This is a genomic window from Klebsiella sp. HN106 (assembly GCF_051209435.1).
In the GTDB taxonomy this organism is placed as follows: domain Bacteria; phylum Pseudomonadota; class Gammaproteobacteria; order Enterobacterales; family Enterobacteriaceae; genus Klebsiella; species Klebsiella oxytoca.
The window spans coordinates 57,672-115,342 of record NZ_JBLURD010000010.1 but is presented as its reverse complement, the minus strand read 5'-3'; the positions used below and the strand labels follow the sequence as shown (position 1 = coordinate 115,342).

Here is a 57,671-nt window from a genome sequence, read left to right as displayed (position 1 = left end):
AACGTAGCCTCCTGCAAAAGCAGGGGCGAACCTTCGGCGTCGTCCAGCGGCGCTATGGAATCTATTGGGTAGCCGATGAATAACCACCATACCTCTTCCGCCACCGTGCTGATTATTCGCCTCAATCCTGATGCCGCGACGGCGATATGGCGGCTGGCCGCGCCGGGCGACGAGGCGCAGAGCGGAGAATGGCATCCTGACGCTGGCGATCCGACGCTCAACCTGCTGGCGCAACATTATCCGGCCTGGGTGCTGGTGCCCGCCAGCGACTGCGCGTTTCATCGCGTTACTCTGCCCGCCGGCGTGCGCCGAAATGCGCAGCAGGCCCTGGCGTTTTTACTCGAAGAACAGCTGGCAACAGAGGTCGAGGAGAGCCATTTTGCCCTGCTCCACCGGGATAAAAGCGATTGTGCCGTGGCGGTGGTCGGGCGGGAGAAGATGCGCGCCTGGCAGGCCTGGTGCGAACAACTCGGACTCAACGTGCTGGCACTGACGCCGGATGCCCTAACCCTGCCGCACAACCCAACCGGCTGGAGCGCCGTACGCTGCGGCGAGCAGTGGCTGTTTCGCCACGATTCGGAGAGCGGTATGGCGGTCGAAACCTCATGGCTCGGCGAACTGCTGGTTCACTGGCCTGACCTCGCGCCCATCGCCTGCTACTCGCCGCCGCCGGATATTGCCGCGCCATGGCAACCTCTGCCGACGCAGGATTTGCTGGAGCTGGCGGCGAGCAACCCGCAGGCGCGTAAAATCTGCTTATGCCAGGGCGATTTTGCCCCTGAACGCCGCCGGGCGCCGACGCCCCGACGCTGGCGCCCGGCTCTCGCCGCTGCGCTGGCGCTACTGCTGCTGTGGAGCGGGAATCGCCTCCACGACCATCTCGCGCTGGCGCGCCAGGCCGACGCCGCGGTACAGGCCAGCCGTGACTTTTACCGCCAGTGGTTCAAAAGCGAGAAAAACCTCGTCAATCCACGTCTGCAAATGCAGCAGCATCTGCGTCGGCTGGCAAGCGCAAGCGCCCGGCCGGCGCTCATCTCGCGGCTCGGCGCTCTGCAGCAAATCATTGCTGAAACGCCGGGCATCCGCCTGCGAACCCTGAGCTATGATGCCGGGCGCAACGCGCTGCAGCTGGAGATATCCGCCGTCTCATCGCAGGCTCTGGAGCAGTTCAGCCAGCGGGCGCGGGCCGGCTTCCGCGTGCAGAGCGGAGAAATGAAACCGCACGCAGAGGGTATTGAAGGGCGTCTGACGCTGGAGGATAACGATGCATAACCTGATGACCTTATGGCAACAGCGTACGCGCCGCGAACGGCATCTGCTGCTGGGCATGGGCGTGATGCTGATTATCGGCCTGGTCTATTACGCTTTATGGCAGCCCTGGCAAAGTCGCGAGACGCAGTGGCGGCAAACGCTGACCCGGGAGCAGGCCAGTCTGCAGTGGATGCGCCAGCAGACTCCCCTTCTGCAGCAGCTTCGCCAGCAGAAATCGCCTGCCGCGCCGCAAGAGCCATCAACGGTGATTATGCGCGAAGCCGCCCGCCACGGGATCGCCATCGTTCGCCTGCAGCCGCAGGGAGCTCGACTGGGCATTAGCGTGCAGCCCGCCGATTTTCAGGCGCTGATGGCATGGCTCGACGCGCTGGGGCAGGTGGGGATGACCACCGTTACGCTGACGGTGGCCGCCGTGGCGCAGCAGCCCGGCCGGGTCACCGTCACTACGCTGGTGCTGGAGCGCAGCGATGAAAAATAAAATCACTATCGGCCTGCTGCTGGCGGCGGTCTATCTCTTCTGGCTGCTGCTTAGCGCGCCGGCGAGACTGCTGGCCCTGGCGCTGCCGGAAGGCGCGCGGCTCGGCGAAACCACGGGCACCCTGTGGCAAGGAGAAGCCCGTCAGGCCAGCTGGCGCGGTTTTGACATCGCCCATTTACGCTGGGAGTTTGGCTTTTCGTCGTGGCTTCCTGGCTGGCATATCGCGTTTAGCGCCCCCTCCGGCCTGCGCGGCCAGGCCTGGCTGCACGGCCTGAACGAGTTTGTGGTGCGCGAGGGCCGACTCGTGATTCCGGCCCGGACGATCGGCCAGCGGCTGGCGCTCGGGATACCGCTGGAAGCTCGTGGCCAGGTGATGCTGACGCTACCGGAAGCCCGTTTTAACGCTGGCGGCTGCCGACAGATAAGCGCGGGCGCCGTGCAGTGGCAGGATGCGGCGCTCACCTCCCCCGCCGGTTCGCTCGAACTGGCCCAGGTTAGCGGCAAACTAAGCTGCACCCCGGCGGGCGCGCTGGCTATCGCCCTGACCCAGGATTCCCATCAGCTTAGCCTCACCGGACAGGGCGTTCTGACACCCGACGGGCGCTATACGTTTAACGGCATGCTGCAAACCCGTCAGGCGGCTCCGGCGCTGCTGACGCTGCTGGTTGCGCAAACCGGCCGTAAAGATAAGCAGGGGCGCACGCCGTGGCAGTGGCAGGGACAGTGGCTATCCGAGGAGAAAAAATAGCCGTGGAAAACATCGCATTGTTACCCGAGTTCGCCGCGCAATTCCCGTTAATCTGGGGCGGTTTTTTATTCTTGTCCGGACTGGCGTTCGGCAGCTTTTTTAACGTCGTTATCCATCGTTTACCGCTGATGATGGAGTACGCAGAGGGAGTGAATCTCTGCCTCCCCGCATCGTTCTGTCCGCAGTGCCGTCAGCCCATCGCCTGGCGGGACAATATCCCGCTGCTGAGCTTTTTATGGCTCAAGGGGCGTTCGCGCTGCTGCGGGCGACCGATTTCACGTCGCTATCCGCTGATGGAGCTGGCGACCGGCGCGCTGTTTATGCTGGTCGGGTACCTGATCCCTCCTGGCATGCCGCTGCTGGGCGGGTTAATTTTATTGTCGCTGCTGCTGATCCTCGCCGCCATCGACGCGCAAACGCAGCTGCTGCCTGACAGGCTGACTCTGCCGCTGCTGTGGGCCGGGCTGCTGTTCAATCTTACCGATCTCTTCGCGCCGCTGGCGGAGGCGGTCGTTGGCGCGATGGCCGGGTATCTATCGCTGTGGTCAGTGTACTGGGTGTTCCGTCTGCTGACCGGTAAAGAGGCGCTGGGCTACGGTGATTTCAAGCTGCTGGCGGCGCTCGGCGCGTGGCTCGGCTGGCAGGCGCTGCCGCATACGCTGCTGCTGGCTTCCGCCAGCGGCCTGATCTGGACGCTGCTGCAGCGCCTGGTAACCCGTCGTTCGCTCGAACAGCCTCTGGCCTTCGGCCCCTGGCTGGCGCTGGCGGGCGGCGGCATCTTTTTGTGGGGCCAGGTATAAAATATCCCCTGCTCGCGCTGCGCTTAGTAGGGCTACGGGTGCTGTTGGTCCGGTAGCCCGAGTAAGGCGTTTCCGCCGCAACCCGGGAACTCTCCGGCTACGAATACTTTTTGGTGCGGCGGGTCGGGGCGGTATTGGCCGGATCGTCGGGCCAGACGTGCTTCGGATAGCGCCCTTTCATCTCTTTTTGTACCTCGCGGTAGCTCCCCTGCCAGAACGCGCCTAAATCACGGGTGATCTGCAGCGGGCGCTGCGCCGGCGAAAGCAGCTCCAGCACCAGCGGCACCCGCCCCTGGGCGATAGTCGGAGTGGTCGCCTCGCCAAACATCTCCTGCATTCGCACCGCCAGCGCCGGCGGGTTTTCATCGTGATAGCGAATCGCAATGCGGCTACCGGTCGGCACCGTATAATGCGTGGGCAGCTCGCTGTCCAGCTTCTGGCGCAGCGGCCACGGCAGCCAGTTTTGCAGCGCCTGACGCACGTCCAGCGCCTTCAGAGCCCGCAGCGAATGGACGCCCGCCATCTGCGGCAGCAGCCACCGTTCAAGCGAGGCCAGCAGCGACGCCTCATCAACGGCCGGCCACGCCTCCTCCGGCAGCCACTGCGCCGCGCAGTGCAGCCGCAGACGCAGCTGCTCCGCCTCCGGCGTCCAGTTGAGCACGTTCAGTCCCTTCTCGCGGATCCCGTTAAGCATCGCCTGATGCAGCTCCTCTTCCGCCGGCTTCGCCAGCGGCTGGGTCTTGATGACCAGGCGTCCGATACAGGTGCGCCGCCAGGCCTTCAGCGTGCCTGGCGCCTCATCCCACTCGACGATATCGGAACGCCGGACCAGCGCCGGACACTGCTCAATCAGCGCGTGAATATCGACCGGCAGCGCCAGCAGGATCCGCGCATCTGGCGATGCGCTCCCCTGCAGCAGCAGCGGCGCAATCAGCCATTCGTGGCGGCTAAGGGCATCATCGGCGTCAAGCATCGCCCCCATCCCGTTAGCCAGCTGGTAGCGCCCCTCCTGACCGCGACGATGGGCGATACGGTCGGCAAAAGCGGAGGCCAGCAGCGCCGCGATGCTGTCGGCGTCGGGCTGACCGCCGCGAACCGCCAGCCTTTTCATCAGCTGCTGCGCCCGCTGCTGCCAGTTGCCCTGCTGACGGGCAAACGCCGCGCTGAGATCGCTATTGCCGCCGCGCGGCGGCTCTTCAAGGATCGCCGCCAGCTTAGCCGCCGTGGCGGCGCCATCGGCATCCTCCGCGGCCGTCAGCATTGCCGCCAGACGCGGATCGTTACCTAACGCCGCCATTTTGCGCCCGTGCGCCGACAGCCGGTCACCTTCCAGCGCAGAAAGGTTAGTGAGCAGACGCCGGGCCGCCGCCAGGTTGGTCGCAGGCGGCAGATCCAGCCAGCTGAGCTGGGCCGGGTCCTGACATCCCCACTGCAATAGCTCCAGCAGCAGCGACGACAAATCGCTTTGCAGGATTTCCGGGTCGCCCTGCGCCGCCGCGCGCTCGGCCTGCTCCTTTGCCAGCAGATGCAGGCAGATACCCGGCTCCAGACGCCCGGCTCGACCGGCGCGCTGGGTCATTGAGGCCTGGCTGATGCGCTGCGTCACCAGGCGAGTGAGCCCGGTCCGGGCGTCAAAGCGCGCGACTCGCTCCTGAGCGCTATCCACCACCAGCCGAATCCCCTCGATGGTCAGACTGGTTTCGGCGATGTTGGTTGCCAGCACCACTTTGCGCATCCCGGCTGGCGCAGGCAGTATCGCCTTACGCTGCTCGCTCAGGGGCAACGCGCCGTACAGCGGGCACAGCACAACATCGCTCGCCACCCGCTCCGCCAGCCGCTCCTGCACGCGCTGAATTTCTCCTACCCCGGGCAGAAACAGCAGCATTGAGCCATTCTCGCTACGCAGCAGCTCTGCGGCGGCTATCGCCACCGCCTCGTCAAAACGCTGATGAGTCGGCAACGGCAAAAAACGCCGTTCAACCGGAAACGCGCGCCCTTCGGAAACGATAACCGGCGCCTCCGGCAGCAGCTTCTGCAGGCGTTCATTGTCCAGCGTCGCCGACATAATCAGCAGCTTAAGATCGTCGCGCAGTCCCTGCTGGACGTCGAGCAGCAGCGCCAGCGCCAGATCCGCCTGCAGGCTGCGTTCGTGGAATTCATCAAGGATCGCCAGCCCCACGCCGCTCAGCTCAGGATCGCGCTGGATCATCCGCGTTAAAATACCTTCGGTCACCACTTCGAGACGCGTGTTCGGCCCGACGCAGCTCTCCGCGCGCATGCGATAGCCCACCGTCTCGCCGGGCTTTTCTCCCAGCAGTTCCGCCAGCCGCTGCGCCACGTTACGCGCGGCCAGCCGCCGCGGCTCCAGCAGGATTATGCGTCCGTTGATTTTACCTTCGGCGAGAATTTGCAGCGGCAGCCAGGTGGATTTCCCGGCGCCGGTTGGCGCGTTAAGCAAAACCTGCGGCGCATGCTGCAGGGCAGAGAGAAGTTCAGGGAGGACGGCGGCAACCGGCAATGAGGACACGAAGCGCTCCGGGGGTTAACATGTGAGGGCAAGCATTGTAGCATCCCGATAATTCATTACCGAGTCTCTATCATGTCCGAGCCGAAAAGGCTGTTTTTCGCCATTGAACTTCCTGGAGAAGTTCAGCAGCAGATCGTTCACTGGCGCGCCGCCAGCTTTCCCGAGGATGCGGGTCGACCGGTGGCGGCGGCTAACCTCCATCTGACGCTGGCCTTTCTTGGCGAAGTGAGCGCGGACAAGCAGCGGGCGCTGTCTGCAATGGCCGGACGGATCCGCCAGCCGGGCTTTACCCTGACGCTTGACGATGCCGGGCAGTGGCTACGTTCGCGGGTGGTGTGGCTGGGTACTCGTCAGCCGCCGCGCGGGGTTTTGCAATTAGCGAATATGCTGCGCGCCCAGGCCGCCCGCAGCGGCTGCTATCAAAGCCCGCAGCCGTTTCATCCGCACATCACCCTACTGCGCGACGCGCGCCACGCGGTGCCTATTCCGCCGCCCGGATTTAGCTGGGCGTTTGCGGTCAACGAATTTGTTCTCTACCAATCCAGCTTTAGCCGCGGACGCACCCGCTATCAGGCGCTGGAACGTTACCCTTTCGACAAGGAAAGCTGATGCTGTTCACTCCTCCCCTGCAGTCCGCCATCCTGATTAAACGTTACAAACGGTTTCTCGCCGACGTCATGACCCCGGATGGACGCGAGCTGACCCTGCACTGCCCCAATACCGGCGCCATGACCGGCTGCGCCGCGCCGGGCGACACCGTCTGGTATTCCACCTCAGATAATCCTAAACGCAAATATGCTCACACATGGGAATTAACTGAAACCGTCGAAGGCGCGACAATTTGTGTTAATACTCTACGTGCTAATACGTTGGCGAAAGAGGCGATTCTGGCAGGTAAAATTCCCGAGCTTGTAGGCTACAACACGCTGAAAAGCGAAGTGAAGTATGGTGATGAAAGCAGCCGTATTGATATTCTGTTACAAGCAGATGACCGACAAAACTGCTATATTGAAGTGAAATCGGTTACGTTGGCGGAAAAGGAATACGGTTATTTCCCCGATGCGGTCACCGAGCGCGGCCAGAAGCACCTGCGGGAGCTGATGAGCGTGGCGGCGGCTGGCGATCGGGCGGTGATACTGTTCGCGGTGCTTCATTCCGCGATCGACCGTTTCTCTCCCGCGCATCACATTGATGCCAGATACGCACAGCTATTGATTGAGGCGCAAAACAAGGGGGTGGAAATTCTCGCGTACAAGGCGGAACTTTCTACCGAGATGATGACTCTGAATAAGCCAATTACCGTGGTGTTAACCCCCGGTAAATAAACGGCTAAATAGTATTCGGGTCGCGAGCGCAAATACGCTTTTCCTCACAGGGTTGTCAAGTGTAACGTTTAGATAATTGCTATCCGGAAAAGCATCTGCTATTTATAGCGGCCTGATTTTTCCCCCAACACGGGGATCGATAGTGCGTGTTAAGGAGAAGCAACATGCAAGAAGGGCAAAACCGTAAAACATCGTCCCTGAGTATTCTCTCCATCGCTGGGGTGGAGCCGTACCAAGTGAAGCCGGGCGAAGAGTATATGAACGAAGCCCAGCTGGCGCACTTCAAGCGCATTCTTGAAGCGTGGCGTAATCAACTTAGGGATGAAGTGGATCGCACCGTAACGCATATGCAGGATGAAGCTGCTAACTTCCCGGACCCGGTAGACCGTGCCGCTCAGGAAGAAGAGTTCAGCCTGGAGCTGCGTAACCGCGACCGCGAACGTAAACTGATCAAAAAGATCGAGAAAACGCTGAAAAAAGTCGAAGACGAAGATTTCGGCTTCTGTGAATCTTGTGGCGTCGAGATTGGTATCCGTCGTCTGGAAGCGCGCCCGACCGCCGACCTGTGCATTGATTGCAAAACGCTGGCGGAAATTCGCGAAAAACAGATGGCAGGCTAATCACTTCGCTGATGCATCTCTGGCGGGAGCTTTCTCCCGCCCTGATGCTTTAGTCATATCATGAAAGATTCACACTATATCGGGCGCTTTGCCCCCTCACCCTCCGGTGAACTCCACTTTGGCTCATTAATTGCCGCGCTTGGCAGCTATCTGCAGGCTCGGGCGCAGAACGGTATCTGGCGCGTGCGCATTGAAGATATCGATCCGCCGCGTGAAGTCCCCGGCGCCGCTGAAACTATCCTTCGTCAATTAGACCACTACGGCCTGCACTGGGACGGAGAGGTACTCTGGCAGTCAAAACGTCATGAAGCCTATCGCGAGCGCCTGGCCTGGCTGCGCGAGCAGGGCCTCTGCTACTACTGCACCTGCACCCGCGCGCGTATCCACGGTATGGGCGGCATCTACGACGGCCACTGCCGGGATTTACGCCTCGGCGCGGAAAACGCCGCTCTGCGTCTGCGGCAAACTCGTCCAGTCCTTGAATTTTATGACCAGCTGCGCGGCACCATCGTTGCCGACGAGCCGCTCGCGCGCGAAGATTTTATTATCCATCGCCGCGATGGGCTGTTCGCCTATAATCTGGCGGTGGTGGTGGACGATCATTTTCAGGGCGTCAGCGAAATCGTCCGCGGCGCCGATCTTATCGAACCAACGGTACGGCAGATTTCTCTCTATCAGCATTTTGGCTGGCAGGCGCCGGATTATATCCATTTGCCGCTGGCCCTCAACGCGCAGGGCAATAAACTGTCGAAGCAAAACCACGCTCCGGCACTGTCTGAGGGCGACCCGCGACCAGAAATTGTGCGGGCGCTAACGTTTCTTAATCAGGATGTCATTCAGGAATGGCAGACGCTGAGCATTGAGGATTTACTCAAGTACGCGATAGCGAACTGGCGGCCGGAGCAAATCCAGCATTCTCAAATGCGTTCCGCTGAGCTATGATTAGCCGCTATTTTTTTGTCCTGAAGTCCGTCTGACACTACGAGGTGTACCATTTTTACCCGAGTCGCTAATTTTTGCCGTAAGGTGCTAAGCCGTGAAGAGCGCGAGGCAGAAGCCGCCGTCGAACAACTACATATGACGGTTATCCCGCGTGAGCAGCATGCAATTTCCCGCAAAGATATCAGTGAAAATGCCCTCAAGGTCATGTACAGACTCAACAAGGCGGGCTACGAATCATGGCTGGTCGGCGGCGGCGTACGCGACCTGCTGCTGGGCAAAAAACCCAAAGATTTTGACGTCACCACCAACGCGACCCCGGAACAGGTGCGTAAGCTGTTCCGCAACTGCCGTCTGGTCGGCCGTCGCTTCCGCCTGGCGCACGTGATGTTCGGGCCGGAAATTATCGAAGTCGCGACCTTCCGCGGCCATCATGAAGGCCACACCACCGATCGCATCACCTCCCAGCGCGGCCAGAACGGCATGCTGCTGCGCGACAACATCTTCGGTTCGATTGAAGAAGACGCCCAGCGTCGCGACTTTACCATCAACAGCCTCTATTACAGCGTGGCGGATTTTACCGTCCGCGACTACGTCGGCGGCATGAAAGATCTGCAGGATGGCGTTATCCGCCTGATCGGCGATCCGGAGACCCGCTATCGTGAAGATCCGGTGCGGATGCTGCGCGCGGTGCGGTTTGCGGCGAAGCTCGGCATGAGCATCAGCGAAGAGACCGCCGAGCCGATCCCACGCCTGGCGACGCTGCTGCACGATGTGCCGCCGGCGCGTCTGTTTGAAGAAGTCCTGAAGCTGCTGCAGGCCGGCGACGGATATCAAACCTATATCCTGCTGCGCGAATATAATCTGTTCCAGCCGCTGTTCCCGACCATTACCCGCTACTTCACCGAGCGCGGCGATAGTCCAATGGAGCGTATCATCAGCCAGGTGCTGAAGAATACCGATAACCGTATTCGCAACGACATGCGCGTTAATCCGGCGTTCCTGTTCGCGGTGATGTTCTGGTACCCGCTGCTGGAAACCGCGCAGAAAATCGCTCAGGAGAGCGGGCTGGCCTACTACGATGCCTTCGCGCTGGCGATGAACGACGTGCTGGACGAAGCCTGCCGTACGCTGGCGATCCCGAAACGCATCACCACTCTGGTGCGCGATATCTGGCAGCTTCAGCTGCGGATGTCCCGCCGTCAGGGCAAACGCGCGTGGAAGCTGATGGAGCATCCAAAATTCCGCGCCGCATACGATCTGCTGGAGCTGCGCGCCGGCGCCGAGAACAATGGCGAACTGCAGCGCCTGACCAAATGGTGGGGCGAGTTCCAGGTCGCTGCGCCGCCGGCTCAGAAAAATATGCTGGATGATTTGGGTGACGATCCGGCTCCACGTCGTCGCAACCGCCGTCCGCGTAAACGCGCGCCGCGTCGCGAAGGTAGCGCATGACGCTTGCTTATATCGCTATCGGCAGCAATCTGGCCTCTCCGCTGGAGCAGGTTAACGCTGCCGTCAACGCGCTGGCGGAGATTCCTGACAGCCGGGTGATAAGCGTTTCCTCTTTCTACCGTACACCGCCGCTGGGGCCGCAGGATCAGCCTGACTACCTCAACGCCGCCGTGGCGCTGGAAACCTCTCTCGCCCCAGAGGCGCTGCTCGACCACACTCAGCGCATCGAGCTGCAGCAGGGCCGTACCCGTAAAGCTGAACGCTGGGGCCCCCGCACGCTGGATCTCGATATCATGCTGTTCGGCGAGGAAGTGTTGAATACTCCGCGCCTGACCGTGCCGCACTACGATATGAAAAACCGCGGCTTTATGCTGTGGCCGCTGTTTGAAATTGCGCCTGAGCTACGTTTCCCCGACGGTTTGGCATTGCGCGATGTTCTGGCCACTCTCGGCGCAGAAAAACCCGCTAGCTGGTAATACCCCTTCATTTTTTAGCAATTACGGCGATCGTGGTAATCGGTTGCCTAAAACCATTGCCCCCCTGAATGCGGCTGCTAGAATGCCGGTTAAAATGACTTTCATCATCAGGAAACGTTATGAAACCGACCACTATCGCCCTGCTGCAGAAATGCAAACAGGAGAAGAAACGCTTCGCCACTATCACCGCCTATGACTACAGCTTTGCAAAGCTGTTTGCCGATGAGGGTATCAACGTGATGCTGGTCGGCGATTCGCTGGGCATGACGGTACAGGGCCACGACTCCACCCTGCCGGTGACCGTAGAAGATATCGCCTACCATACCCGCGCGGTGCGCCGGGGCGCGCCAAACTGCCTGCTGCTCGCCGATCTGCCGTTTATGGCTTACGCCACGCCGGAACAAACCTTCGAGAACGCCGCCATCGTGATGCGCGCGGGGGCCAATATGGTCAAAATCGAGGGCGGCGCATGGCTGGCGGATACGGTGAAAATGCTCGCCGAGCGCGCGGTACCCGTATGCGGACACCTCGGGCTGACTCCCCAGTCGGTGAACGTCTTCGGCGGTTATAAAATTCAGGGGCGCGGCGATGCCGGGCAAGTTCTGCTGGATGATGCGCTGGCGTTAGAAGCGGCGGGCGCACAGCTGCTGGTCCTGGAGTGCGTGCCGGTCGAGCTGGCGAAACGCGTCACCGAGGCGCTCACCATCCCGGTAATCGGCATCGGCGCGGGCAACGTCACCGATGGACAGATCCTCGTGATGCATGATGCCTTTGGTATCACCGGTGGTCACATTCCCAAATTTGCCAAAAATTTCCTGAGCACAGCGGGCGACATGCGCGCCGCGGTACGGCAATATGTTGCCGAAGTGGAGTCCGGTGAATATCCGGGCGAAGAACACAGTTTCCATTAAGGAGTATTGTTGTGCTGATTATTGAAACCCTGCCGCTGCTGCGCCAGCATATCCGCCGTTTACGTCAGGAAGGCAAGCGCATTGCGCTGGTTCCCACCATGGGCAACCTGCACGATGGTCATATGAAGCTGGTCGATGCGGCAAAAGCCAGCGCGGATGTGGTGGTAGCCAGTATTTTCGTCAATCCGATGCAGTTTGACCGCCCGGACGATCTGGCGCGCTATCCGCGAACCCTGCAGGACGATTGCGAGAAGCTGAACAAACGCAAAGTCGATTTAGTTTTTGCCCCTGCAGCGGCGGAAATTTATCCGCACGGCATCGAAAATCAGACTTACGTCGATGTTCCAGGATTGTCGACGATGCTCGAAGGCGCCAGCCGTCCTGGTCACTTCCGCGGCGTTTCGACCATCGTCAGCAAGCTGTTTAACCTGGTACAGCCGGATGTCGCCTGCTTCGGCGAAAAAGATTTCCAGCAGCTGGCGCTCATCCGCAAGATGGTGGCCGATATGGGCTATGACATCGAGATTATCGGCGTGCCGATTATGCGCGCTAAAGATGGGCTGGCGCTGAGCTCGCGCAACGGTTATCTCAGCGCTGAGCAGCGTAAAATTGCGCCGGGACTGCATAAGGTGATGAATAGCGTGGCGGAGAAACTGGCGGCCGGCGAACGTAATCTTGACGAGGTTATCGCGATTGCCGCTCAGGAGCTGAACGAAAAAGGCTTCCGCGCCGATGATATTCAGATCCGCGATGCCGATACGCTGTTCGACCTGACGGAAACCAGTAAGCGAGCGGTGATCCTGATGGCGGCCTGGCTCGGCGAAGCGCGTTTGATCGACAATCAGATCGTCGCACTCGCTGGCTAGACACGGGTTAAAAATCAGGCAATACTGCCAGGAATTTCCTCAAGGCGGACGTCATGTCCGCTTTGTTATCGTTAAGCTTTAAAGGTAGACGTTATGATTCGTAATATGCTGCAGGGCAAACTCCACCGCGTTAAAGTCACGCAGGCCGACCTGCACTATGAAGGCTCCTGCGCTATTGATCAGGATTTCCTCGATGCGTCCGGCATCCTTGAAAACGAGGCTATTCATATCTGGAACGTGACCAACGGTAATCGTTTCACCACCTACGCCATCGCCGCAGAGCGCGGGTCGCGAATTATCTCCGTTAACGGCGCGGCGGCACACTGCGCCAACGTCGGCGATATTTTGATTATCGCCAGTTTCGTCACCATGCCTGACGAAGAAGCCCGCACCTGGCAGCCGAAAGTCGCCTATTTCGAGGGCGAAAACGAAATGAAGCGCCAGGCAAAAGCCATTCCGGTACAGGTTGCCTGATATTTTCCATAGCTCCGGTAATCCGGAGCTATTATTTTGCAAATGCATAGCATTAAATAAATCAATATTATTAACCCAGGCAATATTATTCACCACCAAAAATACAAATAGCCAACCTAAAGAATATATTATTTCAGGTAAAGAAAGTCTTTATTTACCATATTCCACCCTAGATTAGCAACCGACGTTTTCTTACATTATTTTGTAAAAAGACTCAGTATTACGCCTCATCTAAAAGATTAGAATCCCTATACCCTGAAATTATTCAGGCCACTCCCATTATTTATGGGATAGTTTAATTTTATATGGATATATATATATATGAATAAGTTAACCATTGCGGCTGCATCAATTATTCTGGCTTTAGGCTCAGCCTCCGCATTTGCTGATGATACGGTAACCACGCCGGGCACCGATGTTGGCCTCATTACGTTTGATGGCGCCGTTTCCGACACCACTTGCACCATCACCACCAACAACGGTGTTGACGCCAGAAACGTCACCATCAGCATGCCGGTGGTGAAAAAAGCCGATGTCGAAGGCACCACCGTTGACGCAGGCGTTGGCTCGAAAGAGTTTGAACTGCACCTGAGCAACTGCCCGGACACGCTGACCAAAGCATCCGCGACCTTTACTTCCCAGCAGTTTGCCGAACTCTCTAACGGCACGCTGAAAACTGACCCGAGCGTTACCGGTCATGCTGATAACGTTAGCCTGGCGCTGTTTAACAACAGCACCACCGATACCGATCGTATTCAGGTTGGCCTGCCGAATAACAACACCCAGGTCGCTACCCTGACCAGCGGCGAAGGCGTACTGGCTTACCGCGTGGCTTACGTTCCAAGCGCCGATTGGGTTAAAGGCACCAACGATATCACCGCGGGTAAAGTGACCAGCAACGCGACTTTTACTATGTCTTACGAGTAATCGTAACGTAATGGATTATGCGTCTGCGGCATAAAGCAGGCGCATTGCAGGGAGCAGATTGTTATGCATCGTTTTACCCAACTTACGCTGACATCGCTAGTGTGCGCCAGCGCGGCGTTCAGTACATTTAATGCCTGCGCGGATATTGTTATTTCCGGCACCCGTGTGATCTACCCGCAATCAGCCAAAGACGTGACCGTTAAAATGGAAAACCGCGGCACTAAACCGCTACTGGTACAGTCGTGGCTTGATGACGGTCGCGATACCGTTAATCCGCAGGAACTGAAGCTGCCGTTTATCGTCACGCCGCCGGTATCACGTATCGACCCGTCGAAGGGGCAAACCGTGCGTATTACCTGGACCCAGCAGCCTCTGGCGCAGGATCGGGAATCGCTGTTCTGGTTTAACGTCCTTGAAGTCCCGCCAAAAGCGAAAGACGGAGACAGCCAAAACGTATTACAGCTGGCGTTTCGTACCCGCATTAAGATGTTTTTTCGCCCGGATGGTTTGCCGGGAGATCCGGCTATTGCCGCCGGTAATCTTAAATGGTCTCAGCAAGGCACCGCGCTCATTGCCAATAATAGCAGCCCTTATTATGTGTCAATGGCTAAAGCGACCGTTACCGTCAACGGTAAAAAAATAGAGGTCGATTCCCACACTATTCCACCGCTCTCGAATGAAACCATTCCGGTAAAAAATGCGCCAGCGCTGCGAGGCGGAAAAATTGAATACACCGCGATCAATGATTTTGGCGGTACCGAAAAACATCAGGCCGCCATCAATTAATTGTCACCGCTGAAGGATCTCAGCCTTTACAAAGAAATAGGGAACGCATGTTTTTTCGTCGATCATTATTGTGTACCACTATCTATATTGCACTCCAGTCCTCAGTAATGGCGGAAGAAGCTCCTTCAGTTCCAGCAGATGACATTGAATTTAACGATCAGTTTTTATTTAGTACCGGCGACAATATTGACGTCAGCCGCTTTTCTAAAGGTAACCCGGTACCGCCGGGCACCTATAAAACGCAAATCTTGCTAAACAGCAAGCCAAAGATGCTGGTGGATTTTACCTTTAACGATAATGGTACACCCCGGGCTACGCCCTGTTTTACCAGTAAGCTGCTGGCGCAAACAGGCGTTAACACAGAAGGACTGGATCTCGAATCCGCCGCCTGCATCGATATTGCACAACAGTATCCGCAATCCTCATGGAATTATGATATTGGCACCCAGGAGCTGGCGATCTCCATGCCGCAAATCTATGTCCTTAAACGCCCTGATGGCTACGTCGATCCCTCGCTCTGGCAGGACGGAATTACCGCTGCAATGGTCTCTTACGATCTTAACGCCTGGCACTCTGAAAGCGATGGCAGCGGTTCGGATTCGGTTTATGCCGGACTGAAGTACGGGGTCAACATCGGTGCCTGGCACCTGCGCGCCAGGGGAAACGCCAACTGGGATCAGGACAGCGGCAGCGATTACGCAAGCCAGGATATCTATCTGCAGCGTGATATCACCTCATTGCGCTCACAGTTTCTGGTGGGAGATTCCTATACCCGCGGCGATGGCTTCGATTCATTTAGCCTGCGGGGCGTGCGCTTTTACAACGACGATCGCATGCTGCCCGGCGGCGCTTCCACTTACGCGCCTGAGATTCGCGGCGTGGCAAAGAGCAATGCGAAGGTTGTGATTAAGCAAAGCGGCAATAAAATCTATGAAACTACCGTGCCGCCAGGTCCATTTGCCATTACCGATCTTAGCACCACCGGCTATGGTAGCGACCTGAACGTATCGATTGAAGAGGCCGATGGCAGCGTGCGCGTCTTCTCGGTGCCCTACTCTTCGGTTACGCAAATGCTGCGCCCGGGCTATGGTCGCTGGGACATCGGCGCCGGCGAACTGCGCGACAAGAGTTTAAAAGAGAAACCAGGGCTGGGTTACGCCACCGGTTATTACGGTCTGAACAACACCTTCACTGGCTATGTCGGCGTGCAGTATATGGATGTCGGCTATTACGCCGGGTTAGTGGGTATCGCCACCAATACGCCCGTCGGCGCATTCGCATTTGACATTACACACTCCACAACCGCCATTGATGACCTGGATACTCTGACGGGCCAAAGCTATCGCGTGACCTGGAGCAAGCTGATTGAAGAATCCCGCACCTCATTCAATATTGCTGCCTACCGGTTTTCCACTGAAAACTATATGTCGTTACGGGATGCGGCCACGTTAAATGACAACCTCAGGCACAACAACGACGATACGCCGCAAGAATTTACCCGTTTTCAACGGATGAAAAACCAGTTCCAGGTCAACATTAGTCAGCCGGTCTCTCTCTGGAGCAACAGTAACGGCAACCTGTATGTCAGCGGCAGCTGGGAAGATTACTGGAATAAATCCTCCTCGACCTCTCAGTACTCGGTTGGCTATAACGACTCATTTTCATGGGTCAGCTATAGCATTTCAGTCCAGCGTTCCTATAACGAATATGGCGATAAGGACGACAGCGTCTATCTCAACCTGAGCATTCCGCTGGAAAACCTGCTGGGGCGCAATAAGCGGCCGCTCGGTTTTTCTACCGTCAATATGAGCGTCAACAGCGATCTGAAGTCGAACAATAATTTCTCTACCAGCGCCAACGGCAATACCGACGACTATCGCTTCAGCTACAGCCTTAACACCAGCGCCAGCCGGTCAGATGGCTCGTCAATCAACCAGGTTGGCGGTTACGGCAGCTACAGCAGCCCGTGGGGGCCCTTAAGCCTGTCGGCTTCAGCTTCCGATGATGCCAGCCGCCAGTACTCCATGAGCTACAGCGGCGGCATGCTGCTGCATTCCGGCGGCCTGACTCTGGCCCCCAACAGCATCGGCGATACCGATACCCTGGCGCTGGTGCACGCTGCGGGAGCCAAAGGCGCTCGTTTAACCAATGGAGACGGGCAAATCAACGGTTCGGGATACGCCATCCAGCCCTATTTATCGGCTTACCGTGAGAACAACGTCGGCCTCAATATCGACACCATGGAAGAGGATGTGGAGGTAAAAAACACCAGCACGGTCGTTGTTCCCCGCAGCGGTGCCGTTGTTCGGGTCGATTTTGAGACCGATGAAGGGCGCTCGCTGTTACTTGAACTACAGCGTTCCGACAACGGATTTATCCCGCTCGGCGCGGATGTGCAAAATGAACGGGGCAAATCTATCGGTACCGTCGGACAGGCGGGAATGGCCTATATCCGCGGCGTCACCGAGAGCGGAAAGCTGCGGGTTATCTGGGGAAGCGGAAGCGGGAACCGTTGCACCGTGAACTACCGGCTCTCTGACGGTGGGGAGGATAAGAAAATTGGCCTTACCCGTCTGCTAAATAACCAACGTTGCCAGATGTAATGGCATTATTTTTACAGGGAATAGAATGAAGATAATGAGTCTGAAACAACTTTATCTGGTGGGCTGTAGCGGCATTTTGTTCGCCACTGCGTTACCGGGGCAGGCAGCCTCGCTGGATGTCACCTTTACCGCCAACCTGCGCGAAACTACCTGCGATATGGCCATTGAGGGCGGCAGCGGTGATGGCAAAAACAACACCATCCCTATCGGTACGAATGGCGTTGTGAGCCTGGATAAAATCATCAGCGGCGACAGCGCAGCGCAGGCAACCTTTAAGTTGAAAATCACCGAATGCCCCGAAAGCCTGCAATCGCTTAAAACCACCATCAGCGGGACGAAATCAGGGTACAAAGAAACCGTGATAATAAATGGCGCGACAACGGCGGATGCCGCTGACTCTCTTGGGATCGCCATCGCCAGAGCGTCAGCAACCGATGCGCCTTTCATTATTAATGCCGGTGCGGACGATGGGCGTCTGATATGGACCAGCCAGGAGATAAAAAATAAAGAAGTGCCGCTAGTCGCGACGCTGGTTGAAACGCAAGCAGGCCAGGGCGCTACGGGGACTTTTAGCGCGCTGGCTACTTTCAATTTCACCTATGAATAATCATCAGAAAAGGAACCTCTTGATGAAAAAAATCTCTTTTCTGGGCGGTGCTATCGTCACATTACTCTTTTCTGCGCCCTCTTTCGCCGCGATAACCGGAACCAGTAGCGTTTCGGCTACTTTTACATCCACTATTGAAGCCGGTACCTGTACGGCGCAGATCCAGAACGCCAGCGGTCAGCCCGTAAGTACGCTCGATTTCGGCGATGTCTTTAAATCTGACCTGGTCAAACAAAGTCGCAGCGAACCGTTCAAAGTGGCCTTCACCGATTGTGCAGGCGTAAAGTCTGCTAAATATCAGGTTATTCCCGGAAGCGGCGGCGGCTGCTCGGGCCCCAGTTCTAACGGCGACTCGTTTGCCGGAGGCAACTCTACGGGTTTTGAAGTGTGGCAAGGAGAATCAGGAACCGGAACGTTACTGAGCTGCAATACCAAACCTTCGCAAACGCTCGCCATCAGCGGCAGTTCGCTCAACGTCGATTTTTCTTCACGCATCGTTATCGCAAAAGACAGAAAAATCGCCAACGTGACAGCGGGTAGCGTCAGCTCGCCTGTGACGTTTGTTATCACCTATCAGTAAGTAAGAGGAACAGAACCGCTATGTCATTCTGTATCCGTATTATTGCCCCAATAGGGAAGGCATTGTTGGCTATGGGAATGACTGGCGGTCTGTGCATAGCTTCTTGTTTTGCTGATGGAAATAACGAAGGACTGGACGTCACTCTGCAGGCCAATATTGTGGAGAATACCTGCCAGATTTCACTTTCCGATAATGGGACAGTGCATTTACCCATTGTTTCCCGCAGTTGGTTTTATAACAACGACGGCACCCCTCGTTTGCAGCCTGACGACGCCGCCAGCGGTACGCTCTTTAGCGTAAATGTTGAAAGCTGCTCAGGCGATGGCGCAACGGTCAATACCATGACCTTTAGTTTCCAACCGCAAAACGGGATCTGGCCTGCGGAAAGCCAGCAGGTATTTATTAATGAAACACCGGCGACGGCAGGCGGAGCGGAAAACGTGGGAATTGTTATTTTTTCTTCCCGCGATAACCGTAACGTTGTGAATAGCGACGGCAGCTCCGCTGTCGCTTTCGATGTCTCAAAAGCGGAAAGCTATTTAACCAGCTACGATTTTTATGCCCGCTATCAGAGCACCGGTACGGTAAGCGCTGGAAAAGTGACCAGCCACGTTTTAGTGGATGCGATATACAATTAATATGCTACAGGATGTAGACAAAATGCTGAAAAAAACAAAGCCAGGAACCCTATGTATATCCACCCTCACTACAGTAATAGCTTTATGCATCTTATTCTGTAGCCAGCCCGCCCAGGCGGCTATAGAGTGCCGTTTTAACAGCGGCAAAGGTGGTAGCACAACGCTGGTTAACGGAAGTTATAAAGAAATCAGGCTACCCACGCCAACCAGTGGCCAATCTCATATGATAGCCCAATTTGACACAAAGCTAACCCCGACAATTACAGGAGATTGTAGCGCAGGTAATGATGGCGAAGACTTGTGGGCTAAAACCTCGCCAAATATAACAGGACAGGGACTGTATAATTTTGCCTCTTTTCTCACTAATATTCCAGGCATTGAGTACCAGGTGCGAATAAATACAACTACCGGCTCCGGAAACATGTTTGCGCAAAACACACAAGACTTTCAAATAATTTCTTATAACGATGGGTATGAAGATAACTGGGATGAAAAAACATTTAAAGCTACAATTTACGTCTACCTAAAAGAGTCATTTAATGGCAATCCGCAAAAATTAACCTATTTAAAACCCCAGGCGGGCTTACTAGGCTGGGCGAGTCTCGGCGTTCCCTCGGATAGCAACAATCAGCCTTATGCCTTTTATGTCACGGAAGATACCTTCTCCATTCCTCTGGTTTTACCAACCTGCAGTGTGATGGCGCTTGGCGACGGAGGTACTAATGTTGCCATGGGGGATTATTTCATATCAGACTTAAAAAATGGCAATACCACTAAAGATGTGCCTTTTAACATTGATGTCAGCGACTGTACCAGCGTGGCAAAATTCACGACAAAAATGACCACCCTCAAGACAACGGGAAGTGGGGCGGATCTGCTGGGTAATACCCTGAATACAAACGCGGCTACCGGTATTGGCGTAAAAATTCTTTACAATAAAACGACTCAACTTATTCCCAACAACGCCAATTCTAATTACGTGGTAAGCGACAACACCATTCCAGGCAGCAAAACTTTCAACTTTATCGCCCGTATGGAAAGAGATGGTAACCCGCTTGTTGTTGGTCAATTTAAAGCAACTGCCGTTTTTAACATGACCTATGACTGAGATTACCCCTGCGGCTGATTGCTAATCAGCCGCGACATCGTCTCCAGCGAATCCGTTCTGAGAATATATAGCCTTTTTAATAAGAACGGATTGTCGCCCGGCTTTACCTTACCTCTCACGGTAGTCACCGCCAGATGAAAACCGGCGTCGTTCGCCGCCTGAACCGCCTTAGCGTTATAGCCGCCAAACGGATAAGAAAGATAGAGCACGTGGGGATTAAACTGCGCCAGCGCCCGCCGCGAGTGTTCAAAATCAAACAGAATATTGTGATAGCTGCGGCTGAGCAGAATCGGATGACGCCGGGCATCAACCCGATGCAGGAAATGGGTATGCGACTGCACGTCGAAGACATCCTGAATCTGTTTTAACTCGGAAATGCTCATAAACTGCAGCGAGTTCGGCGCCCATTTCTGGGGATGGCGCTTGATGCGCGATGAAATAATAAAAGCCGTAGCGTGAAAGCCATATTGCTTAAGAATCGGGTACGCATAGCGGTTGACCGATTTCAGACCATCGTCAAAAGTGATCACCACCGAACGCGCCGGAAGATTCACTTTATTACGCAGATAACCTTCCAGTTGATACATGCTCAGCGTGGCATAGCCCTGGTCGCGTAGCCAGGTCATCTGGTTGCTGAAGGCGCGAACGGAAGTCGTGGTCGAGGTATGACGAAACCGGGTGTTTTCTTCGTCACGCAGAATATGGTGATAAGTGAGTATGGGGATGCCGTTATCTTCCTGCGCATCCAGACTGCTCACCCACGCCAGGCGGTTACCGATGCGTATCTGAAACCAGGTTTGATTCAACCGATCCCGGAGCTTGCTGATAATCGGATAGCGCAAATTATTCGCCAGGGTGCCGAACGGCGCGCTGCCAGCGGAGGGGCCATCATAGACGGGCGTATCTTTCCAGGTAATGAGATTCTGGTTGCTCAGAGGCTTATGCAGGTCGCCGAGGCTATCCTCAACCCGCTGCTTGCCCTGCACTGGCCCTAGGTGGCCTTTATCGATAAAGCCGGTCGCAAAGCCAAAATTAAACTCGTAGTAATCGGCTGCGGTCGGCACTACCGCCAGTATTTGCCCTGCCCGTACGTTGCCGACGCTCACCACCTGGTTGCCAACCTGCGCCCAGATATCCGCATCTTCGGTCGTTTGCATATAGCGCGCGGGGGTGTCCTGCTGGCTTAACAGGCTGGCGGAAGCGCTGCACGCCGTAAGCAGAAGGAGTAAAACAAACATTCGGGCAAGCATGCGCATTGAACCGGTAGACAAAAACTGCCGTCATTGTAACAAAAGCGCGATCAATACCAATGCTTAATTCCCGTACGGCTCATGCAGCAGCCGGAAGGGTGGATTCTTTTGCTGCTGATGCCAGAGACTGCTCACCGCCGGGCCTCCGGCGCTGACAATGGCGTGTCGGAAGGCTTCGCTGCTCAGGTTCTGGCGCAGCAAATACATACTTTCCAGTAATGAATAGTCGATCCCGGAAATCACTTCACAGTGGGTGTGCTTATGGCTCATCAGCGCCGCCACGCGATAAGGCGCCGCGCCGGATTTATCGGTCAGGAAAATAACGCCTTCGCCGCTGTCCGTCTCATGTAGCGCATCGCACATCATACGGCTCAGCATATTGCTGCTGAGATTGCGCCAGTAGTTGACCGCCCGGCACTGCGTCAACGGCCCAAACTTTTTCTCCAGACGATCCAGCATCTCCTGCGCCAGTTCATCATGGCAGGTAATCACCCAACCTAACATCGCCTACCTCCTTAGCAGGCAAACAATTTAGCAAGGCAAGTGATGAATATCGGTGATGGCAATCAAATTGTTGGCTGGCGCTTTGCCTCAGTGAGCAGCAAAGCGCCATCGGTGGTTAAATTAGCTGCGCAGCCCGCGTCCGCGCTGGATCAGATACCAGCACAGGAGATAAAACGCGACGATAAACACGACCAGCACGCCGAAGGTCGTCGCCAGCGGAACATCGTTAATTCCGAGGAAGCCGTAGCGGAAGCCGCTGATCATATAGACGATCGGATTGAGATGCGACAGCCCTTGCCAGAAGGGCGGCAGCAGGGTCAGGGAATAAAAAACCCCGCCAAGGTAGGTCAACGGCGTCAGCACGAAGGTCGGAATAAGGCTGATATCGTCAAAGGTTTTAGCAAACACCGCGTTCAGCAGGCCGGCCAGCGAGAATAGCACGGCGGTCAGTATCAGGGTCAGAGCGACAAATACCCACGAGTGGACCTGGAACGGAACGAAAAATAGCGAAATCGCCGTCACCAGAATCCCGACGCACAGACCGCGGGCAACTCCGCCGCCCACATAGCCGGCGATCACCACGTGCGTGGGGACCGGCGCGACCAGCAGTTCTTCAATATTGCGCTGGAATTTGGCGCTGAAGAAAGAGGACGCCACGTTGGCATAGGCGTTGGTGATCACCGCCATCATGATCAGACCCGGCACGATAAATTGCATATAGGTAAAACCGTGCATCTCACCGATGCGCGAACCGATCAGATTGCCAAAAATGACAAAGTAGAGGGTCATGGTTATCACCGGCGGCACCAGCGTCTGGACCCAGATACGCATAAACCGATGGATCTCTTTGGTCCAGATGCTTTTCAGCGCGACCCAATAAAGCTGCATCATGCTGATTCTCCTTTCCGGTCATGCACCAGCGTGACAAACAGCTCTTCAAGCCGGTTTGCTTTGTTACGCATACTTAATACCTGTATTCCCTGCGCGCTCAGCTGAGTGAACACGCTGTTAATCCCCTGCTCGCGCAGCACTTCTACCTCCAGAGTCGACGTATCGACCAGACGATACTGATAGCCTTCCAGCACCGGCAGCGGGCTTTTGGGAGCCAGGTCGAGAATAAAAGTTTCTGATTTCAGCTTGGCCAGCAGCGCTTTCATCGATGTGTTTTCCACCAGCTCGCCGCGCTGAATAATGCCGATATTGCGGCACAGCATTTCGGCCTCTTCCAGATAGTGGGTAGTCAGGATAATCGTCGTGCCTTTATCGTTGAGATCTTTCAAAAATCCCCACATCGAGCGACGAAGCTCAATATCCACTCCCGCCGTGGGCTCATCGAGGATCAGCAGCTTCGGTTCATGCATCAACGCGCGGGCGATCATCAGGCGGCGCTTCATGCCGCCGGAGAGCATCCGCGCGCGCTCGTTGCGCTTTTCCCATAGGTCGAGCTGTTTGAGGTACTTTTCACTGCGGACAATCGCTTCTTTGCGCTCAACGCCATAGTAGCCCGCCTGGTTGACCACAATCTGCTGCACGGTTTCAAACGGGTTGAAGTTGAACTCCTGCGGCACCAGACCGAGCTGGCGTTTGGCGTTCACCACATCCTTTTGCAGATCGTAGCCAAAAACATTCACCTCGCCGGAGGTTTTATTTACCAGCGAACTGATGATGCCGATAGTGGTCGATTTCCCCGCGCCGTTAGGCCCCAGGAGCGCGTAAAAATCGCCCGCTTCGACCTGCAGATCGATTCCGCGCAGCGCCTGAACTCCACCGGGGTAGGTTTTCTTGAGCTGTTTTAGTTCCAGAGCAATGGTCATTAAAGGTCTCTTCTCGTGTCGCGACACGCGATGGGTTGTTTTAAAAAATGTGAGGTTACCCTATATTAGCGCAACGCACTTACTTGGTTACAGGCCCGTAAACATCCATGAACGATATAGATACACTCATCAGCAACAATGCACTATGGTCAAAAATGCTGGTGGAGGAAGACCCCGGTTTCTTTGAGAAGCTGGCACAAGCGCAAAAACCGCGCTTTCTGTGGATTGGATGTTCCGATAGCCGCGTCCCCGCCGAACGTTTGACCGGCCTGGAACCCGGCGAGCTGTTTGTACACCGTAACGTTGCAAACCTGGTGATTCATACCGACCTGAACTGTCTTTCCGTGGTGCAGTACGCGGTTGATGTACTGGAAGTCGAGCACATCATCATCTGCGGCCACTACGGCTGCGGCGGCGTGCAGGCGGCAATTGAAAATACCGAGCTTGGCCTGATCGACAACTGGCTGCTGCATATCCGCGATATCTGGTTTAAGCACAGCTCATTACTGGGTGAGATGCCCGAAGAGCGTCGCCTTGATACGCTGTGTGAATTGAATGTGATGGAGCAGGTTTACAACCTGGGTCACTCAACGATTATGCAGTCGGCGTGGAAGCGCGGACAGAAAGTGACCATCCACGGCTGGGCTTACGGCATTCACGACGGCATGTTACGCGACCTTGACGTGACCGCCGTCAGCCGCGAAACGCTGGAACAGCGCTATCGCCAGGGTATTTCCAACCTTAAAAGCAAGCACGTCAATCACAAGTAATTCACGCGCTCCTCTTAATTATTATCCCGGGCCGCCGGGATAGATAATCCGCTTTATTCGTCGAGCAGGGTCACTTTGCCGATATAGGGCAGGTGACGGTAGCGCTGAGCATAGTCAATGCCGTAGCCCACGACGAATTCATCCGGGATCGCAAAACCGACGAACTCTACCGGCACGTTAACTTCACGACGGCTTGGCTTATCGAGCAGGGTACAAATCGCCAGGGATTTAGGTTCACGTAGGCTAAGAATTTCACGCACTTTTGACAGTGTGTTGCCGGAGTCAATGATGTCTTCCACGATCAGCACATCTTTACCGCGGATGTCTTCATCCAGATCTTTGAGGATTTTGACGTCGCGGGTGGTGGACATGCCGCTGCCGTAGCTGGATGCGGTCATGAAATCGACTTCATGGGGTACCTGAACTTCACGGCACAGGTCGGCCATAAACATAAATGAACCGCGCAATAGCCCCACCAGCACCATTTCGCTGCCGCTATCCTGGTAATGTTCATTAATTTGACGACCGAGCTCAGCAATACGGGCTTTGATCTCAGTTTCCGGGATCATCACTTCTACAGTATGTTTCATAAAACTAACCATTTGATTCTTAATGTAAATCATCAATGCCGCTGCGATTGCACCGACGTTGACCGGCAAGCCACGCAGTATACCAGCAAAAAGAAATATGCGATGCAGTGATTAATAAAGCCCATTTTGTGATTCCGATCACACTTGTTAAATCCTATAATTAATTGCAGGTAAAAAATTAACAATCAAACGAGTGTCTTTCTATGGCAGAAACAAAATCTCAACAATCACGGCTACTCGTGACGCTGACGGCTCTTTTTGCAGCGTTCTGTGGCCTCTATCTTTTAGCGGGCGGAGCCTGGCTGGTCGCCCTCGGCGGCTCCTGGTACTACCCTATCGCAGGTCTGGTGATGCTGGGCGTCACCGTCCTCCTGTTCCGCGGTAAGCGCTCTGCGCTTTGGCTTTACGCCGCGCTGCTGCTTGCCACGATGATTTGGGGCGTCTGGGAGGTTGGTTTTGACTTCTGGGCGCTGACCCCACGCAGCGACATTCTGGTCTTCTTCGGCATCTGGCTGATTCTTCCTTTTGTCTGGCGTCGCCTGCCGATTCCCTCCGCTGGCGCCGTTGCCGGGCTGGTCGTCACCCTGCTGATTAGCGGCGGCATCCTCACCTGGGCCGGCTTCAACGACCCGCAGGAAGTCAACGGTACGCTGAGAGCGGATGCAACGCCAGCAGCGCCTATTTCCGACGTTGCCGATGGCGACTGGTCGGCGTATGGCCGTAATCAGGAAGGACAGCGTTACTCGCCGCTGAAGCAGATCAACGCCGATAACGTGAAGAATCTGAAAGAAGCCTGGGTCTTCCGTACGGGCGATCTCAAGCAGCCTAACGATCCGGGCGAAATTACCAACGAAGTTACGCCGATTAAAGTGGGCGACACGCTCTATCTGTGTACTGCCCACCAGCGCCTGTTCGCGCTTGATGCGGCCACCGGTAAAGAAAAATGGCATTTCGATCCGCAGCTCAACGCCGATCCCTCTTTCCAGCACGTGACCTGCCGCGGCGTTTCATATCATGAAGCCAGAGCGGACAATGCGCCGGCAGATGTGGTTGCCGACTGCCCGCGCCGTATCATTCTACCGGTCAACGATGGCCGCCTGTTCGCCATCAATGCCGAAACCGGTAAGCTGTGTGAATCCTTTGCTAATAAAGGCATTCTCAATCTGCAAACCAACATGCCTGTCACTACGCCGGGTATGTACGAACCGACTTCACCGCCGATTATTACTGATAAAACGATCGTTATCGCCGGCGCCGTGACCGATAACTTCTCGACCCGCGAGCCGTCTGGCGTTATCCGCGGCTTTGATGTGAATACCGGTAAGCTGCTATGGGCCTTTGATCCGGGTGCGAAAGATCCCAACGCGATTCCGAGTGATGAACATCATTTCACACTGAATTCACCTAACTCCTGGGCGCCAGCCGCCTATGACGCGAAGCTGGATTTGGTCTACCTGCCTATGGGCGTGACCACCCCGGATATCTGGGGCGGCAACCGTACGCCAGAACAGGAACGCTATGCCAGCTCCATCGTGGCGCTAAACGCCACCACCGGTAAACTGGCGTGGAGCTACCAGACCGTGCACCACGATCTGTGGGATATGGATATGCCGTCGCAGCCGACGCTGGCGGACATCGACGTCAACGGTAAAACCGTACCGGTAATTTACGCTCCGGCAAAAACCGGTAATATTTTTGTCCTCGATCGCCGTAACGGTGAGCTGGTTGTCCCGGCACCGGAAAAACCGGTTCCGCAAGGGGCGGCGAAAGGTGACTACGTCTCAAAAACTCAGCCTTTCTCCGATCTGAGCTTCCGCCCGAAAAAAGACCTGAGCGGCGCGGATATGTGGGGCGCCACCATGTTTGACCAGCTGGTGTGCCGGGTTATCTTCCATCAGCTGCGCTATGAAGGCATCTTCACCCCGCCGTCAGAACAAGGAACTCTGGTGTTCCCGGGTAACCTGGGGATGTTCGAATGGGGCGGTATCTCCGTCGATCCGAACCGCCAGGTGGCGATTGCTAACCCAATGGCGCTGCCGTTTGTGTCAAAACTGATCCCGCGCGGCCCCGGCAACCCGATGGAACAGCCGAAAGACGCCAAAGGTTCCGGTACTGAAGCCGGTATTCAGCCACAGTACGGCGTTCCTTACGGCGTTACGCTAAACCCGTTCCTGTCACCGTTTGGTCTGCCTTGCAAACAGCCGGCCTGGGGCTATATCTCCGCGCTGGATTTAAAAACCAACGAAGTGGTGTGGAAAAAACGTATCGGTACCCCGCAGGATAGCCTGCCGTTCCCGATGCCGATTAAACTTCCGTTCACCATGGGTATGCCGATGCTGGGCGGCCCTATTTCTACGGCAGGCAATGTGCTGTTTATCGGCGCGACCGCAGATAACTACCTGCGCGCGTACAATATGAGCAACGGTGAAAAATTATGGCAGGCCCGTCTGCCGGCGGGCGGCCAGGCGACGCCGATGACCTATGAAGTGAATGGCAAGCAGTACGTTGTCATCTCTGCGGGCGGTCACGGTTCGTTTGGCACGAAGATGGGCGACTATATCGTCGCTTACGCTCTGCCGGACGACGCGAAGTAATTCCGCTTTGCCTTCTGAGCCCCTTCCCTTGTCTTAGAGACAGGAAATAAAAAAACGCCCTTTACGGGCGTTTTTTTCAGTCGAGACCAGAGTTACTTCGCGAACTGCAGGGAAAGCAAAGAGGCTTTTGCCGCTTCCTGATACTGTTCAACTAAATCTTTGGTCATATTAAACGTCATCTGCACCGCCTTATTATCCTGCGATGTGATTAACATCATATTGAGAATTTCAGTATCCGCAGCCTGCGAATAGAAGGTGAGTAACCACCCCTTATGACCATCAACGGTAACGGCCTCGGCCTGCGGTTTTAAACTCTCCAGCATCTTAAGCATCATCTCTTTAAATGCATCGAGCTTCTCCGCTGGTAACGGATTGCGCCCTGCGGTAACCCCCAGCGATGCTTTGCCTTTCTCATCGCCATAAATGACCTGTGGACGGTTTTCGGAAGGGTATTTGAGCTTTGCCATCTCTTCAGACATTGGCGTCAGCCCCTCGGGGATTTCAACACTAAGCTTTAAATCGGGTATGTCCTTACGTTCCATCGTCATCCCGGCATGTGCGGAAAGCGTAACAAATAGCGCCAGCGATGCGGCAATCACTTTGCGGTAAATATCCATTTCAACCTCGTTGATTATTAAGCAATCGCGACAGTATATGCGTGATTTTATAAATCAACACCCTCGGTAAGGACTTTAAGAAAAGTGCCCGCCCGCCGCGCAGGGCGAACGAGCAGGAAACGTCCTCAGGCAGTCGTAAAGGCCAACATCATTCCCGTATCTTCATGTTCCAGCAGATGGCAGTGCGCCATATAGGCAAACTCCTTCGGGGCATCATGGTCAAATTTCACCAGTACTTCACTCACTGCGCCTTCCACCCGAACGGTGTCTTTCCAGCCGCTGCGATGCGCTGCAGGCGCCTTGCCGTTTTCAGATAAAATACGGAACTGGGTACCGTGGATATGAAACGGATGCAGCATCATGTCGCCCTTACCGGAAATCACCCACCGCTCATACTGCCCTTTCGCCGCCGCAAATATGGGGACATTCATATCAAATGCTTTCCCGTTGATGCGGTTAGCGTTATGGAAATCAAAATCCTTATTACCGTGCTTCATCTGCGTCATGCCGCCATGATTCATATGTTCCATGTCGCCGTGGTTCATAGTGTTCATATTCCCCATCTCGCCATGGTTCATCATCGCGCCGTGGTCCATTCCGGACATCGCCTGATCGCCGTATTTTTGCATCAGCGCCTGCATGCCCATCATATCAAGCATCGGATCCATAGAGAGCTGCAGCGTACGCTGGGTTAGCCCTTGTAAGGAAGGTAGCGCTGGCATGGCGGCAAGGACATCCGGCAGCTTACCGGAAGCCGGAATCGTCAGCGGCTGAACGCGTAATACTGGCTGCGGTTTATCGAATGGCGTAATAGCCATACCCATCTGACTCACCGGCAGCGTTATCAGATCAAAGGGTTTACCGTCCGTCGTATCCACCAGCACTTCAAACCGTTCCCCCATCAGCACCGGCAGCTCGTTAACTTTTACCGGCTCAGCAAGCAGACCGCCATCGCTTGCCACGACGTACATGGGCCGCTTATCGCTGGTAGAGAAATTTAAAGAACGCGCGTTGCAGCCGTTAAGCAGACGCAAACGCAGCCAGCCGCGAGGAGCGGCATGCTCCGGATAAAGCGCGCCGTTGGTCAGCAGCGTATCGCCAAACCAGCCAACGGCGGCGCTCATGATATCGAGCTGGTAGTCAATCTGGCCTTCCTGGGTGAATTTCTTATCCTGCACGATCACCGGCACATCATCGATTCCCCACTGCTTTGGCAAGAGCAGCTTTTCACTTTCTGCATCAGAAATGAGCACCAGACCGGCCAGCCCCATCGCCACCTGTCTGCCGGTTTTTCCGTGTTGGTGAGGGTGGAACCAACAGGTCGCCGCCCGCTGCGTTGGCGTAAACGTCACGGTACGGGAACCTCCTGCGGGAATCACCCCCTGAGGGCCACCGTCAACGACGCCGGAAACCTCCAGACCGTGCCAGTGCACGGTAGTCTCCTCCGCCAGACGATTATGAATATCGATGGTTGCCGCCTCGCCTTGCTTAAGCTGCAGGGCCGGCCCCAGCAGGCTACCGTTGTAGCCCCAGGTCGTCGCCAGGTGAGAGCCGAACTGCGTTTTTCCGGCCTGAATGGTTAAGGAGATGCGATTGCGCGCGTCAGCCATCAGCAGTTCCGGCACGGGCAAAGAGGGACGACCGGCAGCCAAAACCGCGCGGCTCCAGAGCGGCAATGCGCTGGCTACGCTGACCGCAGCGGTTAATTTAAGAAATTCACGACGTTGCATTTTTCACATCCTTTTATTCTGCAGGTGAATAAATGAGCTTAAACCCTCCACCAACGGGAAGGTCAAGCGGAAGAGTAAGAATAAAGCTCAGCGTAGTGTAAAGAAGTATGCTAACTTTGTTTGTCAGTGATTCAATGGTAGAAAAAATGAAAACGCTTTTCAGAACAATAGTGCTTGGCAGCCTGCTTACTCTCTCCGCCAATAGCTATGCATTAAGCGAGTCCGAAGCGGAAGATATGGCTGATTTGACGGCGGTATTCGTCTTTCTGAAGAACGATTGCGGTTATCAAAATCTGCCTAACACGCAGATTCGTCGCGCTCTGGTGTTCTTTGCTCAGCAGAACCAGTGGGATTTAAGCAACTACGACAGCTTCAATATGAAAGCCCTGGGCGAGGATAGCTATCGGGATCTCAGCGGAATCAAAATTCCTACCACCAAAAAATGTAAAGCGCTGGCTCGTGACTCGCTAAGCCTGCTCGCCTACGTGAAATAATCACGCTTCTGATTTAACAAGTTTAATAGCCGTTTAAATACGGCTATTGCGTTATTAGTAATAGCAATTCACTTTACAGCGACGACTAATTCATATCTCAATTCAAAAACCTCACCGATAATTCATTAAGTGTTTAACTAATTAATAAAATTAATACTAATAAACTCTAAAAAAAACAGCAGCCATATTATTGCAATCTCCTTTTTTGCACATTATTATCGCCCGATAACGACCCTTTTTATCAATGGAATGAAACCTTGAACATATCCTTATTTACCCGCATAGCACCTCTGGCCGTCATTTTATTAGTAGGTTGTCAATCAACACAATCCCGACAATCCGCCAGATTAATGAAACCTTTACCTGACGCGACATTAAATCAACAGCAAACTGAACAGCAGAGAATTGCCGAGGAGCAAGCGCGCATTGAGACTTGCCGTAAAGCGCTGGAGTCACTGAAAGAGGTGAATCCAAAGCAGGCAGCTAAATTAGGGAATGATTTCACCGCCCTGCTCAACGCCGCATCTCAATATAATTCTGTGCGCAGCAAAGTTGCAGAGCCAACTAAACAGGGTATCGACTCCATGTACCAGTTCAAATCAATCAAGCTATGCGCGGATATTGAAAAGGAACTGATCGATAGTCTGGTTAAACGCGGTGAAAATGTTCAGCCATGAACGGAAAAATAGCTATTAACTTCAATTCGATATCGCTGGCAGCAGCGCTTGTGCTGGCGCTGTCGCCATCACCCGACGCTCGCGCGGAAAAAGAGGCGCTGATACATGTTACGGCAAATTCGAATAGTGACGCGTCAGGGCCGGCATTCTTAAATTACGCTAAAGAGCAGCAGGCTCAGAAAGATCGCGCGCCTGCGAAGTCCGTTGAAGAAAAAAACGCTATTACGCAAACAACGAATAAAAAAAACGAACAGAAAGTCACTGAAGTTTCACGCCAGGCTGCAATAATTGCTCAAAAAGATAAAATCATTCGGCAACTTCGACAACAGCTTTCAGCAAAGCCAGCTACGGTTTATGCCGTACAGGACAATCAAAAAGATCTGACGGATAAAATTCGCCAGCTTGAGAAAGCATTAACGGTTGCCGTAGCAGAAAAACAACGCTTAATAGACAAAGAGCTCTCCGCCGCCGCTGAAATGAAACAGAAACTGGGGCAGCTCAATGCCACGGAAAATAAAATTCTGCTACAGGAAAAAAAGCTAGCTTCTGCGGAATCAGCGAAACAAAAGCTTGAATCACTGCTAACGGAAGCCGCCGCTGAAAAGCAAACGCTGTTAAAGAAGCTCGCGGCTGAGGAAAAACAACCGCAAGATATCGCCTCTAAGCTTGCTGCCGCTGCATCAGACAAGCAAGCGCTCGCTGCAAAGCTCGTCGCCGCAGAAACCGCACAGCGGGAACTCAAAACAAAACTGGATGCGGGAGAAACCGGCCGGCAAGCGCTGGCGGCGAAACTTGCTGCCGCAGTAGCGGAAAAGCAGGATTTGGCGGTAAAACTGGCGGCCACGGGGGTAGAAAACCGGGCGCTCACGGCAAAACTGGACTCCTTCACCATCAGCAGGCAGCAGTCAGCGCCTCAGGAAAATGCGGTCAGCCCGCAGGCAGATGAAAACAACGCCCTGCTGCAGGCCAGCGCTGATGAGATAAGCCAGCTAAAGGCCCGGCTTGCTGATGCCGAGACGAAATCAGGTAAAAACCCGGCGGCTATCGATCTTACCAGAGAGCCTCAGCAGCAGGCTTACTCTGTCGGCGTATCGATGGGCGAGGAGGCGCTAAAAGTGTTGTCCACCCGCAGTTCACAGGGCATAAAAATCAGTAAAGATACCGTTCTGCAGGGCATTCTGGATTCCTTTTCAGGGAAAATCGCCCTCGACGAGAAAGCGCGCAATAAGGCTCTGTTCGATGTGTCGAAAAAGGTCTTTCAGCATCTGCATAAGATAGAACAGCAGATGGTTAACGAAGGGAAAAAATACCAACAAAAATTCGCGAAACAAAAAGGTGTGGTATTTAAAGATGGGATATACAGCCGTATCGACTATGCCGGCGAAGGTAAGATCCTCGACAGCGATACCGTCACCGTAACCATCAAGGAGACGCTAATTGATGGAACCGTTATTAACGACATGGAAGCGGAAGGCAAAGTCTGGTCTCAGACCCTAAAATCCTATCCTCCTGTCTTCCTCGGGCCAATAAAGCGCCTGGGGAACCACGGTTCTATTACGGTGGTTATCCCTCCTGAACTCGCCTATGGTAGCGAAGGCCGGCCACCCAAAATCCCGCCCGGAGCGACCATGGTGTATTCAGTCAGAATCGTAGACGCCACGGCGGCACAGCCCCAGGCTAAAAACCCCTGATCCTCACGCCTCCTGACAGGGAGGCGTGTTTCCCTTTTCTTGAAAGGTTATGCCCCACGCTTCATTTGCTGAAATATCCACCGTGCATCATCTTCTATAGTTGGCTATGATGTTGCGCTCATTTTTAATGGGTGTAACAGGTGTTAACAAAGGAGGATCTGCCCGTGGCCGATAGCAATCTGTGGCATGAAACGCTGCACGACCATTTTGGTCAGTATTTCAGCGTTGATAACGTACTGTATCATGAGAAAACCGATCATCAGGATTTAATCATATTCGAAAACGCTGCCTTTGGCCGCGTGATGGCGCTGGATGGCGTAGTGCAAACCACCGAACGTGATGAGTTTATCTATCATGAAATGATGACCCATGTTCCTTTGATGGCCCACGGCCAGGCGAAACATGTATTAATCATCGGCGGCGGCGATGGCGCAATGCTGCGCGAAGTCTCCCGTCATCGCAACATCGAAACCATCACCATGGTTGAAATTGACGCGGGCGTAGTTTCATTCTGCCGCCAGTATCTCCCTAATCATAATGCTGGCGCGTACGATGACCCGCGCTTTACGCTGGTTATTGACGATGGCGTCAATTTTGTTAATCAAACCGCGCAAACGTTTGACGTCATTATCTCCGACTGCACCGATCCTATCGGTCCCGGCGAGAGCCTGTTCACTTCCGCCTTTTACGAAGGCTGCAAACGCTGCCTCAATCCAGGAGGAATCTTCGTTGCTCAGAACGGCGTTAGTTTCCTGCAGCAGGATGAAGCCGTCGATAGCCATCGTAAGCTCAGCCATTACTTTGGTGATGTAAGCTTCTATCAGGCGGCGATCCCAACCTATTACGGCGGCATCATGACCTTCGCGTGGGCCACGGACAATGAAGCCCTGCGCCATCTTTCCAGTGAAATCATCCAGGCCCGTTTTCACAAGTCAAACCTGAAGTGTCGCTATTACAACCCGGCAATTCACGCGGCGGCATTTGCTTTACCGCAATATTTACTGGATGCGCTATCCACCGTTAAGTAAGGGGGTGATCTAAATTGAAAAAATTGAAGCTGCACGGCTTTAACAATCTGACCAAAAGCCTGAGTTTTTGCATTTATGATATCTGCTACGCAAAAACGGCAGAGGAGCGCGATGGCTACATCGCCTATATTGATGAACTCTATAACGCCAACCGCCTGACGGAAATTTTGTCGGAGACCTGTTCGATTATCGGCGCCAATATTCTTAACATTGCCCGTCAGGATTATGAACCTCAGGGCGCCAGCGTGACTATTCTGGTCAGCGAAGAGCCGATCGACCCGCAGCTCATCGATCAGACGGAACACCCGGGCCCGCTACCGGAAACCGTCGTGGCGCATCTCGATAAAAGCCATATTTGCGTTCACACTTACCCGGAAAGCCATCCTGAAGGCGGGCTGTGCACCTTCCGCGCCGATATTGAAGTCTCAACCTGCGGAGTCATTTCGCCGCTGAAAGCCCTGAACTATCTGATTCACCAGCTTGAATCCGATATCGTCACCATCGATTACCGCGTTCGCGGCTTCACCCGTGATGTGAACGGTATGAAGCACTTCATCGATCATGAAATCAACTCCATTCAAAACTTCATGTCCGAGGATATTAAATCTTTGTATGACATGGTGGACGTGAACGTTTATCAGGAAAATATTTTCCATACCAAGATGTTGCTGAAGGAGTTCGACCTTAAGCACTACATGTTTCACACCAGGCCGGAAGATTTAACGGAAGAAGAGCGCAGGGTCATCACCGATCGGCTCTGGAAAGAGATGCGCGAAATTTACTACGCAAGAAATATTCCGGCGGTGTAACGCCCGGTGGAGCACGGAGGCTCCGCCAGACTTAGCGCTGCTGCATAAACTCCCGATAGGCAGCAACGACCTGCAAAAAATCTTCAACGCCGCAGAGCGAGAGGCTTTCTTCGTCATAGTAGCTCATCCCCTCTTCTATCTCATCGCCGGAAAAATCCAGCTGATTAGCGCGGATCATCACTTCTTCACCATCCAGCCATAGCGTGTATTCATGGCCGGCACGTTGCCAGGAACGTTCGCTGCCTTTAATGGTACGCGCAGCCTGCTCTACTTCATCCAGCAGGGTAAGGTTGCCTTTAACCTCCTCGTTGAACCAGTGGCCGAGCGCCTCATGGTCCATCGACATTCGCACCTTTACCACTCCGGTAATATCGCGCAGAAATTCGTAATCCATAGTCTTTTCCTCTGCAAGGGCAGTACGTCACCGCTGCACTGTACCCATAACGTCATTATCGCAGCAGTCAGAGAGAAAAAAAGCGTCGCAGACGGAGGGATTGGAAATAAAAATGCCCGGTGATGCAATGTTCACCGGGCATTGAAGGGATTATGTACAACGCTGACTTATTGCGTTATACCGCGGTCTGGAAAATCACCCCATCAGCCTTCTCAGTATACTGACCCAGCTGATCGAAGTTCAGGTAGCGGTAGGTATCCGCCGCGGTTTTATCCACCTGAGCAACGTAGGTCTGATACTCTTCCGGTGTCGGTAGCTTACCAATCAGCGCCGCAACGGCCGCCAGCTCCGCAGAAGCCAGGAAGACGTTAGCGCCGGTACCTAAACGGTTCGGGAAGTTACGGGTTGAGGTTGAAACCACCGTCGCACCGTCGGCAACGCGCGCCTGGTTACCCATACACAGGGAGCAGCCAGGAATTTCAATACGCGCACCGCTCTTACCGAACACGCTGTAGTAGCCTTCTTCAGTCAGCTGCGCAGCATCCATACGGGTTGGCGGCGCCACCCACAGGCGAGTCGGCAGTTGGCCTTTGTGCCTGTCCAGCAGCTTACCGGCCGCGCGGAAGTGGCCAATGTTGGTCATGCAGGAACCGATAAAGACTTCATCGATCTTCTCACCCTGCACGTCGGACAGCAGACGCGCATCGTCCGGATCGTTCGGCGCGCAGAGGATAGGCTCTTTGATATCGGCCAGATCGATCTCGATCACCGCCGCATATTCTGCATCCGCATCGCCTTCCAGCAGCTGCGGATCGGCCAGCCATTTTTCCATGCCCTGAACGCGACGCTCCAGCGTACGACGATCGCCGTAACCTTCGGCGATCATCCACTTCAGCAGGACGATATTGGAGGTCAGATATTCAACAATCGGCTCTTTGTTCAGCTTGATGGTACAGCCGGCAGCAGAACGCTCGGCGGAGGCATCGGTCAGCTCAAACGCCTGCTCGACTTTCAGATCCGGCAGACCTTCAATTTCCAGAATGCGGCCAGAAAAGATGTTTTTCTTCCCTTTCTTCTCAACGGTCAGCAGACCTTGTTTGATTGCGTACAGCGGGATCGCATGCACCAGATCGCGCAGAGTGATACCCGGCTGCATTTTGCCTTTAAAGCGAACCAGTACTGATTCCGGCATATCCAGCGGCATAACGCCGGTTGCTGCGGCAAACGCCACCAGACCGGAGCCTGCCGGGAAAGAGATACCAATCGGGAAACGGGTATGCGAGTCACCGCCGGTGCCCACGGTATCCGGCAGCAGCATACGGTTCAGCCAGGAGTGGATAACGCCATCGCCCGGACGCAGCGATACGCCGCCGCGGTTCATAATGAAGTCCGGCAGCGTATGGTGCGTTGTCACGTCAACCGGCTTCGGATACGCAGCGGTGTGGCAGAAGGACTGCATCACCAGGTCGGCAGAGAAGCCCAGGCATGCCAGGTCTTTCAGCTCATCACGGGTCATTGGGCCAGTGGTGTCCTGAGAGCCTACGGAGGTCATCTTCGGTTCGCAATAAGCGCCCGGACGGACGCCGGCAACGCCGCAGGCGCGGCCAACCATTTTCTGCGCCAGCGAGTATCCGCGGCTGCTTTCCGCTACATCTTTCGCCTGACGGAAAACATCGCTGTGCGGCAGACCCAGCGCTTCACGCGCTTTGGTGGTCAGGCCGCGACCGATAATCAGCGGAATACGGCCACCGGCGCGGACTTCGTCGATCAGCACGTCGGTTTTCAGTTCGAAGTTCGCCAGCAGCTCGCCGGTTTCGTGGTTACGCACTTCGCCTTTGAACGGATAAACGTCGATGACGTCGCCCATATTCAGGCGGTTTACGTCAACTTCAATCGGCAGCGCGCCAGCATCTTCCATGGTGTTGAAGAAGATAGGCGCAATTTTGCCGCCGAGAACCAGACCGCCGCCGCGTTTGTTCGGCACGTTCGGAATATCGTCGCCCATAAACCACAGCACCGAGTTGGTGGCGGATTTACGCGATGAGCCGGTACCGACGACATCACCAACGTAGGCCAGCGGGAAGCCTTTTTGCTGCAGGGCTTCAATTTGCTTAATCGGGCCAACGACGCCAGGCTGATCCGGGTCGATACCTTCACGGGCGTTTTTCAGCATCGCCAGCGCGTGCAGCGGGATATCCGGACGGGACCAGGCATCAGGAGCCGGAGACAGGTCATCAGTATTGGTTTCACCGGTCACTTTAAAAACGGTCACGGTGATTTTATCGGCCAGCTGAGGACGGCTCAGGAACCACTCAGCGTCTGCCCAGGATTGCATCACCTGTTTGGCATATGCGTTGCCCGCTTTGGCTTTCTCTTCTACGTCGTAGAAATTATCAAACATCAGCAGGGTGTGGGACAGCGCTTTGGCGGCAATCGGCGCCAGCTTTGCGTCGTCGAGCGCGTCAATCAGGGGATGAATATTGTAACCGCCCTGCATGGTGCCCAGCAGTTCGATAGCTTTTTCAGGGGTAACCAGTGGGGAGGTCGCTTCGCCTTTAGCGATCGCGGCAAGGAATCCGGCTTTAACATAGGCGGCTTCGTCGACGCCTGGCGGTACGCGGTTAATTAACAGGTCTAACAGGAATTCTTCTTCACCCGCAGGCGGGTTTTTCAGCAGTTCTACCAGCGTGGCCATTTGGGTTGCATCTAAGGGTTTGGCAACAATCCCCTCGGCGGCACGCTCAGCTACGTGCTTACGGTATTCTTCTAGCACGACGGTTCTCCTCGCTCTCATTGTAAAATGCGGTAGGCGATTCTCTTCACGCTCCTGTGAGACAGCAGTTTGTAGGGTAAATGCCCGATACCGCGTCGGCAGCATAGCAGGATTTTGGCGGGGTGTTAATCTGTTTACAAAAAAGCAACATTAAAAATTAGCTGAATCGTTAAGGGCAGAATATTGCAGGTTTTATGTCAGTTTAGCGGAAGATAAAATTAATTCTGTTACACATAACTGACCACAATCCCAACAAAAATCAAAAACGCAAATGCGCCCTCCTTAATACTCAGACACTTCTCCGTCGTTCGACAATAGTCAATCGAAACGGGCCAACTTTTGTGTCGGGAGTACTCATGACGCTGCCTTTCAAACCCCACGTGCTCGCCCTGCTTTGCAGCGCCGGGCTACTCGCCGCCGCGGGTACGCTGTATGTAAAAAGCCGGGAACCGCAAACCGCTGCCGAGCCCCCTGCCGTTACGCAGACGGCTCAGGCAACCGCCGCCGCTCAGCCGGTGACTACCGCCTTAACTCCCGCGCAGATAGATCAGTGGGTCGCGCCGATTGCGCTCTATCCCGACAATCTACTGTCACAGGTGCTAATGGCTTCGACTTATCCGGGCAACGTCGTGCAGGCGGTGCAGTGGTCGCAGGATCATCCGACGATGAAAGGCGATTCGGCGGTACAGGCGGTGGCAAATCAGCCCTGGGATCCCAGCGTAAAATCGCTGGTCGCCTTCCCCGCTCTGCTGGCGTTAATGGGGGAAAACCCGCCATGGGTGGAAAACCTGGGGAACGCATTTCTTGCCCAACCTCAGGACGTAATGGACTCGGTGCAGCGCTTACGCGCCATTGCCCGGCAAACCGGAACGTTAAAATCCACGCCGCAGCAGAAAATCATTACCGCCACCAGCTCCGCGGTTCCGTCAACGTCAACAACCACCGCTTCCCGCAGTAGCAGCGCCGTCACCTCCTCCGCCCCGGCGCCAGTGATTATTAAGATCGAATCCACCGATCCGAATGTCGTGTATGTGCCGGCCTATAATCCCTCGGTGGTTTATGGCGCCTGGCCTGACGCGGCCTATCCACCGGTCTACCTGCCGCCGCCTCCCGGCGAGCAGTTCACCAATAGCTTTGTAAAAGGTTTTGGTTTTAGCCTCGGCGTCGCCACCACCTACGCCTTATTCAGCAATATCGACTGGGATGACAATGACCATCATCATGATGACGATCATCACCATCACGATGATGATCATCACGGCGGCTACTCGCACAACGGCGATAACATCCATATCAACGTGAATAATTTCAACCATATCACCGGGCAAAACCTGCCGGGGAATCATGCCAGCTGGCAGCATAATCCCACCTGGCGCGGTAATATTCCGTACCCAAACGACAACATTGCGCAGCAATTCCATCAGACCACTGTTCCCGGTGGGCTGAGCGCGACCCGACATCAGCCAGTCGATCGCAACGCACAGCGTCAGGCTGCAATGACTCAGCTGCAGCAGCGTACCGGCCCGGCGTCAGCAGCAGGTCACTCGAACGCACATGCGCCTTACCGCGATGCCCAGCGTCAGGCCGCATCGCAGCAGCTGCATCAGCTGACCCAGCGCAATAACTATCGCGGCTATGACCAGGCGCAGGCGGTTAATCATAGCGCCGTACAACCGCAACATCGGGAAGCGCTAAAAACGCAAATCCAGACTTCCACAGGGCAGCAGCAGCGCCGCGAACAGTTGCGGACCGCAACGCCCGAGCAACGCCAGCAGAAGCTAAATGACCTCCACGTCAATGCACTCAGCGGTAACGACATCCGCTCTCCCGACTGGCAGTTGCAGCGGGAACGCGGCCTGCAGAGCCGTCATATCTCAGGTTTAAACAGCGAGCAGCGCAGCGCGGTCAGAGAGCACTTATCCGCCCATCGTGAACTGCGCCATCGCTGAGGATACGCAAATGAAAAAATTATTAAAAATGACGCTGCTGGCCCTGGCCCTGACGCCCGGCATGGCGCTAGCTCAGCAGCAGTTTTCCTCCCCTGATGAGGCCGCAAGCGCGCTGGCTGAGGCAATCGGCAGGCATGATGAATCTGCTCTCAACGAGCTGCTCGGCGATAGCTGGCAGCAATTTTTACCGCCGGATGGCATCGACCCTGACGCCGTCGCTCGCTTTCAGCGTGACTGGAAGGTTGGCCACCGTATCGTTCTGCAGGAAAATACCGCCTGGCTGGAGGTAGGCCGGACAGAGTGGCGTCTGCCGATACCCATCATCAAAGATAACGATGGCTGGCATTTTGATATGGCCGCGGCTGAAGATGAGATTCTCACGCGCGCAATTGGTCGTAATGAACTGTCAGCCATTCAGGCTATGCACGCTTACGTTGACGCTCAGCAGGATTTTTATCAGTTAAACCACGCCTGGGCGCAGAAGATTATCAGCAGCGACGGCAAGAAGGATGGGCTCTACTGGCCCGTCGCGCCGGGAGAGGCAGCCAGCCCGTTAGGGCCGGCCTTCAGCCCCGTTGAACCCGGGGAGGGCTATCATGGCTATCGTTTCCGTATTATCAAAGATGGGGGCAATCATGGCGTCGCCCTGCTGGCATGGCCCACGACATGGGGGAAAACCGGCATCATGAGCTTTATGGTCAACCAGGATGATCGCGTTTATCAGACTAATTTAGGTGAAGAAACGCCGAACAAGGCGCAGGCCATTTCTCAGTTTTCACCTGATAATGGCTGGCAGGCCATCGATCAGTAAAAAAGCCCGGCGCGCGATAACGCCGCCGGGCCATATCGCCGTGATGAGTTAGCCCTGATGAGGCATCAGAGACGGGTCGCCCGCAAAAGCCGGTTTAGTGCTGCTCAACGCCGCTTCGTCAGCGCTGATGCTACCGGAATTCGCCGCCCACACGCCTTCGCGAGTCTTCGTAATCTGCTGATGCTGCATATTTAAATCCTGGCCCATAGCCGCAATATGCGTACTTTCAGTACCGCCGCTGTTATCAGCCCAGGGGATAACGGCATCAGCTGCGCAGGCCATGCCCGAAACTAAGGTTGCTGCCAACAGCGTCGTCGTTAAAAATCTTTTCATCACACACCTCACATATAGTTAATTAGCTATAAGTTTACAGAGTTACTATTTTTCAAGTATTAATAAGGTATGCAATTTTATTAACAGCGACACAGTTCTAAACATCAGGCATAAAAAAAAGCGGCTCACTGAGCCGCTTCTTCATTTTGCCTGAAAGAAAAACTTACTTTTTCTTCGCTTTCGCGTTCGGCAGGTCGGTGATGCTACCTTCAAAGACTTCCGCAGCCAGGCCAACGGACTCGTGCAGAGTCGGGTGAGCATGGATAGTCAGCGCGATGTCTTCAGCGTCACAGCCCATTTCAATCGCCAGACCGATTTCACCCAGCAGCTCGCCGCCGTTGGTGCCGACAATCGCCCCGCCGATAACGCGATGAGATTCTTTGTCGAAAATCAGTTTGGTCATACCGTCAGCGCAGTCAGAAGCGATAGCGCGGCCAGAAGCCGCCCACGGGAAGGTGGCGGTTTCATAGCTGATGCCTTTCTCTTTCGCTTCTTTCTCTGTCAGACCAACCCATGCAACTTCTGGTTCGGTATAAGCGATAGACGGGATAACTTTCGGGTCGAAGTAGTGCTTCATACCGGCGATAACTTCTGCGGCAACGTGGCCTTCGTGAACGCCTTTGTGCGCCAGCATCGGCTGACCAACGATATCGCCGATCGCGAAGATGTGCGGCACGTTAGTGCGCAGCTGTTTGTCGACGCGGATAAAGCCACGCTCGTCAACTTCAACGCCTGCTTTACCGGCATCGAGGTTTTTACCGTTCGGCACGCGGCCGATAGCGACCAGAACGGCATCGTAGCGCTGCGCTTCCGCCGGGGCTTTTTTGCCTTCCATGGAAACGTAGATACCGTCTTCTTTCGCTTCAACGGCGGTCACTTTAGTTTCCAGCATCAGGTTGAATTTCTTGCTGATGCGCTTGGTGAAGACTTTCACCACGTCTTTATCGGCAGCCGGGATAACCTGGTCGAACATTTCAACCACGTCAATCTCTGAACCCAGCGCGTGATATACGGTGCCCATTTCCAGACCGATGATACCGCCGCCCATAACCAGCAGACGTTTTGGTACGGTTTTCAGCTCCAGCGCATCGGTGGAGTCCCATACGCGCGGATCTTCATGCGGAATGAACGGCAGTTCAATCGGACGGGAACCCGCCGCGATGATAGCGTTGTCGAAGTTGATCACGGTTTTGCCGTTTTCGCCTTCCACTTCCAGGGTGTTAGCGCCGGTAAATTTACCCAGACCGTTAACCACCTTCACTTTACGACCTTTGGCCATGCCAGCCAGACCACCGGTCAGCTGAGTGATGACTTTTTCTTTCCAGGTGCGAATCTTGTCAATGTCGGTTTTCGGCTCACCGAAAACGATGCCGTGTTCGGCCAGCGCTTTCGCTTCTTCGATAACTTTTGCAACGTGCAGCAGTGCTTTAGAAGGGATACAGCCGACGTTCAGGCAAACACCGCCGAGGGTGCTGTAACGTTCTACGATGACGGTTTCCAGACCTAAATCAGCGCAACGGAAGGCAGCAGAATAACCTGCGGGACCTGCCCCAAGTACCACGACCTGAGTTTTGATTTCAGTACTCATCATGACCTCTGTAATTTGTATCCGGCGGGTCTGACGCTATAGTTTTTACGCCCATGTCCACCGGGACGTTCTATCCGCAAGCATTTTACAAAATTGTTAACAATTTTGAAACAACAAACGGCAAACGATTTTGTCCTTTATTGCTGGTAACTTCAAAACGCAGAAGAGATTACCAGAAAAAAGCCGGCCGTCAGGCCGGCTTTTCGCTTACATCACCAGGCGGCGAATGTCGCTCAGCATATTGTTGATGATGGTGATAAAGCGCGCACCATCAGCACCGTCGATCACGCGGTGGTCGAAGGACAGAGAGATCGGCATCATCAGACGCGGAACAAACTCTTTACCATTCCACACCGGCTCCATCGCGGACTTGGACACGCCGAGGATAGCCACTTCCGGCGCGTTAACGATCGGCGCGAAGTGGGTAGTACCCAGGCCGCCGATGCTGGAGATAGTGAAGCAACCGCCCTGCATTTCGCCAGCGGTCAGCTTACCATCACGCGCTTTCTTAGAAATCACAGTCAGTTCACGAGACAGCTCGGTTACGCTCTTCTTGTTCACATCTTTAAAGACCGGAACCACCAGGCCATTCGGGGTATCAACCGCCACACCGATGTTGATGTATTTCTTCAGCGTCAGACGCTGGCCATCTTCAGAGAGCGAGCTGTTGAAGCGCGGCATTTGCTCAAGCGCAGCGGCAACAGCTTTCATGATGAAGACAACCGGAGTGAATTTCACGTCCAGTTTACGCTTCTCAGCTTCGGCGTTCTGCTGTTTACGGAACGCTTCCAGATCGGTGATATCGGTTTTGTCGAAGTGAGTAACGTGCGGGATCATCACCCAGTTACGGCTCAGGTTAGCACCAGAGATTTTCTGAATGCGGCCCAGTTCAACTTCTTCCACTTCACCAAACTTGCTGAAGTCCACTTTCGGCCACGGCAGCATGCCCGGGATCCCGCCACCGGTTGCCGCAGGCGCAGCTTCAGCGCGTTTAACCGCTTCTTTCACGTAAGCCTGAACGTCTTCGCGCAGGATACGGCCTTTGCGACCCGTACCTTTCACTTTCGCCAGGTTGACGCCGAACTCGCGCGCCAGGCGACGAATCAGCGGCGTTGCATGAACGTACGCGTCGTTTTCAGCGAACTCAGATTTGCCTTCCGCTTTAGCAGCAGGAGCTGCAGCAGGTTTCGCCGCCTGAGCCGGAGCTGCCGCAGGTGCAGCGGCTTCTTGCTTAGCCGGAGCCGCTGCAGGCGCTGCGCCTTCCACTTCGAAGACCATAATCAGGGAGCCGGTTGAGACTTTGTCGCCGGTGCTGATTTTGATCTCTTTCACGGTGCCCGCAAACGGCGCCGGAACTTCCATAGAGGCTTTATCGCCTTCTACGGTGATCAGCGACTGTTCAGCGGCAATCTTATCGCCCACTTTAACCATCACTTCAGTGACTTCAACTTCATCACCGCCGATATCCGGAACGTGAACTTCTTTAGAACCCGAAGCTGCCGGTGCAGCAGCAGCCGGAGCGGCTTCCGCTTTTGCCGGAGCTGCGGCAGGCGCTGCGCCCGCTACTTCGAAGATCATGATCAGAGAGCCGGTTGAGACTTTATCGCCGGTGTTAATCTTGATCTCTTTCACGGTACCCGCGAACGGCGCCGGAACTTCCATAGAGGCTTTATCGCCTTCTACGGTGATCAGCGACTGTTCAGCGGCGATGGTGTCGCCCACTTTAACCATGATTTCAGTGACTTCAACTTCATCACCGCCGATATCCGGTACGTGAACTTCTTTTGCGCTCGCGGCTGCAGGCGCAGCGGCGGCCGGAGCGGCTTCTTTCTTCTCTTCCTGCGCAGGTGCAGCGGCTGCTGCACCATCGGCGGAATCGAAAATCATGATCAGTTTACCGGTCTCGGTTTTGTCGCCGACGGAGACTTTAATCTCTTTAACAACGCCAGCCTGCGGAGACGGGACTTCCATAGAGGCTTTGTCGCCTTCTACGGTGATCAGCGACTGTTCAGCTTCAACTTTGTCGCCAACTTTGACCAGAATCTCGGTGATTTCAACTTCATCAGCCCCGATGTCCGGTACTTTGATTTCGATAGCCATTATTCTTTTACCTCTTACGCCAGACGCGGGTTAACTTTATCTGCATCGATGTTGAATTTAGTGATGGCTTCCGCAACCACTTTCTTATCGATTTCGCCACGTTTAGCCAGTTCGCCCAGCGCTGCTACCACCACGTAGGAAGCATCAACTTCGAAGTGGTGACGCAGGTTTTCACGGCTGTCAGAGCGACCGAAGCCGTCGGTACCCAGTACGCGGTAATCATCAGCCGGTACGTAAGTACGAACCTGCTCAGCGAACAGTTTCATATAGTCAGTAGACGCAACTGCCGGAGCGTCGTTCATCACCTGAGCAATGTACGGAACGCGCGGAGTTTCCAGCGGGTGCAGCATGTTCCAGCGTTCACAGTCCTGGCCATCGCGCGCCAGTTCGGTGAAGGAGGTAACGCTGTACACGTCAGAGCCTACGCCGTAGTCGTTGGCCAGGATCTGCGCTGCTTCACGCACGTGACGCAGGATAGAACCGGAGCCCAGCAGCTGAACTTTACCTTTGCTACCTGCAACGGTTTCGAGTTTATAGATACCTTTACGGATACCTTCCTCGGCGCCTTCCGGCATCGCCGGCATATGGTAGTTTTCGTTCAGCGTGGTGATGTAGTAGTAAACGTTCTCTTGCGCTTCACCGTACATACGTTCCAGACCATCCTGCATGATGACCGCAACTTCGTACGCGTAAGACGGATCGTAAGAGATACAGTTCGGGATAGTCAGAGACTGAATGTGGCTGTGGCCATCTTCGTGCTGCAGACCTTCGCCGTTCAGCGTGGTACGACCGGAAGTCCCGCCGATCAGGAAGCCGCGAGCCTGCTGGTCGCCAGCCTGCCAGCACAGATCGCCGATACGCTGGAACCCGAACATGGAGTAGTAGATGTAGAACGGGATCATCGGCAGGTTGTTGGTGCTGTAAGAAGTCGCAGCAGCCAGCCAGGAGGCGCCGGCACCCAGTTCGTTGATACCTTCCTGCAGAATCTGGCCTTTTTCGTCTTCTTTGTAGTAAGCAACCTGCTCACGGTCCTGCGGAGTGTACTGCTGGCCGTTCGGGCTGTAGATACCAATCTGACGGAACAGACCTTCCATACCAAAGGTACGCGCTTCATCGGCGATGATCGGCACAAGGCGGTCTTTGATGGATTTGTTCTTCAGCATCACGTTCAGGGCACGTACGAACGCGATAGTGGTCGAGATCTCTTTGTTCTGCTCTTCCAGCAGCGGACGGAAATCTTCCAGGGTCGGCAGCTCCAGCTTCTCAGTGAAGTGGGTCTGACGGCTCGGCAGATAGCCGTGCAGTTTCTGACGCTGGGCGTGCAGGTAAGTGTGCTCTTCGGAACCTTCCGGGAAGGTTACGTACGGCAGTTTTTCGATATCAGCATCGGCAACCGGCACATTGAAACGATCGCGGACGTAGCGTACGCCGTCCATGTTCATTTTCTTAACCTGGTGAGCGATGTTTTTACCTTCGGCGGTGTCACCCATGCCGTAACCTTTGATGGTATGGGCAAGGATTACGGTAGCTTTGCCTTTGGTTTCCTGCGCTTTTTTCAGTGCAGCATAGACTTTCTTCGGATCGTGACCGCCGCGGTTCAGGGCCCAGATCTGCTCGTCAGTCCAGTCGGCAACCAGCGCTGCGGTCTCCGGATATTTACCGAAGAAGTGCTCACGCACGTAAGCGCCGTCTTTGGATTTGAAGGTCTGGTAATCGCCGTCAACGGTTTCTTCCATCAGTTGGATCAGTTTACCGCTGGTATCTTTACGCAGCAGCTCATCCCAGCGACCGCCCCAGATAACCTTGATAACGTTCCAGCCGGCACCGCCAAAGATGCCTTCCAGTTCGTTAATGATCTTGCCATTACCGGTAACCGGACCGTCAAGGCGCTGCAGGTTACAGTTGATTACGAAGACCAGGTTGTCCAGCTTCTCACGGGTTGCGATGGTGATCGCGCCTTTAGATTCCGGCTCGTCCATCTCACCGTCGCCGAGGAAAGCGTAAACGGTCTGTTTAGAGGTGTCTTTCAGGCCGCGGTGTTCCAGATATTTCAGGAATTTAGCCTGATAAATCGCACCGATTGGGCCCAGACCCATAGAGACGGTCGGGAACTGCCAGAATTCCGGCATCAGTTTCGGGTGCGGGTAAGAGGACAGACCTTTACCGTGAACTTCCTGACGGAAGTTGTTCATCTGCTCTTCAGTCAGACGACCTTCCAGGAAAGCACGCGCATAGACGCCCGGAGAGATGTGGCCCTGGAAGTAAACCAGGTCGCCGCCGTCCTGCTCGTTGCGTGCGCGGAAGAAGTGGTTAAAGCACACTTCGTAGAAGGTTGCGGAAGACTGGAAAGAAGCCATGTGGCCGCCCAGTTCGAGATCTTTTTTCGATGCGCGCAGAACGGTCATGATGGCGTTCCAGCGGATCGCAGAACGGATACGACGTTCCAGATCCAGATTACCCGGGTATTCCGGCTCATCTTCAACGGCAATAGTGTTCACGTAACCGCCGGTCGATGCGCCAGCAGCCACTTTCACCCCGCCTTTGCGGGCTTCAGAAAGGAGTTGGTCAATAAGATACTGAGCGCGCTCAACACCTTCTTCACGGATGACCGATTCGATCGCCTGTAGCCAGTCGCGAGTTTCGATCGGATCCACGTCATTTGGTAAACGTTCTGACATGGGGGGTATTCCTTATCTATCTAATCGTTGATTAATCTGGAACCTGTCCCATTGCGCTCTTTGTTCTTCATGCTTCTGGCTGTCTCTTTGTTGGCTTCGCTACCTCACTCCAGTCGCATAGTTCACTATGCTCCCGGGGATTCGCGCGCTTGCCGCCGCGATACACCCAAAATTATTTTGAACAACTAAAAGTGCAATAAGACAGGTTCTGCGTTTAGTTGCCGCGCTCTAAAAATGGCGCTTAAGAACCGGAGTTCTCATCCTTTCGTTGCTGTAAACGACGCAGTGAGCGTTCACGACGGCTCTGCTCACGGCTACGATCCAGCAAAATTTCCTCTATGAACGCCAGGTGACGATGCGAGGCTTCACGCGCCTGCTCCGGCTCCCCGGCGATTATCGCCTCAAAAATTCGAGTGCGATGATTGCTGACCTGCGGGAGCATTTCCCGGCGGGCGTACAACAATTCAAAATTCTGGCGAACGTTCTGAGCCAGCATTGGCTCCATACAGCGTAGTAGATGGAGCAGCACAACATTGTGCGCCGCTTCGGTGACGGCTATTTGATACTGGACGACGGCATCGGATTCAGCATCAAGATCGCCCGACTGCTGAGCCCGCTCGATAGCCTGATGCAGCTCGCGAATGCGTTCGCGATCTTCATCATTGCTGCGCAGCGCTGCGTAATATGCGGCAATGCCTTCAAGCGCGTGACGGGTTTCCAGCAGATCAAATTGGGATTCAGGGTGGTCGGACAGTAGCTCTACCAGCGGATCGCTGAAGCTCTGCCACAGGCGGCTTTGTACAAACGTTCCGCCCCCCTGGCGACGAAGCAACAACCCCTTAGCTTCGAGGCGTTGAATAGCCTCACGTAGCGAGGGTCGGGAAACGTCAAACTGTTTTGCCAGTTCACGTTCAGGCGGGAGCTTTTCACCGGGGCGCAACGTCCCCTCAAGGATTAAAAACTCCAGCTGCTGCTCTATCACATCGGATAGTTTTGGTTGGCGGATCTTGCTGTAGGCCATATTCCCTGTCTCTGCCATTAGCCCGGAGTCAATTGGTCTTACCAATTCATAGTTCGTATCGCTAAAGTAACAAAGTATTCACCTTCTGTCCATACAGGTTTTGATTGAAATCATTAAACCCGGCACGTTTTAACAACCTTACAGAAATAACATTTCATAAATGTAACTTTGCACAAATGTTGCGTTTACTCACAAGGAGGTAGCATTAACTAAATGGAAACGAAAAATTACGCTATCTGAACCGATTCAACGCCTTTTTTAATGAATATAAATTCACTTAACATGAATAACAGAGAAAAAAGGAGTAGATGCGGAGTATGCTGGCATAATTTACAAATGGTTTCTTTTTGCTCGCTTCGTCATCATCCCTTCATAAAGCAGGTGCATTCAGCGGCGCTTATCACTATTCTCCATGATACGAAAGGCCTTTTCATGAATTACCCTCTCTGCCTTGCGTAAACAAATAAGTACACATACGGAATTTGATAATTACACACATACAATAATATGTGCGCTACATCACTCGGGGAAAAACGGGGCGCAGGCTCAGTGAAACTTCGCTGACTATGCTATCAGGCAGGGATGGACAGCGAAGCAGTCACCTGATGGATGACGCATACAAACATAATAACCATAACCACACACGAGGTTTCATGATGGAAGGTCAACAGCATGGCGATCGGCTAAAGCGCGGCCTTAAAAACCGCCACATTCAGCTTATTGCGCTGGGAGGCGCTATCGGTACCGGTTTGTTTCTGGGTAGTGCATCCGTCATCCAAAATGCAGGTCCCGGTATTATTCTGGGCTACGCAATTGCCGGTTTCATTGCCTTCCTGATCATGCGTCAGCTGGGCGAGATGGTGGTAGAAGAGCCGGTAGCCGGTTCATTTAGTCATTTCGCCTATAAATACTGGGGCGGCTTTGCGGGCTTTGCTTCCGGATGGAACTACTGGGTTCTCTACGTTCTGGTGGCCATGGCCGAGCTGACCGCGGTCGGGAAATACGTTCAGTTCTGGTGGCCGGAAATTCCCACCTGGGTTTCTGCGGCTATTTTCTTTATCGCCATCAATGCTATCAACCTGACTAACGTCAAGGTGTTTGGCGAAATGGAGTTCTGGTTCGCGATCATTAAAGTTGTCGCCGTTGTGGCGATGATCCTGTTCGGCGGCTGGCTGTTGTTCAGCGGCAACGGCGGTCCGCAGGCTACCGTACGCAACCTGTGGGAGCAAGGCGGGTTCCTGCCGCACGGCTTCACCGGGCTGGTGATGATGATGGCGATTATTATGTTCTCCTTCGGCGGCCTTGAGCTGGTGGGTATTACCGCCGCAGAAGCAGATAACCCGGAGCAAAGTATCCCGAAAGCGACCAACCAGGTTATCTACCGCATTCTGATTTTCTATGTAGGATCGCTGGCCGTTCTGCTCTCTCTGCTGCCGTGGAGCCGCGTGACCGCCGATACCAGCCCGTTCGTCCTTATCTTCCACGAACTGGGCGATACCTTCGTCGCTAATGCCCTGAATATTGTGGTATTAACCGCAGCGCTTTCCGTTTACAACAGCTGCGTATACTGCAACAGCCGTATGCTGTTCGGTCTGGCCCAGCAGGGGAACGCGCCAAAAGCGCTGATGAGCGTCGATAAACGCGGCGTGCCGGTTAATACGATCCTCGTTTCCGCGCTGGTCACCGCGCTGTGCGTACTGATTAACTACTTCGCGCCGGAATCCGCGTTTGGTCTGCTGATGGCGCTGGTGGTTTCTGCGCTGGTGATCAACTGGGCGATGATTAGCCTGGCGCACATTAAATTCCGCCGCGCTAAGCAGCAACAGGGCGTGGTCACCCGCTTCCCGGCGCTGTTTTATCCGTTAGGCAACTGGATCTGCCTGCTATTTATGGTCGGGGTGCTGGTTATTATGCTGATGACTCCGGGTATGGCGATTTCCGTCTATCTGATCCCGGTGTGGATTGCCGTTCTCGGCGTCGGTTATCTGTTCAAGCAGAAAACCGCCAGCGCCGTTAAAGCATAATCATACATCACCTGAATCTGTGCCCGCCCGCCGCTGGCGGGCACAGCGCATTGTTATCTGCTTCACACTTTCCTCGTCATAACCCATTTATCCATATCGTCGACCCTATCCTGCAACGCAATCATCTCTTACCCGACTAATAATCCTCTCCATACCGCAACGGGGAGATCGTCGCTATGAATGGCAATAAGCTTTCAGTTAAAGAGAAAATAGGCTACGGAATGGGCGATGCCGGATGTAATATTATCTTCGGCGCCATCATGTTGTTTGTTAACTATTTTTATACGGATATTTTTGGTCTCGCACCGGCGCTGGTCGGGGTGCTTCTGCTTTCCGTACGCGTTATTGATGCCGTGACCGACCCGATTATGGGGGCAATGGCAGACCGTACCCGCAGCAAATATGGCCGTTTTCGCCCGTGGCTCCTGTGGATCGCCTTCCCGTACGCGCTGTTCAGCGTCCTGATGTTTACCACCCCGGAATGGACGTACAATAGCAAGGTTATCTATGCTTTCGTCACCTACTTCCTGCTCTCTCTGACCTACACCGCGATCAACATCCCCTACTGCTCATTGGGTAGCGTGATTACGAACGACCCGCAGGAACGCGTGGCCTGCCAGTCATATCGTTTCGTATTGGTCGGCATCGCTACCCTGTTGCTCTCCCTGACGCTGCTGCCGATGGCGGACTGGTTCGGCGGCGAGGATAAAGCCAAAGGCTACCAGATGGCGATGACCGTGCTGGCGATTATCGGTATGTGCATGTTCTTGTTCTGCTTCGCCACCGTCCGTGAACGCGTAAAACCCGCAGTCCAGACCAACGACGAGCTGAAAAAAGATCTAAAAGACGTCTGGAAAAACGACCAGTGGGTTCGCATCCTGCTGTTAACGCTGTGCAACGTCTGTCCGGGCTTTATCCGTATGGCTGCGACTATGTACTACGTCACCTGGGTTATGCAACAAAGCACCCACTTCGCCACGCTGTTTATCAGCTTCGGGGTTGTCGGAATGATGATCGGCAGTATGCTGGCTAAAGTCCTGACCGACCGCTGGTGCAAACTGCAGGTGTTTTTCTGGACCAATATCGTCCTGGCGATTTTCTCCTGCGCGTTCTATTTCTTCGACCCGCACGCCACCATGATGATTATGGTGCTCTACTTCCTGCTGAACATTCTGCACCAGATCCCGTCGCCGCTGCACTGGTCGCTGATGGCCGACGTTGATGACTACGGCGAATGGAAGACCGGTAAGCGCATCACCGGCATCAGCTTCTCCGGCAATCTGTTCTTCCTGAAAGTCGGCCTGGCCATTGCCGGCGCGATGGTTGGCTTCCTGCTCTCCTGGTACGGTTACGATGCCGGCGCGAAGCAGCAAAGCGCTTCCGCGATTAACGGTATCGTATTGCTGTTCAGCGTTATCCCCGGCGTCGGCTATCTGATTACCGCCGGCGTGGTGCGTATGCTGAAGGTAAACCGCGAATTTATGCGGCAAATTCAGTCCGACCTCGAAAAACGTCGGATTAACTACAGCGAGCTCAACGACTATCAGGAACTGAAAACCGGCGAACATGTAAGGAAAGCATAATGAAAAACTGGCCGAACCCATTTATTGAACAACGCGCGGACCCTTATATTCTGCGCCATCAGGATAGCTACTACTTTATCGCCTCGGTACCGGAGTATGACCGTCTGGAAATCCGTCGCTCAGCCACCCTTGAAGGCTTGCGCGACGCGCAGCCGGTGGTCGTCTGGCGTAAGCCGGACAACGGCCCAATGAGCCAGCTCATATGGGCCCCGGAGCTGCATAAAATTAACGGCAAATGGTATATCTACTTTGCCGCCAGCCACACGCACGATCTGGATGCGCTGGGTATGTTCCAGCACCGCATGTTCGCGCTGGAATGCGCGGACAGCGACCCGTTAACCGGTAAATGGCAGGAAAAAGGCCAGATTAAAACGCCGCTTGATACCTTTGCGCTGGATGCCACGACTTTCCGCCATCAGGGTAAGCAGTGGTATCTGTGGGCGCAAAAAGATCCTGAAATTAAAGGCAATACCAACCTCTATCTGGCTGAACTGGAAAATCCGTGGACGCTAAAAGGTCAGCCGGTCATGCTGAGTCAACCCGAGTTCGACTGGGAGTGCCGAGGTTTTCTGGTGAACGAAGGCCCGGCGGTACTGTTCCATGGCAACAAGCTGTTCGTCAGCTATTCCGCCAGCGCCACCGACGAAAACTACTGCATGGGCCTACTGTGGATAGACGTCAGCGCCGACCCTCTCCGCCCGGAAAACTGGCATAAAGCGCCGCAGCCGGTATTTCGTACCAGCTATGAGAATCGTCAGTATGGGCCCGGCCACAATAGCTTTACGCAAACACCGGAGGGAGAAGATGTGCTGGTGTACCATGCGCGCAACTACACCGAAATCGAAGGCGACCCGCTGTATGATCCGAATCGCCATACGCGCCTGAAGCTGATTCGCTGGCAAGAAAACGGGATGCCTGATTTTGGCATCCCGGCAGCAGAGACGAATTAAAAGCGGAACCTGCCCGCCAGCGGGCAGGTGCTTAAATCAACGTACCGTAAATCGTCAGCAGCGCCATAATCACGACCACCACCAGCGATGTTTTTTTCGCCATTGAGACTGCCGCCTTCGGCGTTGCCACTTTATCCACATGCGGCTCGCGCGCAAGTGAATACTGCGCCAGGCGCGTCAGCACCTGATACTGCGAAGAGTGGCGGTCGCCCAGCGAAGCAAACCACGCAGGCAAAGCCTTTTCCCCGTGTCCAATCAGCGCGTAGACCACGCCGACCAGACGTACCGGAACCCAGTCGACTACGTGCAAAATGCCGTCAATCCCCGACTGTAAGCGATGACGCGGCGTCTGATAACGCGCCAGCCAGGTCTGCCAGGCCCGCAGCGTACAATAGGCCACCAGAGTTAGCGGCCCCCACGGTCCGCCGACAACGAACCAGAACAGCGGAGCGAGATAGTAGCGGTAGTTAATCCACAGCAGCGCGTTTTGCAGCTCGCTCAGATATTCACGCTGGTCGCAGCCGGGCGGCACGCCGTGGATCAGGGTGAGCTCGCTGGCCATCGCATCGCAGGCGCGGCTATCGTCGCGCGCCGCGGCTTTCAGATAGGCGTGATAGTGCAAACGCACTTTACCTGCGCCAATACACAGCAAACCAAGCAGGATCCAGAACACCAGCAAAGGAACGTTAAACAGCTGCCCTTGCAGCAGGCGCTGAATAACATACACGACCACCGCCGCCGCTGCCGTCATCAGTACGGTGGTCAGCAGGGAATAATGCTTAACCCGGCGAAACAGCACTTCCAGCCGGTGATCGAGCTGCCAGTGCTCGCCAAGCTTAAACAAACGCTCGGCTATAAGTACTAACAGCGTAGTGAACAACGTCATGGCATCTCCTTATTCTGACGACGGGGTTAACAGACTGCGAAATTTAGCCCAGTCAAAGGCCGGACCGGGATCCGTTTTACGCACGGGCGCAATATCGCAATGGCCGGTGATATGGTCAGCTATCGCCGGATAAAGCAAGATAAGCTGACGGGTAACCGCAACCAGTTGCTGATACTGCGCGTCGGTATAGGCCAGCGTATCGGTCCCTTCCAGCTCAATACCGATGGAAAAATCGTTGCAACGTTCTCGGCCGCGGTAGCTGGAAACGCCCGCGTGCCAGGCACGCTTATCAAAAGGGACATACTGCACGATTTCACCATCGCGGCGAATCAGACAGTGTGCCGAAACGCGAAGATGAGCTATTTCAGCAAAAAAAGGGTGCGCATTCGGATCGAGCGTCCCGCTGAACAGGGCATCAATCCATGGCCCGCCAAACTCACCTGGCGGCAGGCTAATATTATGCACCACCAGCAACGAAGGGGTTTCATTATCCGGGCGGCTATCGTAGTGCGGCGAAGGAACCCGACGCGCTTCTACCAGCCATCCCCCGTTCAACTGCATGTTGATCTCCTTATTACTAGCTTATGCATTCGCGGCACCGTAGCCATCGCATCCCCGGCATCATTTGCGCTCTTCTTCAGATGGCTAACACCAAAAACTCAACGCTGAAAACCACCGGCGAAATGAAGCGGATGTGGTACGGAAACGTCGTTCAGGTTAGCATGTTTCCCACTTCTGAATCTTATCTATCTGGAGCTTTCTCATGACGCCTCGTCGCTACAATCCCGACCGCCGCCGTGACGCGCTGCTGGAGCGTATTAATCTTGATATTACCGATGCCGTGGCCCAATCCCTGCGGGAAGATTTAGGCGGCGAAGTGGATGCCAATAATGACATTAGCGCCCAATTATTGCCGCAGGACGCACGCTCGCACGCGGTAGTGATCACCCGTGAAGACGGCGTATTTTGTGGTAAACGCTGGGTGGAAGAGGTCTTTATTCAGCTTGCGGGCGATGATGTTAACTTCACCTGGCATGTTGCCGATGGCGATGCGGTAAAAGCCAACCAGCCGCTGTTCGAGCTGGAAGGCCCTTCGCGTATTTTGCTTACCGGCGAACGTACCGCGCTTAATTTCGTGCAGACACTCTCCGGGGTGGCAAGCGAAGTTCGTCGCTATGTCGACCTACTGGCCGGCACTAAAACTCAGCTGCTCGATACACGCAAAACGCTGCCTGGACTGCGCACGGCGCTAAAATATGCCGTTCTTTGCGGCGGCGGCGCCAACCATCGTCTGGGTCTCTCCGATGCCTTTCTGATTAAAGAGAACCATATTATCGCTTCCGGCTCGGTACGGCAGGCGGTAGAAAAAGCGTTCTGGCTGCACCCGGATGTTCCGGTAGAAGTCGAAGTTGAAAACCTTGAAGAGCTGGATGAAGCGCTGAAAGCCGGTGCCGACATTATTATGCTCGATAACTTCACTACCGATATGATGCGCGAGGCGGTCAAACTCACCAATGGCCAGGCAGCGCTGGAAGTCTCCGGCAACGTCACATTCGACACCATTCGTGAATTCGCTGAAACCGGCGTCGATTACATTTCCGTAGGCGCATTGACCAAGCACGTCCGCGCTCTTGATCTCTCTATGCGTTTCCGCTAATTCCCTCGCCCCGGTTTGCACTTCATGCCGGGGCGCACTTTTGCGAACCGACTCGCACGCCAGTAATCTCTCACTGCAACCCGCAAAAAAAGCCTGGAAGCCTGCTTCCTTAGGCGCGATCCGCTGCTCGTATCGCAGAATAAACCCCGGCAAAGTGCTCCCGAGGATAACAAGGAGCAACTTATGGACAAACAACGTGGTTTTACTTTAATCGAACTGATGGTGGTCATCGGAATCATCGCGATACTCAGCGCAATCGGCATTCCGGCTTATCAGAACTACCTACGAAAAGCAGCGCTTACCGATATGCTGCAAACCTTCGTCCCTTTCCGCACCGCCATTGAGCTTTGCGCGCTTGAGCACGGCGGCATAACCACCTGCGATGGCGGCAGCAACGGTATCCCTTCGCCCGCGACTACTCGCTATGTCTCGGCCATGACCGTGGCGGCAGGCGTTGTCACGCTCACCGGACAGGAAAGTCTCAATGGCTTAAGCGTCACGATGACGCCGAACTGGGATAACGCTAACGGCATTACCGGCTGGCAGCGCGTGTGCAATATTACCGGTGATAGCGCACTCAAGCAGGCCTGTGAAGACGTGTTCCGTTTTAACTGAGGCCGCAGCAATGAAAACTGAACAATTAATACCTCTCTGCCAGCGCTATCACGCCTTGCTGCTTGATAGCAATGAACACACTATCGCTATCGCCGTGGTTGATTCCCCTGCCCCGGAGCTGCTGGAGGCGCTACGTTTTGCGACTCAGAAAAGGATTGATATCGAATGCTGGAGCCAGGATCGGATGGACAAGCGGCTGCAGGCACCGGGAATAGCAACGCTTGCCCCGCCTGTCGAAGCTTCAGCCAGCATCGTTGAACAGGTCAATAATCTTCTGGAACAAGCTCTGCGCCAGCGCGCATCGGATATTCATATCGAACCAGGCGAACAGCAACTGAGAATTCGCCTGCGGGTAGATGGCGTACTACATTCTCTGACGCCGCTGGCCCCGGAACTTGCCGCACCTATTACCGCCCGGCTTAAGGTGCTCGGCAATCTGGATATTGCCGAACATCGAACGCCGCAGGACGGCCAGTTCACCCTTACGCTCTCAGATCGTCCGATCTCGTTTCGGATCGCTACGCTTCCCTGCCGTGGAGGAGAAAAAATCGTTCTGCGCCTGTTACACCAGGTCGAGCAGACGCTGGACCTCGAAGCGCTGGGGCTCTCTTCACAACAGCTTGCCGCCTTTCGCTCGGCGCTTAACCAACCTCAGGGACTGATACTGGTCACCGGTCCGACGGGAAGCGGAAAAACCGTCACTCTTTATAGCGCGCTGCAGGCGCGAAATCGTGATGAGGTCAACATCTGTAGCGTGGAAGATCCGCTGGAGATCCCCATCGTGGGAATGAATCAAACGCAGATTAACCCACGCGCGGGGCTCACCTTTCACAGCGTGCTGCGCGCCCTGCTACGTCAGGATCCCGATATCGTTATGGTGGGAGAGATACGCGATGCTGAAACCGCGGAAATTGCGATAAAAGCAGCGCAAACCGGGCATCTGGTACTCTCAACATTGCACACCAATTCAACGTGTGAAACGCTGGTTCGCCTGCAGCAGATGGGCGTTGCGCGCTGGATGGTCTCATCCGCGCTCTCGCTGGTTGTCGCTCAACGCCTGGTACGGAAACTGTGCCCGCACTGCCGCCGTGAAACCGGCAGTTCGACCAACGTCCCGCATAGCCTGTGGCCGCGATCGCTTCCTCAGTGGCAGGCTCCGGGCTGCCAGCACTGCTATCACGGCTACTACGGTCGCCTGGCACTCTTCGAACTGCTGCCGGTTAATACCGCACTGCGGCAGGGGATTACCCAGGGCCTTAGCGCTGAGGAAATCGAAACGCTGGCGCGGGAATCCGGCATGATGACGCTGTTTGAAAGCGGCTGTCTGGCTGTAGAGCGTGGGATGACAAGTCTGGAAGAAGTGGTACGCGTTTTAGGGATCCCGCATGGCGACTAAACGACTCTGGCGCTGGCACGGTATCGATGGTCAGGGGATGCCCTGCCAGGGAACGCTCTGGCAGGATAATCGCCCTGAGGCATTGCAAAGCCTGGAGCGAGAGCGAATCATCCCGCTTACGCTGCGCCGCTGTAGTGTGCAAAAGTCCCTCTGGCATCCACGCTACAGCGGTGAGGTTATTCGCCAGCTGGCCGCCCTTCTCCAGGCC

At 54.8% G+C, this 57,671-nt stretch carries 54 protein-coding genes (2 of these 54 cut by a window edge); 37 read left to right on the top strand and 17 right to left on the bottom strand.

The annotated features are described in order from the left end of the window. The 5 genes in view from gspK to ACSIPU_RS21030 are tightly spaced (at most 2 nt apart) and all read left to right on the top strand, a layout consistent with a single transcriptional unit that may run on beyond the window. A protein-coding gene (gene gspK, locus ACSIPU_RS21050) for a type II secretion system minor pseudopilin GspK (protein WP_032728914.1) crosses the window boundary here: on the top strand, positions 1-83 show its end. Its footprint begins 898 nt before the window's first position; only the last 83 of its 981 coding nucleotides appear in the window; its start codon lies off the left edge, out of view; the stop codon is at positions 81-83. Further along, entirely contained in the window at positions 76-1,272 is a 1,197-nt protein-coding gene (gspL, locus tag ACSIPU_RS21045) for a type II secretion system protein GspL (protein ID WP_032728913.1), read from the top strand. The genes gspK and gspL overlap by 8 nt, the downstream gene beginning before the upstream one ends. Next, positions 1,265-1,750, top strand: a complete 486-nt coding sequence (gspM, locus tag ACSIPU_RS21040; RefSeq protein WP_032728912.1) for a type II secretion system protein GspM — start codon at positions 1,265-1,267, stop codon at positions 1,748-1,750. Before gspL ends, gspM begins: the two co-directional genes overlap by 8 nt. Then, positions 1,740-2,498 (top strand): type II secretion system protein N, encoded by a 759-nt coding sequence (locus ACSIPU_RS21035; RefSeq protein WP_032728911.1) that lies wholly within the window; start codon positions 1,740-1,742, stop codon positions 2,496-2,498. Before gspM ends, ACSIPU_RS21035 begins: the two co-directional genes overlap by 11 nt. Before the next feature lie 2 nt (positions 2,499-2,500). After that, positions 2,501-3,298 carry a prepilin peptidase gene (locus ACSIPU_RS21030; RefSeq protein ID WP_049094324.1) on the top strand — a complete coding sequence of 266 codons (798 nt, stop codon included), beginning with the start codon at positions 2,501-2,503 and terminating at the stop codon, positions 3,296-3,298. 97 nt (positions 3,299-3,395) lie between these two features. On the opposite strand, the gene hrpB is transcribed toward ACSIPU_RS21030, so the two are convergent. Then, a complete protein-coding gene (hrpB, locus tag ACSIPU_RS21025) occupies positions 3,396-5,825 on the bottom strand; it encodes an ATP-dependent helicase HrpB (protein WP_032728910.1) in 2,430 nt (809 codons plus the stop codon). Positions 5,826-5,897: 72 nt separating this feature from the next. Between hrpB and thpR the strand changes: the two genes are divergently transcribed. From thpR to ACSIPU_RS20945, 16 genes are all read left to right on the top strand, one after another. Continuing rightward, a complete protein-coding gene (thpR, locus tag ACSIPU_RS21020; protein WP_004108002.1) occupies positions 5,898-6,434 on the top strand; it encodes an RNA 2',3'-cyclic phosphodiesterase in 537 nt (178 codons plus the stop codon). Beyond that, positions 6,434-7,150: a DNA/RNA nuclease SfsA gene (gene sfsA, locus ACSIPU_RS21015; RefSeq protein WP_004108004.1), complete on the top strand. Its 717-nt coding sequence runs from the start codon at positions 6,434-6,436 to the stop codon at positions 7,148-7,150. The genes thpR and sfsA overlap by 1 nt, the downstream gene beginning before the upstream one ends. A gap of 164 nt (positions 7,151-7,314) precedes the next feature. Continuing rightward, on the top strand, positions 7,315-7,770 hold the full coding sequence (dksA, locus tag ACSIPU_RS21010; RefSeq protein ID WP_004098689.1) for an RNA polymerase-binding protein DksA: 456 nt from the start codon (positions 7,315-7,317) through the stop codon (positions 7,768-7,770). A gap of 60 nt (positions 7,771-7,830) precedes the next feature. Then, positions 7,831-8,712, top strand: a complete 882-nt coding sequence (gene gluQRS, locus ACSIPU_RS21005; RefSeq protein ID WP_004108006.1) for a tRNA glutamyl-Q(34) synthetase GluQRS — start codon at positions 7,831-7,833, stop codon at positions 8,710-8,712. A 51-nt stretch (positions 8,713-8,763) separates the two neighbouring features. After that, complete coding sequence (gene pcnB, locus ACSIPU_RS21000; protein WP_071787138.1) at positions 8,764-10,161, top strand: polynucleotide adenylyltransferase PcnB; 1,398 nt, start codon at positions 8,764-8,766, stop codon at positions 10,159-10,161. Then, positions 10,158-10,637 (top strand): 2-amino-4-hydroxy-6-hydroxymethyldihydropteridine diphosphokinase, encoded by a 480-nt coding sequence (folK, locus tag ACSIPU_RS20995; RefSeq protein ID WP_004108010.1) that lies wholly within the window; start codon positions 10,158-10,160, stop codon positions 10,635-10,637. Before pcnB ends, folK begins: the two co-directional genes overlap by 4 nt. Positions 10,638-10,756: 119 nt before the next feature. Beyond that, on the top strand, positions 10,757-11,548 hold the full coding sequence (gene panB, locus ACSIPU_RS20990) for a 3-methyl-2-oxobutanoate hydroxymethyltransferase (protein ID WP_004108012.1): 792 nt from the start codon (positions 10,757-10,759) through the stop codon (positions 11,546-11,548). An 11-nt stretch (positions 11,549-11,559) separates the two neighbouring features. Further along, a complete protein-coding gene (panC, locus tag ACSIPU_RS20985; RefSeq protein WP_004108013.1) occupies positions 11,560-12,414 on the top strand; it encodes a pantoate--beta-alanine ligase in 855 nt (284 codons plus the stop codon). 93 nt (positions 12,415-12,507) lie between these two features. Further along, positions 12,508-12,888 (top strand): aspartate 1-decarboxylase, encoded by a 381-nt coding sequence (panD, locus tag ACSIPU_RS20980; protein ID WP_004108014.1) that lies wholly within the window; start codon positions 12,508-12,510, stop codon positions 12,886-12,888. 321 nt (positions 12,889-13,209) lie between these two features. Beyond that, positions 13,210-13,815: a fimbrial protein gene (locus ACSIPU_RS20975; RefSeq protein WP_004108015.1), complete on the top strand. Its 606-nt coding sequence runs from the start codon at positions 13,210-13,212 to the stop codon at positions 13,813-13,815. A gap of 63 nt (positions 13,816-13,878) precedes the next feature. Beyond that, entirely contained in the window at positions 13,879-14,601 is a 723-nt protein-coding gene (locus ACSIPU_RS20970; protein WP_004108016.1) for a fimbrial chaperone, read from the top strand. Between the two features lie 47 nt (positions 14,602-14,648). Continuing rightward, entirely contained in the window at positions 14,649-17,204 is a 2,556-nt protein-coding gene (locus ACSIPU_RS20965) for an outer membrane usher protein (RefSeq protein WP_004108017.1), read from the top strand. Between the two features lie 25 nt (positions 17,205-17,229). Further along, entirely contained in the window at positions 17,230-17,811 is a 582-nt protein-coding gene (locus ACSIPU_RS20960) for a fimbrial protein (protein ID WP_004108019.1), read from the top strand. A gap of 22 nt (positions 17,812-17,833) precedes the next feature. Continuing rightward, positions 17,834-18,391 (top strand): fimbrial protein, encoded by a 558-nt coding sequence (locus ACSIPU_RS20955; protein ID WP_004108021.1) that lies wholly within the window; start codon positions 17,834-17,836, stop codon positions 18,389-18,391. A gap of 20 nt (positions 18,392-18,411) precedes the next feature. Next, a complete protein-coding gene (locus ACSIPU_RS20950; protein WP_004108023.1) occupies positions 18,412-19,029 on the top strand; it encodes a fimbrial-like protein in 618 nt (205 codons plus the stop codon). A gap of 22 nt (positions 19,030-19,051) precedes the next feature. Further along, entirely contained in the window at positions 19,052-20,137 is a 1,086-nt protein-coding gene (locus tag ACSIPU_RS20945) for a fimbrial protein (protein ID WP_004108026.1), read from the top strand. A gap of 2 nt (positions 20,138-20,139) precedes the next feature. Here ACSIPU_RS20945 and ACSIPU_RS20940 read toward each other — a convergent pair whose 3' ends face one another. The 4 genes from ACSIPU_RS20940 to ACSIPU_RS20925 form a co-directional block, all read right to left on the bottom strand. After that, positions 20,140-21,393 carry a polysaccharide deacetylase family protein gene (locus ACSIPU_RS20940; RefSeq protein ID WP_024273734.1) on the bottom strand — a complete coding sequence of 418 codons (1,254 nt, stop codon included), beginning with the start codon at positions 21,391-21,393 and terminating at the stop codon, positions 20,140-20,142. Between the two features lie 57 nt (positions 21,394-21,450). Beyond that, positions 21,451-21,891, bottom strand: a complete 441-nt coding sequence (locus ACSIPU_RS20935) for a PTS sugar transporter subunit IIA (RefSeq protein ID WP_004108031.1) — start codon at positions 21,889-21,891, stop codon at positions 21,451-21,453. A 120-nt stretch (positions 21,892-22,011) separates the two neighbouring features. Next, entirely contained in the window at positions 22,012-22,782 is a 771-nt protein-coding gene (locus ACSIPU_RS20930; protein ID WP_004108033.1) for an ABC transporter permease, read from the bottom strand. Further along, the gene (locus ACSIPU_RS20925; RefSeq protein ID WP_004108035.1) at positions 22,779-23,705 is read right to left on the bottom strand and encodes an ABC transporter ATP-binding protein; all 927 of its coding nucleotides are present in this window, start codon (positions 23,703-23,705) and stop codon (positions 22,779-22,781) included. The genes ACSIPU_RS20930 and ACSIPU_RS20925 overlap by 4 nt, the downstream gene beginning before the upstream one ends. A gap of 107 nt (positions 23,706-23,812) precedes the next feature. Between ACSIPU_RS20925 and can the strand changes: the two genes are divergently transcribed. After that, the gene (gene can / locus ACSIPU_RS20920) at positions 23,813-24,475 is read left to right on the top strand and encodes a carbonate dehydratase (protein WP_004108036.1); all 663 of its coding nucleotides are present in this window, start codon (positions 23,813-23,815) and stop codon (positions 24,473-24,475) included. 53 nt (positions 24,476-24,528) lie between these two features. Here can and hpt read toward each other — a convergent pair whose 3' ends face one another. After that, positions 24,529-25,065 carry a hypoxanthine phosphoribosyltransferase gene (gene hpt, locus ACSIPU_RS20915; RefSeq protein WP_023322073.1) on the bottom strand — a complete coding sequence of 179 codons (537 nt, stop codon included), beginning with the start codon at positions 25,063-25,065 and terminating at the stop codon, positions 24,529-24,531. A 203-nt stretch (positions 25,066-25,268) separates the two neighbouring features. Between hpt and ACSIPU_RS20910 the strand changes: the two genes are divergently transcribed. Then, positions 25,269-27,659: a glucose/quinate/shikimate family membrane-bound PQQ-dependent dehydrogenase gene (locus ACSIPU_RS20910; protein ID WP_032728908.1), complete on the top strand. Its 2,391-nt coding sequence runs from the start codon at positions 25,269-25,271 to the stop codon at positions 27,657-27,659. 92 nt (positions 27,660-27,751) lie between these two features. Here the strand turns inward: ACSIPU_RS20910 and ACSIPU_RS20905 are convergent, their stop codons facing one another. Together ACSIPU_RS20905 and cueO are read right to left on the bottom strand one after the other, a co-directional pair. Continuing rightward, positions 27,752-28,276 (bottom strand): hypothetical protein, encoded by a 525-nt coding sequence (locus ACSIPU_RS20905; protein WP_004108052.1) that lies wholly within the window; start codon positions 28,274-28,276, stop codon positions 27,752-27,754. Positions 28,277-28,401: 125 nt separating this feature from the next. After that, the gene (gene cueO / locus ACSIPU_RS20900; protein ID WP_024273733.1) at positions 28,402-30,006 is read right to left on the bottom strand and encodes a multicopper oxidase CueO; all 1,605 of its coding nucleotides are present in this window, start codon (positions 30,004-30,006) and stop codon (positions 28,402-28,404) included. A gap of 146 nt (positions 30,007-30,152) precedes the next feature. Between cueO and ACSIPU_RS20895 the strand changes: the two genes are divergently transcribed. The 5 genes from ACSIPU_RS20895 (at position 30,153) to speD (ending at position 34,705) form a co-directional block, all read left to right on the top strand. Then, positions 30,153-30,500 carry a YacC family pilotin-like protein gene (locus ACSIPU_RS20895; RefSeq protein WP_004872121.1) on the top strand — a complete coding sequence of 116 codons (348 nt, stop codon included), beginning with the start codon at positions 30,153-30,155 and terminating at the stop codon, positions 30,498-30,500. A 257-nt stretch (positions 30,501-30,757) separates the two neighbouring features. Next, positions 30,758-31,177, top strand: a complete 420-nt coding sequence (locus tag ACSIPU_RS20890; RefSeq protein WP_024273732.1) for a hypothetical protein — start codon at positions 30,758-30,760, stop codon at positions 31,175-31,177. Continuing rightward, positions 31,174-32,868: an FKBP-type peptidyl-prolyl cis-trans isomerase N-terminal domain-containing protein gene (locus ACSIPU_RS20885; RefSeq protein WP_024273731.1), complete on the top strand. Its 1,695-nt coding sequence runs from the start codon at positions 31,174-31,176 to the stop codon at positions 32,866-32,868. Before ACSIPU_RS20890 ends, ACSIPU_RS20885 begins: the two co-directional genes overlap by 4 nt. A 164-nt stretch (positions 32,869-33,032) precedes the next feature. Then, positions 33,033-33,896, top strand: a complete 864-nt coding sequence (gene speE, locus ACSIPU_RS20880) for a polyamine aminopropyltransferase (protein ID WP_004108060.1) — start codon at positions 33,033-33,035, stop codon at positions 33,894-33,896. 14 nt (positions 33,897-33,910) lie between these two features. Further along, positions 33,911-34,705: an adenosylmethionine decarboxylase gene (speD, locus tag ACSIPU_RS20875; RefSeq protein ID WP_004108061.1), complete on the top strand. Its 795-nt coding sequence runs from the start codon at positions 33,911-33,913 to the stop codon at positions 34,703-34,705. 31 nt (positions 34,706-34,736) lie between these two features. On the opposite strand, the gene yacL is transcribed toward speD, so the two are convergent. Beyond that, positions 34,737-35,099 carry a protein YacL gene (gene yacL, locus ACSIPU_RS20870; RefSeq protein WP_049127814.1) on the bottom strand — a complete coding sequence of 121 codons (363 nt, stop codon included), beginning with the start codon at positions 35,097-35,099 and terminating at the stop codon, positions 34,737-34,739. Positions 35,100-35,274: 175 nt separating this feature from the next. Then, entirely contained in the window at positions 35,275-37,872 is a 2,598-nt protein-coding gene (gene acnB, locus ACSIPU_RS20865) for a bifunctional aconitate hydratase 2/2-methylisocitrate dehydratase (protein ID WP_435322262.1), read from the bottom strand. 356 nt (positions 37,873-38,228) lie between these two features. Here acnB and ACSIPU_RS20860 point away from each other — a divergent pair, with 356 nt between their 5' ends. Next, positions 38,229-39,821, top strand: coding sequence for a DUF3300 domain-containing protein (locus ACSIPU_RS20860; protein ID WP_142472225.1), 1,593 nt, complete (start codon positions 38,229-38,231; stop codon positions 39,819-39,821). Between the two features lie 10 nt (positions 39,822-39,831). Continuing rightward, complete coding sequence (locus ACSIPU_RS20855; RefSeq protein WP_196558113.1) at positions 39,832-40,632, top strand: DUF2950 family protein; 801 nt, start codon at positions 39,832-39,834, stop codon at positions 40,630-40,632. Positions 40,633-40,680: 48 nt separating this feature from the next. Here the strand turns inward: ACSIPU_RS20855 and ACSIPU_RS20850 are convergent, their stop codons facing one another. The 5 genes from ACSIPU_RS20850 to pdhR form a co-directional block, all read right to left on the bottom strand. Further along, positions 40,681-40,965: a hypothetical protein gene (locus ACSIPU_RS20850; protein ID WP_004108075.1), complete on the bottom strand. Its 285-nt coding sequence runs from the start codon at positions 40,963-40,965 to the stop codon at positions 40,681-40,683. 163 nt (positions 40,966-41,128) lie between these two features. Next, on the bottom strand, positions 41,129-42,553 hold the full coding sequence (lpdA, locus tag ACSIPU_RS20845; protein WP_004098637.1) for a dihydrolipoyl dehydrogenase: 1,425 nt from the start codon (positions 42,551-42,553) through the stop codon (positions 41,129-41,131). 207 nt (positions 42,554-42,760) lie between these two features. After that, positions 42,761-44,653 (bottom strand): pyruvate dehydrogenase complex dihydrolipoyllysine-residue acetyltransferase, encoded by a 1,893-nt coding sequence (gene aceF, locus ACSIPU_RS20840; protein ID WP_004108076.1) that lies wholly within the window; start codon positions 44,651-44,653, stop codon positions 42,761-42,763. 14 nt (positions 44,654-44,667) lie between these two features. Next, positions 44,668-47,331: a pyruvate dehydrogenase (acetyl-transferring), homodimeric type gene (gene aceE / locus ACSIPU_RS20835; RefSeq protein WP_004108078.1), complete on the bottom strand. Its 2,664-nt coding sequence runs from the start codon at positions 47,329-47,331 to the stop codon at positions 44,668-44,670. Positions 47,332-47,572: 241 nt separating this feature from the next. After that, a complete protein-coding gene (pdhR, locus tag ACSIPU_RS20830) occupies positions 47,573-48,352 on the bottom strand; it encodes a pyruvate dehydrogenase complex transcriptional repressor PdhR (protein ID WP_004098632.1) in 780 nt (259 codons plus the stop codon). A gap of 653 nt (positions 48,353-49,005) precedes the next feature. On the opposite strand from pdhR, the gene aroP reads away from it, so the two are divergent. The 3 genes from aroP to ACSIPU_RS20815 all read left to right on the top strand — a co-directional run bounded on the left by aroP (position 49,006) and on the right by ACSIPU_RS20815 (position 52,909). Then, complete coding sequence (aroP, locus tag ACSIPU_RS20825; RefSeq protein WP_160886621.1) at positions 49,006-50,376, top strand: aromatic amino acid transporter AroP; 1,371 nt, start codon at positions 49,006-49,008, stop codon at positions 50,374-50,376. Between the two features lie 176 nt (positions 50,377-50,552). Further along, complete coding sequence (locus ACSIPU_RS20820) at positions 50,553-51,959, top strand: glycoside-pentoside-hexuronide (GPH):cation symporter (RefSeq protein ID WP_070555837.1); 1,407 nt, start codon at positions 50,553-50,555, stop codon at positions 51,957-51,959. Then, entirely contained in the window at positions 51,959-52,909 is a 951-nt protein-coding gene (locus tag ACSIPU_RS20815) for a glycoside hydrolase family 43 protein (RefSeq protein WP_049095957.1), read from the top strand. Before ACSIPU_RS20820 ends, ACSIPU_RS20815 begins: the two co-directional genes overlap by 1 nt. A 31-nt stretch (positions 52,910-52,940) precedes the next feature. On the opposite strand, the gene ampE is transcribed toward ACSIPU_RS20815, so the two are convergent. Further along, entirely contained in the window at positions 52,941-53,795 is an 855-nt protein-coding gene (gene ampE / locus ACSIPU_RS20810; protein ID WP_032728902.1) for a beta-lactamase regulator AmpE, read from the bottom strand. 9 nt (positions 53,796-53,804) lie between these two features. Further along, positions 53,805-54,356 carry a 1,6-anhydro-N-acetylmuramyl-L-alanine amidase AmpD gene (ampD, locus tag ACSIPU_RS20805; protein WP_004108091.1) on the bottom strand — a complete coding sequence of 184 codons (552 nt, stop codon included), beginning with the start codon at positions 54,354-54,356 and terminating at the stop codon, positions 53,805-53,807. Between the two features lie 202 nt (positions 54,357-54,558). Between ampD and nadC the strand changes: the two genes are divergently transcribed. The 4 genes from nadC to hofC form a co-directional block, all read left to right on the top strand. After that, positions 54,559-55,452, top strand: coding sequence for a carboxylating nicotinate-nucleotide diphosphorylase (gene nadC, locus ACSIPU_RS20800; protein WP_004108093.1), 894 nt, complete (start codon positions 54,559-54,561; stop codon positions 55,450-55,452). A 183-nt stretch (positions 55,453-55,635) separates the two neighbouring features. Next, positions 55,636-56,067, top strand: a complete 432-nt coding sequence (gene ppdD / locus ACSIPU_RS20795) for a prepilin peptidase-dependent pilin (RefSeq protein ID WP_004108095.1) — start codon at positions 55,636-55,638, stop codon at positions 56,065-56,067. Positions 56,068-56,077: 10 nt separating this feature from the next. After that, complete coding sequence (gene gspE, locus ACSIPU_RS20790; protein WP_004108097.1) at positions 56,078-57,463, top strand: type II secretion system protein GspE; 1,386 nt, start codon at positions 56,078-56,080, stop codon at positions 57,461-57,463. Further along, positions 57,453-57,671, top strand: the beginning of a protein-coding gene (gene hofC, locus ACSIPU_RS20785) for a protein transport protein HofC (RefSeq protein WP_032728899.1). It continues 987 nt past the right edge of the window; the window shows 219 of its 1,206 coding nt (coding positions 1-219); the start codon lies at positions 57,453-57,455; the stop codon falls past the right edge of the window. Before gspE ends, hofC begins: the two co-directional genes overlap by 11 nt.

Coding starts and splice junctions, on each gene's coding strand:
- gspL (WP_032728913.1), top strand. CDS start 76: ATGAATAACCACCATACCTCTTCCGCCACCGTGCTGATTATTCGCCTC.
- gspM (WP_032728912.1), top strand. CDS start 1,265: ATGCATAACCTGATGACCTTATGGCAACAGCGTACGCGCCGCGAACGG.
- ACSIPU_RS21035 (WP_032728911.1), top strand. CDS start 1,740: ATGAAAAATAAAATCACTATCGGCCTGCTGCTGGCGGCGGTCTATCTC.
- thpR (WP_004108002.1), top strand. CDS start 5,898: ATGTCCGAGCCGAAAAGGCTGTTTTTCGCCATTGAACTTCCTGGAGAA.
- sfsA (WP_004108004.1), top strand. CDS start 6,434: ATGCTGTTCACTCCTCCCCTGCAGTCCGCCATCCTGATTAAACGTTAC.
- dksA (WP_004098689.1), top strand. CDS start 7,315: ATGCAAGAAGGGCAAAACCGTAAAACATCGTCCCTGAGTATTCTCTCC.
- gluQRS (WP_004108006.1), top strand. CDS start 7,831: ATGAAAGATTCACACTATATCGGGCGCTTTGCCCCCTCACCCTCCGGT.
- folK (WP_004108010.1), top strand. CDS start 10,158: ATGACGCTTGCTTATATCGCTATCGGCAGCAATCTGGCCTCTCCGCTG.
- panB (WP_004108012.1), top strand. CDS start 10,757: ATGAAACCGACCACTATCGCCCTGCTGCAGAAATGCAAACAGGAGAAG.
- panD (WP_004108014.1), top strand. CDS start 12,508: ATGATTCGTAATATGCTGCAGGGCAAACTCCACCGCGTTAAAGTCACG.
- ACSIPU_RS20975 (WP_004108015.1), top strand. CDS start 13,210: ATGAATAAGTTAACCATTGCGGCTGCATCAATTATTCTGGCTTTAGGC.
- ACSIPU_RS20970 (WP_004108016.1), top strand. CDS start 13,879: ATGCATCGTTTTACCCAACTTACGCTGACATCGCTAGTGTGCGCCAGC.
- ACSIPU_RS20965 (WP_004108017.1), top strand. CDS start 14,649: ATGTTTTTTCGTCGATCATTATTGTGTACCACTATCTATATTGCACTC.
- ACSIPU_RS20960 (WP_004108019.1), top strand. CDS start 17,230: ATGAAGATAATGAGTCTGAAACAACTTTATCTGGTGGGCTGTAGCGGC.
- ACSIPU_RS20955 (WP_004108021.1), top strand. CDS start 17,834: ATGAAAAAAATCTCTTTTCTGGGCGGTGCTATCGTCACATTACTCTTT.
- ACSIPU_RS20950 (WP_004108023.1), top strand. CDS start 18,412: ATGTCATTCTGTATCCGTATTATTGCCCCAATAGGGAAGGCATTGTTG.
- ACSIPU_RS20945 (WP_004108026.1), top strand. CDS start 19,052: ATGCTGAAAAAAACAAAGCCAGGAACCCTATGTATATCCACCCTCACT.
- ACSIPU_RS20940 (WP_024273734.1), bottom strand. CDS start 21,393: ATGCGCATGCTTGCCCGAATGTTTGTTTTACTCCTTCTGCTTACGGCG.
- ACSIPU_RS20935 (WP_004108031.1), bottom strand. CDS start 21,891: ATGTTAGGTTGGGTGATTACCTGCCATGATGAACTGGCGCAGGAGATG.
- ACSIPU_RS20930 (WP_004108033.1), bottom strand. CDS start 22,782: ATGATGCAGCTTTATTGGGTCGCGCTGAAAAGCATCTGGACCAAAGAG.
- ACSIPU_RS20925 (WP_004108035.1), bottom strand. CDS start 23,705: ATGACCATTGCTCTGGAACTAAAACAGCTCAAGAAAACCTACCCCGGT.
- can (WP_004108036.1), top strand. CDS start 23,813: ATGAACGATATAGATACACTCATCAGCAACAATGCACTATGGTCAAAA.
- hpt (WP_023322073.1), bottom strand. CDS start 25,065: ATGAAACATACTGTAGAAGTGATGATCCCGGAAACTGAGATCAAAGCC.
- ACSIPU_RS20910 (WP_032728908.1), top strand. CDS start 25,269: ATGGCAGAAACAAAATCTCAACAATCACGGCTACTCGTGACGCTGACG.
- ACSIPU_RS20905 (WP_004108052.1), bottom strand. CDS start 28,276: ATGGATATTTACCGCAAAGTGATTGCCGCATCGCTGGCGCTATTTGTT.
- cueO (WP_024273733.1), bottom strand. CDS start 30,006: ATGCAACGTCGTGAATTTCTTAAATTAACCGCTGCGGTCAGCGTAGCC.
- ACSIPU_RS20895 (WP_004872121.1), top strand. CDS start 30,153: ATGAAAACGCTTTTCAGAACAATAGTGCTTGGCAGCCTGCTTACTCTC.
- ACSIPU_RS20885 (WP_024273731.1), top strand. CDS start 31,174: ATGAACGGAAAAATAGCTATTAACTTCAATTCGATATCGCTGGCAGCA.
- yacL (WP_049127814.1), bottom strand. CDS start 35,099: ATGGATTACGAATTTCTGCGCGATATTACCGGAGTGGTAAAGGTGCGA.
- ACSIPU_RS20860 (WP_142472225.1), top strand. CDS start 38,229: ATGACGCTGCCTTTCAAACCCCACGTGCTCGCCCTGCTTTGCAGCGCC.
- ACSIPU_RS20855 (WP_196558113.1), top strand. CDS start 39,832: ATGAAAAAATTATTAAAAATGACGCTGCTGGCCCTGGCCCTGACGCCC.
- ACSIPU_RS20850 (WP_004108075.1), bottom strand. CDS start 40,965: ATGAAAAGATTTTTAACGACGACGCTGTTGGCAGCAACCTTAGTTTCG.
- lpdA (WP_004098637.1), bottom strand. CDS start 42,553: ATGAGTACTGAAATCAAAACTCAGGTCGTGGTACTTGGGGCAGGTCCC.
- aceF (WP_004108076.1), bottom strand. CDS start 44,653: ATGGCTATCGAAATCAAAGTACCGGACATCGGGGCTGATGAAGTTGAA.
- aceE (WP_004108078.1), bottom strand. CDS start 47,331: ATGTCAGAACGTTTACCAAATGACGTGGATCCGATCGAAACTCGCGAC.
- pdhR (WP_004098632.1), bottom strand. CDS start 48,352: ATGGCCTACAGCAAGATCCGCCAACCAAAACTATCCGATGTGATAGAG.
- aroP (WP_160886621.1), top strand. CDS start 49,006: ATGATGGAAGGTCAACAGCATGGCGATCGGCTAAAGCGCGGCCTTAAA.
- ACSIPU_RS20820 (WP_070555837.1), top strand. CDS start 50,553: ATGAATGGCAATAAGCTTTCAGTTAAAGAGAAAATAGGCTACGGAATG.
- ACSIPU_RS20815 (WP_049095957.1), top strand. CDS start 51,959: ATGAAAAACTGGCCGAACCCATTTATTGAACAACGCGCGGACCCTTAT.
- ampE (WP_032728902.1), bottom strand. CDS start 53,795: ATGACGTTGTTCACTACGCTGTTAGTACTTATAGCCGAGCGTTTGTTT.
- ampD (WP_004108091.1), bottom strand. CDS start 54,356: ATGCAGTTGAACGGGGGATGGCTGGTAGAAGCGCGTCGGGTTCCTTCG.
- nadC (WP_004108093.1), top strand. CDS start 54,559: ATGACGCCTCGTCGCTACAATCCCGACCGCCGCCGTGACGCGCTGCTG.
- ppdD (WP_004108095.1), top strand. CDS start 55,636: ATGGACAAACAACGTGGTTTTACTTTAATCGAACTGATGGTGGTCATC.
- gspE (WP_004108097.1), top strand. CDS start 56,078: ATGAAAACTGAACAATTAATACCTCTCTGCCAGCGCTATCACGCCTTG.